Source organism: Streptomyces sp. NPDC059037 (assembly GCF_042740015.1).
GTDB lineage: Bacteria > Actinomycetota > Actinomycetes > Streptomycetales > Streptomycetaceae > Streptomyces.
The window spans coordinates 1-40,668 of record NZ_JBHYIG010000046.1; the positions used below are offsets into that span (position 1 = coordinate 1).

The 40,668-nt window shown below is 67.8% G+C and carries 40 protein-coding genes; 23 read left to right on the forward strand and 17 right to left on the reverse strand.

The window, feature by feature from the left end; translation table 11 throughout:
- Positions 1–727: 727 nt before the first annotated feature.
- From ACFWY6_RS12780 to ACFWY6_RS12790, 3 genes are all read left to right on the forward strand, one after another.
- Positions 728–1,519, forward strand: a complete 792-nt coding sequence (locus ACFWY6_RS12780) for a helix-turn-helix domain-containing protein (RefSeq protein ID WP_384688478.1) — start codon at positions 728–730, stop codon at positions 1,517–1,519.
- Between the two features lie 74 nt (positions 1,520–1,593).
- Complete coding sequence (locus ACFWY6_RS12785) at positions 1,594–1,842, forward strand: hypothetical protein (RefSeq protein WP_384688481.1); 249 nt, start codon at positions 1,594–1,596, stop codon at positions 1,840–1,842.
- Complete coding sequence (locus ACFWY6_RS12790) at positions 1,839–2,081, forward strand: hypothetical protein (RefSeq protein ID WP_384688483.1); 243 nt, start codon at positions 1,839–1,841, stop codon at positions 2,079–2,081. Before ACFWY6_RS12785 ends, ACFWY6_RS12790 begins: the two co-directional genes overlap by 4 nt.
- Before the next feature lie 161 nt (positions 2,082–2,242).
- On the opposite strand, the gene ACFWY6_RS12795 is transcribed toward ACFWY6_RS12790, so the two are convergent.
- From ACFWY6_RS12795 to ACFWY6_RS12840, 10 genes are all read right to left on the reverse strand, one after another.
- A complete protein-coding gene (locus tag ACFWY6_RS12795) occupies positions 2,243–2,707 on the reverse strand; it encodes a TadE/TadG family type IV pilus assembly protein (protein ID WP_384688486.1) in 465 nt (154 codons plus the stop codon).
- On the reverse strand, positions 2,704–3,150 hold the full coding sequence (locus tag ACFWY6_RS12800) for a TadE/TadG family type IV pilus assembly protein (protein ID WP_384688488.1): 447 nt from the start codon (positions 3,148–3,150) through the stop codon (positions 2,704–2,706). Before ACFWY6_RS12800 ends, ACFWY6_RS12795 begins: the two co-directional genes overlap by 4 nt.
- Positions 3,150–3,527, reverse strand: a complete 378-nt coding sequence (locus ACFWY6_RS12805) for a TadE family protein (RefSeq protein WP_384688491.1) — start codon at positions 3,525–3,527, stop codon at positions 3,150–3,152. The genes ACFWY6_RS12800 and ACFWY6_RS12805 overlap by 1 nt, the downstream gene beginning before the upstream one ends.
- Positions 3,528–3,634: 107 nt before the next feature.
- Positions 3,635–3,886 carry a hypothetical protein gene (locus tag ACFWY6_RS12810; RefSeq protein ID WP_365487672.1) on the reverse strand — a complete coding sequence of 84 codons (252 nt, stop codon included), beginning with the start codon at positions 3,884–3,886 and terminating at the stop codon, positions 3,635–3,637.
- Positions 3,887–3,967: 81 nt separating this feature from the next.
- Positions 3,968–4,897 (reverse strand): type II secretion system F family protein, encoded by a 930-nt coding sequence (locus ACFWY6_RS12815; protein WP_384688493.1) that lies wholly within the window; start codon positions 4,895–4,897, stop codon positions 3,968–3,970.
- Positions 4,894–5,982, reverse strand: a complete 1,089-nt coding sequence (locus tag ACFWY6_RS12820) for a type II secretion system F family protein (protein WP_384688495.1) — start codon at positions 5,980–5,982, stop codon at positions 4,894–4,896. The genes ACFWY6_RS12815 and ACFWY6_RS12820 overlap by 4 nt, the downstream gene beginning before the upstream one ends.
- Positions 5,983–5,989: 7 nt before the next feature.
- Entirely contained in the window at positions 5,990–7,300 is a 1,311-nt protein-coding gene (locus tag ACFWY6_RS12825) for a CpaF family protein (RefSeq protein WP_384688498.1), read from the reverse strand.
- The gene (locus tag ACFWY6_RS12830) at positions 7,297–8,148 is read right to left on the reverse strand and encodes a hypothetical protein (protein ID WP_384688500.1); all 852 of its coding nucleotides are present in this window, start codon (positions 8,146–8,148) and stop codon (positions 7,297–7,299) included. The genes ACFWY6_RS12825 and ACFWY6_RS12830 overlap by 4 nt, the downstream gene beginning before the upstream one ends.
- A gap of 17 nt (positions 8,149–8,165) precedes the next feature.
- The gene (locus ACFWY6_RS12835) at positions 8,166–8,906 is read right to left on the reverse strand and encodes an RcpC/CpaB family pilus assembly protein (protein WP_384688502.1); all 741 of its coding nucleotides are present in this window, start codon (positions 8,904–8,906) and stop codon (positions 8,166–8,168) included.
- A gap of 409 nt (positions 8,907–9,315) precedes the next feature.
- The gene (locus tag ACFWY6_RS12840; protein ID WP_384688505.1) at positions 9,316–9,765 is read right to left on the reverse strand and encodes a hypothetical protein; all 450 of its coding nucleotides are present in this window, start codon (positions 9,763–9,765) and stop codon (positions 9,316–9,318) included.
- A 189-nt stretch (positions 9,766–9,954) separates the two neighbouring features.
- Between ACFWY6_RS12840 and ACFWY6_RS12845 the strand changes: the two genes are divergently transcribed.
- The gene (locus tag ACFWY6_RS12845) at positions 9,955–10,839 is read left to right on the forward strand and encodes a S1 family peptidase (protein WP_384688508.1); all 885 of its coding nucleotides are present in this window, start codon (positions 9,955–9,957) and stop codon (positions 10,837–10,839) included.
- Positions 10,840–10,922: 83 nt separating this feature from the next.
- On the opposite strand, the gene ACFWY6_RS12850 is transcribed toward ACFWY6_RS12845, so the two are convergent.
- Positions 10,923–11,390, reverse strand: a complete 468-nt coding sequence (locus ACFWY6_RS12850; RefSeq protein WP_384688510.1) for a hypothetical protein — start codon at positions 11,388–11,390, stop codon at positions 10,923–10,925.
- Positions 11,391–11,414: 24 nt separating this feature from the next.
- Complete coding sequence (locus ACFWY6_RS12855; protein WP_384688512.1) at positions 11,415–15,896, reverse strand: DUF6531 domain-containing protein; 4,482 nt, start codon at positions 15,894–15,896, stop codon at positions 11,415–11,417.
- A 410-nt stretch (positions 15,897–16,306) separates the two neighbouring features.
- On the opposite strand from ACFWY6_RS12855, the gene ACFWY6_RS12860 reads away from it, so the two are divergent.
- From ACFWY6_RS12860 to ACFWY6_RS12935, 16 genes are all read left to right on the forward strand, one after another.
- Positions 16,307–16,984 (forward strand): hypothetical protein, encoded by a 678-nt coding sequence (locus ACFWY6_RS12860; RefSeq protein ID WP_384688515.1) that lies wholly within the window; start codon positions 16,307–16,309, stop codon positions 16,982–16,984.
- A 129-nt stretch (positions 16,985–17,113) separates the two neighbouring features.
- Positions 17,114–17,797 carry a hypothetical protein gene (locus ACFWY6_RS12865; protein ID WP_384688518.1) on the forward strand — a complete coding sequence of 228 codons (684 nt, stop codon included), beginning with the start codon at positions 17,114–17,116 and terminating at the stop codon, positions 17,795–17,797.
- An 87-nt stretch (positions 17,798–17,884) separates the two neighbouring features.
- Complete coding sequence (locus ACFWY6_RS12870; RefSeq protein WP_384688520.1) at positions 17,885–18,826, forward strand: hypothetical protein; 942 nt, start codon at positions 17,885–17,887, stop codon at positions 18,824–18,826.
- Between the two features lie 164 nt (positions 18,827–18,990).
- The gene (locus ACFWY6_RS12875; protein ID WP_384688523.1) at positions 18,991–21,165 is read left to right on the forward strand and encodes a hypothetical protein; all 2,175 of its coding nucleotides are present in this window, start codon (positions 18,991–18,993) and stop codon (positions 21,163–21,165) included.
- Positions 21,166–21,187: 22 nt separating this feature from the next.
- Positions 21,188–22,435, forward strand: a complete 1,248-nt coding sequence (locus tag ACFWY6_RS12880) for a hypothetical protein (RefSeq protein ID WP_384688526.1) — start codon at positions 21,188–21,190, stop codon at positions 22,433–22,435.
- Between the two features lie 252 nt (positions 22,436–22,687).
- Positions 22,688–22,981, forward strand: a complete 294-nt coding sequence (locus ACFWY6_RS12885; RefSeq protein ID WP_384688529.1) for a hypothetical protein — start codon at positions 22,688–22,690, stop codon at positions 22,979–22,981.
- A 68-nt stretch (positions 22,982–23,049) separates the two neighbouring features.
- Positions 23,050–24,093 (forward strand): hypothetical protein, encoded by a 1,044-nt coding sequence (locus tag ACFWY6_RS12890; protein ID WP_384688532.1) that lies wholly within the window; start codon positions 23,050–23,052, stop codon positions 24,091–24,093.
- 37 nt (positions 24,094–24,130) lie between these two features.
- The gene (locus ACFWY6_RS12895) at positions 24,131–24,409 is read left to right on the forward strand and encodes a hypothetical protein (protein WP_384688534.1); all 279 of its coding nucleotides are present in this window, start codon (positions 24,131–24,133) and stop codon (positions 24,407–24,409) included.
- A gap of 83 nt (positions 24,410–24,492) precedes the next feature.
- Positions 24,493–24,834, forward strand: a complete 342-nt coding sequence (locus tag ACFWY6_RS12900; protein WP_384688537.1) for a hypothetical protein — start codon at positions 24,493–24,495, stop codon at positions 24,832–24,834.
- On the forward strand, positions 24,824–25,513 hold the full coding sequence (locus ACFWY6_RS12905) for a hypothetical protein (RefSeq protein ID WP_384688539.1): 690 nt from the start codon (positions 24,824–24,826) through the stop codon (positions 25,511–25,513). The genes ACFWY6_RS12900 and ACFWY6_RS12905 overlap by 11 nt, the downstream gene beginning before the upstream one ends.
- On the forward strand, positions 25,510–26,145 hold the full coding sequence (locus ACFWY6_RS12910; protein ID WP_384688542.1) for a hypothetical protein: 636 nt from the start codon (positions 25,510–25,512) through the stop codon (positions 26,143–26,145). Before ACFWY6_RS12905 ends, ACFWY6_RS12910 begins: the two co-directional genes overlap by 4 nt.
- Before the next feature lie 336 nt (positions 26,146–26,481).
- Positions 26,482–26,781 carry a hypothetical protein gene (locus ACFWY6_RS12915; protein WP_360768205.1) on the forward strand — a complete coding sequence of 100 codons (300 nt, stop codon included), beginning with the start codon at positions 26,482–26,484 and terminating at the stop codon, positions 26,779–26,781.
- Positions 26,778–28,148 carry a hypothetical protein gene (locus ACFWY6_RS12920; RefSeq protein ID WP_384688545.1) on the forward strand — a complete coding sequence of 457 codons (1,371 nt, stop codon included), beginning with the start codon at positions 26,778–26,780 and terminating at the stop codon, positions 28,146–28,148. Before ACFWY6_RS12915 ends, ACFWY6_RS12920 begins: the two co-directional genes overlap by 4 nt.
- A gap of 65 nt (positions 28,149–28,213) precedes the next feature.
- Entirely contained in the window at positions 28,214–28,597 is a 384-nt protein-coding gene (locus ACFWY6_RS12925; protein WP_384688548.1) for a hypothetical protein, read from the forward strand.
- Positions 28,584–29,288 (forward strand): hypothetical protein, encoded by a 705-nt coding sequence (locus tag ACFWY6_RS12930; RefSeq protein ID WP_384688550.1) that lies wholly within the window; start codon positions 28,584–28,586, stop codon positions 29,286–29,288. The genes ACFWY6_RS12925 and ACFWY6_RS12930 overlap by 14 nt, the downstream gene beginning before the upstream one ends.
- On the forward strand, positions 29,285–29,884 hold the full coding sequence (locus ACFWY6_RS12935) for a hypothetical protein (RefSeq protein WP_384688552.1): 600 nt from the start codon (positions 29,285–29,287) through the stop codon (positions 29,882–29,884). The genes ACFWY6_RS12930 and ACFWY6_RS12935 overlap by 4 nt, the downstream gene beginning before the upstream one ends.
- Positions 29,885–29,897: 13 nt before the next feature.
- Here ACFWY6_RS12935 and ACFWY6_RS12940 read toward each other — a convergent pair whose 3' ends face one another.
- The 4 genes from ACFWY6_RS12940 to ACFWY6_RS12955 are packed head-to-tail and all read right to left on the reverse strand — an operon-like array spanning position 29,898 to position 33,184.
- Positions 29,898–30,803, reverse strand: a complete 906-nt coding sequence (locus tag ACFWY6_RS12940) for a hypothetical protein (RefSeq protein WP_384688555.1) — start codon at positions 30,801–30,803, stop codon at positions 29,898–29,900.
- The gene (locus ACFWY6_RS12945) at positions 30,793–31,539 is read right to left on the reverse strand and encodes a hypothetical protein (RefSeq protein WP_384688558.1); all 747 of its coding nucleotides are present in this window, start codon (positions 31,537–31,539) and stop codon (positions 30,793–30,795) included. The genes ACFWY6_RS12940 and ACFWY6_RS12945 overlap by 11 nt, the downstream gene beginning before the upstream one ends.
- A complete protein-coding gene (locus ACFWY6_RS12950) occupies positions 31,539–32,873 on the reverse strand; it encodes a putative T7SS-secreted protein (protein ID WP_384688561.1) in 1,335 nt (444 codons plus the stop codon). Before ACFWY6_RS12950 ends, ACFWY6_RS12945 begins: the two co-directional genes overlap by 1 nt.
- Positions 32,874–32,875: 2 nt before the next feature.
- Entirely contained in the window at positions 32,876–33,184 is a 309-nt protein-coding gene (locus ACFWY6_RS12955; protein WP_384688564.1) for a hypothetical protein, read from the reverse strand.
- Positions 33,185–33,446: 262 nt separating this feature from the next.
- Here ACFWY6_RS12955 and ACFWY6_RS12960 point away from each other — a divergent pair, with 262 nt between their 5' ends.
- Positions 33,447–34,118 (forward strand): hypothetical protein, encoded by a 672-nt coding sequence (locus tag ACFWY6_RS12960; protein WP_384688566.1) that lies wholly within the window; start codon positions 33,447–33,449, stop codon positions 34,116–34,118.
- A complete protein-coding gene (locus ACFWY6_RS12965; RefSeq protein ID WP_384688568.1) occupies positions 34,115–35,200 on the forward strand; it encodes a hypothetical protein in 1,086 nt (361 codons plus the stop codon). The genes ACFWY6_RS12960 and ACFWY6_RS12965 overlap by 4 nt, the downstream gene beginning before the upstream one ends.
- 87 nt (positions 35,201–35,287) lie before the next feature.
- Here ACFWY6_RS12965 and ACFWY6_RS12970 read toward each other — a convergent pair whose 3' ends face one another.
- Positions 35,288–35,587 carry a WXG100 family type VII secretion target gene (locus tag ACFWY6_RS12970; protein ID WP_360768166.1) on the reverse strand — a complete coding sequence of 100 codons (300 nt, stop codon included), beginning with the start codon at positions 35,585–35,587 and terminating at the stop codon, positions 35,288–35,290.
- A gap of 226 nt (positions 35,588–35,813) precedes the next feature.
- On the opposite strand from ACFWY6_RS12970, the gene ACFWY6_RS12975 reads away from it, so the two are divergent.
- On the forward strand, positions 35,814–40,502 hold the full coding sequence (locus ACFWY6_RS12975; protein ID WP_384688571.1) for an FtsK/SpoIIIE domain-containing protein: 4,689 nt from the start codon (positions 35,814–35,816) through the stop codon (positions 40,500–40,502).
- Positions 40,503–40,668: the final 166 nt, after the last annotated feature.

Below are 40,668 nucleotides of genomic sequence, written 5' to 3' on the forward strand. Positions count from 1 at the left end.
GAACCTACTTCGGCAAAGTTGCGTTTCGCAGCGCCGCGCGCCCCCCTTGTGCCAGAACACTACTTTTCCAAAGTAGGTCCCCCACCCTCACCTCTCGACCGGGAAGCGACGGCCACTCCGGAAGATCCGGCCGCCAGACGCTTGACGAGACCGGGACCCGTCCCCGGACCGGCCGCGTACCCCTCCCACCCCTTCAGCGGGCCGCGCTGCTACGAACAAGTCCGCACCCGGCAGGAAAACCGGATGACCCATCCCCGCAGTCCCCGTGAGCCCCGCTTCCAGGGCCGCCCGGTCATCACGCTTCTCGCGGTGGAGGGACGGGTGTCAAGGGTGGCCCGAAGGGTCATCGGCGCAGCCGACGCGCAGCGCAGCGGAGCGCCCTTTACACCCGGCCCGGAACCGCCAACCTCAGGACAACCGGGCGGCCCCGGCGCCAATCAAAGCCACAGGCCCAGCAACGCCCCCGCATCGAGGGTTCCACGACCCGGCGGCCCCGCACCCGGTAGGGCGCGACATCAAGAACCTAAGAAACGAGGGAGAGGACCCTTCCAACCCGCCCCAAACCCCGCCGCCATCACTCACACGGGTGATCAACCCCAACTCAACTGGCACATATGCCAGTTCACGGTGCAGGCTCAGCCTCGACAACCGCAGACATGAGACGGCCCCCGCCGGGACTGGCATCCCAATGCGAGGGCCTGACACCGAGGAAGAAGAGACCTTCCCGATGACTGATCAGCAGCTTAACGCGCCCCCGTGCGCACCGCCCGCCGTTCCCACCTCCGGCATCCGGCACATCAACCGCCGCCACCCGGAGCGCTTCACCGTGGTCGGCAACCACCTCACCCAGCACCGCGAGCTCTCCCTCACAGCGATCGGCCTGGCCGCCCACATCCAGTCGTTGCCCGCAGGTGCAAAGGTCACCATCAAATGCCTGGCCGACCGCTTCCCCGAAGGGGAGGTCCGCATCGCCGCAGCCCTGCGCGAGCTGGAGGCCCACGGTTACCTCACCCGTACGCGCGAGCGCCTGTCGTCAGGCCGGGTCGTCACACGCACGGTGTCGTACAACAACCCGCCTGCGATGCGGGTTAGTTCGCCACCCCTGACATGCAACACGCCGCAACCTCCGAGGCCCGCTGCCGCACCCCTTGACGATCCCCCCAAAGAACACCGCGCCGCCGCAGCCCTCCTCACCGACCTGCGGCGCCACGACCCCCGCCTCCTCCTCGCCGAACGCGACGTACGCCGCCTCGCACCGGCCGCCACCGCCTGGCTGGAGCGCGGCATCGATCCGGAGGCGGTACGCCGCACACTCACCGCCGGGCTACCGAACGCCCCGATCCACCACCCGGCAGCCCTACTGACCCACCGCCTCCGGGAGTTCCTGCCACCACCCCTCCCGGCCCTCTCGCGCCCGGACCCACTCCAGAACTGCGACCACTGCGACCGCGCCTTCCGCGCCCCGAAGCCGGGCCACTGCCGCGACTGCACCGCATCCCCCGCCACGGTTACGGCGTAGGCCGAAGAGAGAAGAGGCGAGAGAGCACCATGATGAATCGCTACCGTGACAGCAGAGCCAGAAGGGAGCGCATCATGGCCGAGCCGCTGAAGACCGTGGTCGACGGAGTAGAGGTCGAGGTGCCCAACAGTATTCCCGCCATTCGCGAAGCCCTCCCTGAGCGCAGGCGCGAGGAATTCGACCGGGAGATCAACTCAGCCGGCGTGCACGAGATCCACTCAGTGATGCGGCACTGGATGTTCGAGGCCGTGCCGGACCCGGCGGCGGACGCGATCATGGAACGCCTCGCCCGCGAGGAAGCGGAGAGGAACAGCGCCGCGTGACCTACCGCGTCTCCTATGCGCCGCCCGCCGACGACACGTTGGCGAAGATGGCGAGGACCGAGACGTTCAAGACCGCCATGGAGCAAACGCTGGGCGTTGATCCATACGGTCACGGTTCCACTGCCATCGGCAAGGACGCGGACCGCAGAGAGGCAACTATTCGCGGTGTCTTCGTCCGGTACTACGTCTCGGGTTCGGTCCTGACCGTCACGGTCGTCCGGCTCATCCCGGCGCCATAGTCCCCATGCCCGCCGCAGGGGATCAACACCCCCGCAAACCCCCTCCGTACCATGGCCCCAACGATTCGGGGAGGACCCACCGTGGACGAGCTGCCAGACCGCCGCGCGCGGAGCGGACCTGCCCGCCACCCAGTGGAAGACTGAGTGACCGTCAGGCGCCGCTAGCCGACCGCGTTCTCCGCGACCGCGCGTCCCCGCACCGTCACGTCGCCGCCGTAGAACATCCCAGTGAACACCGGGCTGTAGGTCATCTGGACCTCTACCTCGACCTGGTTCGCGTTCGCCGTCACGCAGTGCGTCGCCGCGACGTCCGCGCCGCGCATCCCCATCGTTCCGGCGAACTCTTTGGCGCGCGCGTCGCAGTTCTCGTAGTTGATGGGCGCGCCCTTGGCACCTTCGTAGATGCCCTCGGTATCGAGGTCCTGCGCGGCATAGCGCGCGGCCTGTTCCGCGATGTCGGCGGCCCGCTCCCGCTTGGAGATGGACAGGCCGCCGTCGATGACGAAGGCCGAGAGCGAGAGGAAGACGAGCGCGAAGATGATGACGGCGCCCGCGCCCGAGCCACGGTCGTCGAGGCGTTCGCGACGGGCGGCGACCCATGAACGTATACGAGGAGCGATGCTCACGCCGACCTCCGGTAGGGGTCCAGCGAAGAGCTGAAGCTGGCCTTCAGTGTCGTCTCCATGTCGAGGCCGAGAATGGCCAAGCCCCTTACCTGACAGCTCACTTCGACCGTGAAGAACGTGCCGGATTTGAAGCCCGCGCTCGTCTGGTTGACGTTGATCGGCCCGACACACACGCCCTCGAGGTCGGCCTGCGCCGCAGCCCGCGCCTCAGACATCGCCGTGCCCTGGTCCTTCTGGATCGAACCGGCGCGCGCGGCGTCACGCGCCGCCCCGTCGACGGCCCCTCGGGCGTCGACGAGCTGGCCGAAGGCCACCAGGATCAGAATGAAGAGGATCATCACGGGCGCGAGGATGACCACCTCGACGGTCGAGAGCCCCCGATCCGACCGACGGCCCGACGCACGCATCCCGTTGAGGACGGCACGGGCCCATGCGTTCCTCATCAGCCGTTGTCCTCCACGAACCGCTCCACCGGGCCCGCCGACTGCGCGCGCACCGTCATGTCGAGGCCGGGGAAGACGGACGGCACCTTCGCAGTGATCTCCACGCCGACCGTGTTCGCCTTCGGCTCCACCATCTTCACGTCCGGGCCGATCACCAGCTGCGGGCCGAGCTGCTGGATGTAGTCGTCGACCACGTCGCGCGCCTCGCCGCGCCAGCCGCCCGGGTTCTCGTCGGCCGTCGCGCGGGCCTTGCGCGCACCCGCCTGGGCGGCCGCCTGGGCGACATGGTCCGCGAAGAAGTACAGCGCGAACTGCACCGTCGCGAAGATCATGAAGAACAGCACCGGAGTGAGCAGCACGAACTCGATCGCGGTCATGCCGGATTCACCGCGGGTGGAGGCTGCCTCCACCCTGCGGCGTGCCCATCGCTTCACGCTCCCGCGCACTCGTCCCCCGCCCTCGTTCCCCGATAACCGATTGATGATCAGCAGGTCTTGCCGGCGTCGGCGCCCTCGATGCAGTCCTTGACGTCTTCCGCGCCGCCCTTCAGGGCACCGTTGATGACGGCGGCGACCACGCCGACGATCGCCACGACGACCGCCGAGATGATGACCCACTCGACCGCGGACGCACCGCGGTCGAGCTCTCCCGAGCGGGCACGCTCGACGCGGCCCTTCAGGAAGGTGACAAGGAAGTCCACAGCCGGGATCCCGGTGTTGAAGTTCCGTCCGTTCATGGTGAGTTGTCCTCTCAGGAGTGGGGGGGAGGCCGCCGGACACCTGCCGTCCGGCGGATCCGTCCGTCGCCGTGAAGTTCGTTAGACCTGGAACACGCGCATCGCCGCCGGGAAGATGAGGAAGACCAGGAAGCCGGCACACAGCAGCAACTGCGCGACGAGCATCGACTGGGATTTCTCGCCCGCACTGCCCTCGATCTCGGCCATTTCGCGGTGCCGCATCGTCTCCGCGCGGGAGGCGAGCGACTCGCGCACCTTGGCTCCGTCGTCCGCCACCAGGCCGAGGGAAGCCGACAAGTCCTTGAGCTCTTCGACGCCCAGCTGCTCGCCGAGTGTGCCGAGCGCCTGCCACTGGCTGATGCCGGTGATCCGGGCATCCGCCAGTGCGTTTCGGATACGTTTTGTCGCCCATCCGTCGGAGACTTCCGCCGCCGCCATCAGAGCCTCGGGGAGGCCCCGGCCGCCCGCCAGGCTCATCGACACCAGGTCCAGATAGGCACCGATGACGCGGCGCAGGTCACGCCGCTTGTCCTGGGCGTCGCGCCGCACTTCGAGGTCGGGGAGGAAGAAGAACAGAACACCGAACACCAGCGCCAGCCATACCGGGATGATCGGGCTGCTGCCGAATCCCAGCGTCCAGACGATGGCGAAGAGGAACGGACCGAAGAAGATGCCGACGGCCGCCAGCAACGTCTTCGTCGCCAGGAACTTCTCCCAGCTCCGGTCAAGCACCGCCAAGTCCGCCCGCAGCGAGCGCTGTTCCCAGCCCTGCTGCAGATAGAACTCGGCGACCCTCTCGCCCACGCGGGCCCGCGCCGAACCGAGCCGGCCGGAGTCCGGCTTGGGGTCCGGGGAACGGTGCGACTCGTAGGCCGCGCCCCTCGCCCGCATCGCGTCGATCCGCGCGACCGTCGCGACCGCACTCCGCTTGGACGGCATCAACGCGCGTACGAGGGCGTAGATCCCCAGGCCCATGATCGCGCCGATCACGATCGGCATCGTCAGGCTCATCGACGTACCCCTTCAGGATTCGAGAAGCCCGGCTGGCCGGGACCAGCCGCACCCGGACCCGGCTGAGGCTGGCCGTAAGGCCCCGCCTGCCCGGTCAACGGCGCCTGCTGCTCGGCCCCACCACCCGTACCCCGAGGCCGCACAAACTGCACCCCCGGCTCATCCCGGATCAGGAAGCGGTCCGGCGTCTCCACCGTCGACAGCTTCCGCAGCCACCAGAAGCCGAGCGCGAACAGGCCGCAGACACACGCCAGTACGAGCTGGCCGACCGGCGTGCCGTACGGCTCGACGAAGTCGCGGTTGAAGATCGAAAGGCCGAGGACGAACGCGATCGACACCGCGACCACGATCTGCACCGACCGCCGCGTCGACGCCCGCTGCGCCATCACGCGCTGCCGCATGTCGACCTCTTCACGCGCCGACTTGGCCAGCGCGCCGAGCACCTGCCGCAGACCGGGACCGCGCAGCTTCGCGTTCAGGATCAGGGCGGCGACGATGATGTCCGCCGACGCGTCGTCGATCTCGTCGGCCAGGATCTGCAGCGCCTCGGGAAGAGGGGTACGAGCCCTCAACCGGTCCACCAGCGCGTCCAGATGCGGGCGAAGGACCGGCGCGGCCGCCCGCGCCGAAGCGGGGATCGCCTGCTCGAGGCCGACCGCGCCCGCGATGGTGTCGCGCAGGGACTCCGTCCAGGCGGCGAGGGCCTCGACGCGCTTCATCTGGGCGCGCTCCTCGGCCGCGCCGCCGAACAGCTTGTCCCAGAAGAAGACGAGGATGCCGGACGCGATGCCCGCCACCGCCCAGCGGGTGAGCAGCAGAACCACGAGACCGACACCGACGGCCAACGAGCCCCGCTGGCCCGCGAACCTGATGAGTTCGCTCATCCGCTCGCTGGCCTTCTGCTTCTCGTGCTCGGGCTTCACGGGCAGTCCGCGCAGCGCGATCGCGAGGACCGCGAGGCCTCCGCCGACCGCGATGCCGCAGCCCAGCGCGTACAGGACGGGCAGCGAGAAGAGGCCGCCCATCGAGCCGAGTGAGTTCAGGGCGGCAAGCTCCAGTGAGTCTGAGTTCGTGGCGTGGTTCATGTCGTGCTCACCCCCATTGCCCGGCGGGGCGGTAGCCGAACGCGGCCAGGTCGTCCATGCAAGCTATCGGCGCGTGCGCGAGGACCTGCCCGTTGGCGGCCTCCGCGAAGACCTCGCTGGACAGGACGCGGCCGTCGACGCCGTTGACCTCGCGGACCGAGGTCACCATGCGCTGGAGCTTGCCGCCGGTCTGGTAGTTGTTGCGCCGCTGGATGAAGACGACGAAGTTGACGGCTCCGGCCACGAGCATCTGGCTCGCCTCGATGGGCAGCCGCTCGGAGGCCTGGAGGGCGTACGTCGAGATGCGGTTGAAGACCTCACTCGAGCTGTTGGCGTGGATCGTGGAGAGCGAGCCGTCGTTGCCCTGCGACATCGCGTTCAGCATGGTCACGATCTCGTCGCCGAGCACCTCACCGACGATGACCCGCGACGGGTTCATACGGAGGGAACGGCGCACCAGCTCGGCCATCGAGATCATGCCCTGGCCCTCGGAGTTGGGCAGGCGCTCCTCGAAGGCGACCACGTTGGGGTGCAGGTCGGCGAACTGGTCGAGGCCGAGCTCAAGGGCTCGCTCGACGGTCACGAGACGCTCGTGCGGCGGGATTTCGTTCGCCAGCGCCCGCAGCAGAGTCGTCTTGCCGGCGTTCGTCGCGCCCGCGATCATGATGTTCTTGCGGGCGCGGACCGCGCAGGCGAGGAAGTGGCCGATCTCGGGCGTCAGGGTCCCGTTCCCCACCAGGTCCGACATGAAGACCTTGCCCATGCGGGCACGTCGGATGGAGAGCGCGGGGCGGCGCGTGACGTCCATGACGGCGGAGAGACGCGAGCCGTCGGGGAGGCGCAGGTCGAGCTGCGGGTTGGCGGAGTCGAAGGGGCGGGAGGAGAGGCCCGAGTAGGCGCCGAGCACCTGGATGAGCTCGACCAGCTCCTCGTCGGTCTCGGCGACCGGATCGCCGGTCACCTCGCGCCCATCCGCGTACCCGACGAAGACCTGGTCGCAGCCGTTGATGTCGATGTTCTCGACCTCGGGGTCGTCCAGGAGCGGCTGGAGCCGGCCGACGCCGAAGAGCGCCGCGTGCACGGCGGCCGCGTACTTCTCCTCGGTCTCGGCGTCCAGCGGGGTGCGCCCGGCGTTGATCTCTATCCGGGCGTACTCCTCCAGGATCTGGGCGATGACGGCACGGGCGTACTGCCGCTCGTCCTCGCCCGACATGGGGGTGACACCGGAGACCTGGTCGAGACGGCGCTGCTCGGCGATGCGGTCACCGGCGTCCTGCCGGAACCGCTTGACGAGCTGGTGATCGACGGGAACGCTCATCGGCCGGCTCCGTGCGTGCCGGCCCCGTGCGTGCCCGCGGTCGGGTTGGCCCAGGCGGCGCCGTACTGCTGGTACAGGTCGACGGTCACCTTGCGGGCGGAGCGGATCAGCATCGACTTGTCGAGCCGGCCGCGCTTGCGTCCGGCCAACTGGTCGGCGCCCGCCGGGTCGTCGGCGAGCGTGCCCACGACGCGCGCGCCGGTCTGCGCGGCCATCAGCATGTCGTTGACCTGGTGGACGAGCTTGGCGGACGTCGAGGGGTCCGCGATGAGGAGTACGCCGATGAGCGGGGTCGCGAGCGACGCGGCCCCACGGGATCCGCCGTGCAGCTTGGCGGACAGCGCCGCGGCACGGTCGCGCACGCGGGCGATGGCCTCGGGCTCGGTCCGCGAGACGAGCAGCACGAGGGCCGCCTGCGGAAAGAGCTCGACGGCAGGGGTGTCCCCACTGACGCGACCGCAGTCGGCGATCACATCGGCGGGGGCGTTCGGCGAATCGGCGAGCTGCGAGAAGGCACGCCCGAGGGTGGGCCAGAGCCCGGCGAGCCCGGCGGCCTGTTCGGCGACACCAAGCCCCACGAGCACTTCAAGCCCACCCGCCAACGGCTGGGTGTGGTCCCACAGTTGATCGGGAACGAGCCCCCGGCGCGCGGTGGCGGCGATGCTGAGCATGCCGGTGTTCGGGTTGAGCGGTCCGCCGTGCGCGGCGGCACTGCGGTAGACCAGGTCGCCGCCGGCGGGGTCGGTCTCCGCGACGAGGACGCGCCGGGGCCAGACGGCCGCCAGTGCGACGGCCGCGGTGGTGACCCCGGGAGACCCCTTGTCCGCGGCGAGAGCAATGAGCGCCATGTCTCTTCTACTCGCCTCTAGTTGCCGTTGGGAGACACTTGGACGAGAGAGACCTGCCCCGCGGACGCGGCCCTGGTGACGGCGGCGGCGTCGGCGCTGTCGACCAGGAGCGTGACGCCGAGGGCGCCGGTGCTCACGGTCGCGTCGCTCTTGTCGGCGATGGAGCTGACGCGGGCGGCGGCGACGATGGGGCTGTCGCTCGTGCCGCCACCGGATCCGGCGGAGCCGCCGGTGCCCTTGTCGTTGGACCCGGATGACGCCGAGTCGCCGACCTGGTAGACGTCCACGGTGTCGCCGGTCTTCAGGCCGTCCGCCGGGTACTGCCCCTCCTTGAGGGAGACGCCGACGGCCGACTTGCCCGCGGGCAGCCCGCTCTTGCTGGAGAACATCTCTCCGACGGCAACGGCACCCTTGGGGATGGTGTTGGTGGCCTTGAGCTTCTTCAGCCCGTCGACCTGGCTCCACTTGACGTAGTTGATGCCCGAGTCCTCGGCGACCATCACCGAGGTGACGTTGCTGTCGTTCACGGACTCGCCCGCCGGGATCTCGTTCGTGATCTTCACGACCTCGATACGCTCCCCTGCGCGCAGCACGAGAACGGTGGCGCCGAGGGCGCCGATGAGGATGAGCAGAACGGCCAGGGCGGCGAGTGCCGGTTTGCGCTCGCGAGGCGGCGCGGGAAGGCGCTCACCGACCGCTGGCTGAACCGGCGCGGCAGAACGGCCGTTGCCCGCCCCCGTACGCTCTTGGATCTTCACGCAACTGCTCCCCGCACGCCCAAGAAGTTTCGGTCATTTTCGGACACTCGCGACTCTCTCGCCCGCCTTAGGCGGTCTATCGCTCGCCTCGGGCGGGCTATTCGGCCCCAGGCACAGTGTCAAGTCATCGCACCGTATCAGCAGCACATAAGCCCCTCAAGGCGCGCCAAGACTGCCGGAGCCCGCACCCCTCATCGTTATCCACGCGCAATCCACGCTCCATGGTTCCCACGCATTCCTGGAACCTCTGGAGAGGCAAAGATGTGCGTACGCGAATAGACGCCCTTTGCGCAACGGGCGGCGCAGGGCGCGGTGATGAGGAACACCGACCGATCCGCCTTCTGCCGGACCGCTGATCCTTCAGCCGCACGGATGACGCCGGAAGGGGCGGGGCCGGTTCCCCCGTGGCTCATTCCTTCTGCCAAACCGCCACAAGGTCCGCGCACCGCACCACGATCGTGGCGTCGGTCAGCTCGATCTCGTGCACGATGCCGCCGCCGGGGGCCGGCCGGACCTCGTCGAGCAGCACCGTGATGGACTCCATCCAGTCGATGGAGTCGTGATATTCGACGGAAAACCCGGTGACGCCGACGTACTCGATCCGCAGCCCGGCGGGGTGCTTCCACGGGTTGGGCAGGAAGCCGATGCCGGCGCCGCCCACTCTCGTGACGGGCAGCGAGACCTCCGCAAGCTCAAGATCCTTCACACACCGGTCACTTGAGAACGAGTAGTGCCCGGCATCGGAGACGAACTCCCAAGCGCCGTCCGGGAGGGCCTGCTTGAGCCCGGGAAGGGCTGCGAGGTAGGCCGCGGCATCAATGCTGAACCCGCGGAACTCCGTATCCCATTCAACTTTCACGTACTCCAACGAACCTCACCGCCCAATGAACCTCACCGCCCAATGATCCTCACCACCCAATGAACCCGGGCCCCTTGTCCCCCGTCTCACAGTCCGGCGCGGGCCCCCGGCGAATGCACATCACACGAGCAGAGCACGGCGGTGTCCCGCGCCTGAAACTCCTGCTCACGAAAGAGAAATTCAACCCCCATGAGACTTTCCTTTCCCTCACGCGCACGACGCGGCTCGCGCAAGACGGTGGCGGCGACCGGTGTAGCCACAGCCGCCCTGGCCCTGGTGGCCACGGGCACCCCCGCGCACGCCATCATCGGCGGCACCGAAGTCTCCAACGACGCCTACCCCTTCATGGTGGCCGTCATGGACAAGGGCCAGGGCAGCGCGCTCGACCGCCAGTTCTGCGGCGGCAGCCTCGTCACCGCGGACACGGTGATGACGGCGGCGCACTGCCTCGTCGACGACGCGGGCAAGCCCGTGAGCCCGAAGAAGCTGCAGGTGGCGGTGGGCCGCACGGTCCTCTCCGCCTCCGGCCAGGGCCAGATCCGCAACGCCGCGAAGGGCGGCGTGGTCGTCCACCCCCGCTACCTCAAGGGCCAGGAGGCGTACGACGTAGCGTTCATCCAACTCAGCAAGCCGGTAAGGGGAATCAGCCCGATAGCCCTCCCCACCCAGGGCACGGACGCACTGATCCGCCCGGGCCAGAAGGCGACGGTCTCCGGCTGGGGAAACACGGACACGGAACTCCCCAACACCCCTGACCGCCTCCGCGAGGTGAAGGTCCCGATCCTCTCGCACGCGGAATGCAAGACGAGTTACGGGGAGTACGACTCGAAGGTCAACTTCTGCGCGGGAGTGGAGACGAAGGACTCCTGCCAGGGCGACAGCGGCGGCCCCATCTTCCGCCACGTCCCCGGCCGCAGGGCCCCCATCCAGGTGGGCGTCGTCTCGTACGGCGAGGGCTGCGGGGCGCAGGGTGCTCCCGGCGTCTATACGTCGGTCAGCTCGTCGAAGCTGTGGAAGACGCTGGATGAGTCGGCGGGCGGCAAGAAGGTGAAGCGGGCGATGAACCGCCGCTGAGCGGCGGGCAATGTAGGTGGGAGTGCCCCCGCCATGGTCCCTCCGGGCGAGGGCCTCCCACCGGTGCGCTTCGCTACGGCCGCCTACGCGACATCGGAATCCACGACGACGGCGGCGGGTGCGCGGTCACCCAGCGCACGAATCACCGTTTCCAGCGGCAAGGACTGCCACCAGGACGAGAAGTCGCTTTCCTGACCTCCGCGGAACCACCAGTCCTCGAAATCACCGAGCACTTCAAGGTCCCCGGTCACCTGATACTTCACTTCGCAGGAGACCTGCGTGTAACTCTCATGCTCACCGGATGAGTCCACATTCTCGAACTGCCGCGTCAGGTTGATGACGAAAAGTGGCTCCCCGGAGAGGGAATTGACCCCGTACTCGACAAGGCATCCATCGGTGTCGGAGCCTACGGGCACGGAGAATTCGACTCGAGCGAACTCTGTGAAGGCGCGCAGGGCGGCAGACAGTGGATCCCCCGCTGTCGCAGCTTGCGCCGCCAATAGGCTGCGCAGTCGAGGGACGGCCTCATCGAGAGGAAGCGGGTTTGACATTCCATTCCTTTCCTTGATGGAAGTTCAGGCGGGCCAGGGGCCGGCCAACATCCCTGCCCGCATGTACTTCAACACATCACGCGCCTCATCGGCGTTGCGCGTACCCGACATCAAGTAGTTCACGGTGTCGTAGTACTTGTTAGTGTGCACCTTGGAGTGCACAGCAGTACCGTTCGGGTTGGGCGACGCCGACCCCTTGGGAAGGAAGACGCCGTTGTCGGCGTCATTGATGTCGATTCCGTGCCGCTGAAGTTGAGCCCTGGCAGCTGCGGCCTTCTTGGACGTACTCGCGACCATGTGATGCGCCGCCGTTTCAACTGGGCGTGGAATTCCTGCCGCGACCATGTTGTCACCAAGGATCTTGGCGTTGCTGGAGCAGGTAGCCGCCAGGCCCAGAGGGTCGCACCAAGCTTGTGGATTATCCACGTATGCGACGGGATTGGGAGCCGGAGAGAGCCCCAGCGGATCGGGGGATACGTAACGGGCGGTTTCCGGGTCATAGTGACGATGGAAGTTGTAGTGGAGCTCAGTCTCGGGGTCGAAATACTGTCCGGGAAAACGCAGGGGGGTATATGTGGTGGAATTGCGGCTCCACGCAGTGGTTCCCCACAGACTGGCACGACACCGCCAGGCGATGTCGCCTGTTTCATCGATGAGTTCAGTCGGGGTGCCTACGAGGTCGGTGACGATGGCGAAGAAGCGGTTATCGATCTCTTGCTGGTAGTCGCCGGAAATTCTTACCCGTTCGGTCTGGGAGATGGGTGTCTGCCCATGATGGTCCCAGGTGAGCGTGACCGGGTTGGGTATCTCCTCGGCCACAGTGGTCTGCTCACACAGAGTGGTTCCGTCCCAGGTGAATACGGTCTCCTCGACCACCGTTTCACCATCGAGAGCCATGCGCTGCTTGGAGGTGCGTCGACCGAGTGGATCGTATGTGTAGCGCCATCGCGTACCGTCCGGGGTCGTGACGGAGGCGAGGCGATCCTCCGCGTCCCAGGAATAGCGCCAGGTGTCAGGCTTACGGGACAGCCGCGCCTTCTGGCGGAGGGTGATGCGACCGAGTCCGTCATGTTCGTATCGGACCTGCCCGGCATGAGTGATGCGGGTTCCGCTGTAGGAGCGGATACCTGTGGCTTCATGGCCGGGATGACTCCGGGGCCACTCGGACTCCGTCTGACTCCCGATCGCGTCGTAGGCGTAGGCCTCCGACCAGCCTTGAGCATGCACGGCGGTGACCCGGGCGCCAAGATCGAGATCAAAGCGGCGGGCGCCGGAGAGCTGGTCGTCGATGGCGCTTAGGTTGCCGTCGTCTCGATACGTGTAGGCGCGCTGCTGGACTGATCGCCCGTCCCTGGCAGTGACCGACTGCTTGATAAGGCGGCCCACCTCGTCGAAGGCCTGTGCCAGCGTGACATTGGCTGCGACCTGGCGGCCAGTCTCCCTGCCGGCCAGGTCGCGGCTGAAGCCGATGGCACGCCCGCCGGCCGTGAGCCGAGTGAGCTGACCTACCGCGTCATAGACCCAGGCACTCCTCACTCCGGTGGGCGTCGTCCGGCTGGTCCGGCGCCCCGCATCGTCGTATGTAGAGGTCAGGGTGCGGCCATCGACTGTCTCTGAGAGCAGTTGGCCCGCGCGGCCCCACTCCAGGACGAGCGACGAACCCTTGCGGTCGGCGCGAGTGAGATTGCCGACGGGATCGTAGGCAAAGGTGGTCAGCACTCCCGCCGCGTCCTTACGGGTGAGCCTGCCGAGTACGTCGTGTTCGTAGGTGAACACCTGCCCCATCGCATCTGCACGGGATGTGAGGCGACCGGCGGCATCGTGCGTGTAGCTAAGCGTGCGGTTGTCGAAATCCGTCTCGGAAATCAGACGCCCGCTTGCGTCATAGCCATAACTCCACGTCAGCCCCAGCGGGTTGGTCACCCGCGTGAGACGCAGCGAAGAGTCGTGATTGAACTCGTAGCGCGTGCCGTCCGGGCCGATGCGAGCCGCCAGCAGATCAAAGTGGCTGAATTCGAATCTGGTGGCATGCCCCATCTGATCCGTGTGGAGGATGCAGTTCCCTTCCCCGTCGTACTGCCATTCCTCGATCGCCCCGTCGGGCGTGACGCGGCGAAGGAGCTTGCCCTCCACGGACCAGGTCAAGCGGGCATTTCGCCCCAGTTCGTCGACTAGGAGAAGGGGACGGCCCCATGCATCGCGCACCCAGGCAGTGTTCGTTCCGCGTGCGTCAGTGGCCTGAAGTAGCAGCCCTGCCGCATCGCAATGCAGAGTGGTGACGCGACCTGACTCGTCAGTGACCCCCGCAAGCGCACCGGATTGCGTGTAGGCGGTCCGAGAGACCGCCCCTGACGGGTCAGTAATGGCAGTGCAGTTGCCTCGCTCGTCGTAGGCGTACTGCCAGTTTGTGCCGTTCGGCAGGTCGATGGCGGTGGCAAGGTTCAGTTCGTTGTAGGTGACGCGAATAGCCATGCCGTCAGGTCGGGTCACCTCGACCGGTTGCCCTGCCTCATTGGTGATCAACCGTGTGGTGTGCCCAAGCTGATCCGTGGTGGCGGCGACGTTCTCGTAGACGTCGTATTCGGTGGTCACCGTGCCGCCCAGCGGGTCGATCTCCGCGGTGACCAAGCAGCGGTCGTCGATGACGAAGCGAGAGGTCGCTCCCTCTGCCGAGATCACCTCCGTGACACGGCAGTCGGGCCACGCGGAGTCCCGTACGTCGTAGGCGAAAGTGTTGGCCAGGTGTCCGGCCACGCCCCGCTGGGCGATGCAGCGGTCCTGGTCGTCGTAGGTGTAGTCGTAGCGGCTGTTGTTGGTGTCCTCCCACGACGTGATGTGCAGCTGCTCGTCATAGGTGAACTGCATCGGCAAGTCGGAGGAGTTGGTGATGGCGGTGAGGTTGCCGTATGTGTAGCCGTATCGCTTGATCAGGACGTCCGTGCCGTCCTCGCCCGCGCCCGCCAGGCCGAGCGCGGTGACGCGCTCGTCCTCGACGGTCAGTTTGAGGTGGTAGCCGCCGCTGTGGCGGATGGCCTGCGGGGTGCCCTCGGTGTCGTAGTCGAAGTCGATGGTGTTGTGATTGCGGTCCGCTATTCGGGCCAGGAGCGCCACGTCGTCGATGGGCGGGGCGAAGTGGCGGCAGTGTCCGGCCACGGGATCGGTGATGCGGTAGCCGCCGTTGTCCAGGCGTTCCAGCGGCCAGCGCGGGCCGGACTCGGGCAGCACCGGTGTGTCCGGTCCCCGGGGGTGCGGGTAGGCGAGGAGCATGCCGTCCTCGGTGACGAACACGACGCCGTCTTCGTCGATTTCGAGGCGCTGGTCGACGGTGGAGGACCAACTGGGCCCGAACCAGCCGCCGGTGCGGTAGCCCGAGGCGACCCGGCGGGTGAAGGCCAGCGGCAGGACGCCGGGCAGGGTGACGTCGGTCTCGGCCAGGAACATCTGTCCGGTGGCCACGTCCACCGGGTCGCCGCAGCCCTTGATCTTGCTCTTGACGCGGTTGTACGCGCCCTTCGCGCCGTTCTTCAGCGCGGTGCGGGCCGACTTGAAACCCTTCAGCCCGCCCTTGAGCCCCTTCAGGCCCTTGCCGAGTTTCGCGGCGGTGGTCAGCCCCTTCATGCCAGGTACGCAGTCCAGCGCCGCGAACGCGACGTCCATGAGGGTGGCTTGGCCTTTTGCGTATTTGGTCAGCGTGTCGGCGAGGACGATCGCTCCGGCGACGATCACGATCGCGGCGAGGATGGGCCCGCCGACAATCATCGCGATCACGCCGACCACGGCGACGACGACCTTGCAGACCGCAACGATGGTGTCCCAGTTGTCGGAGACCCAGTCGCCGATCTCCTCCCACCACTTGCGGTTCTGGATACCCGCGTCGGAGGCCTCGTCGATCTTCCGCTTCGCGGTACCGGCGGCCTCCTGGCGCATCTTGCGCGCGTCCTCGGCCATCTTCTTCGCCGCATCCAGCGCACTCTGCGCGGAGGTGACGTCGCCCTGGGCGGTGGTCTGGGCCTTCTCGGCGGAGGCGGCGTTGCGGGTGGCGGCCTTGACCTTGTCGGGATCCGGCTTGGGTACGTCCTTGCCGGACTTGTTGCCGCCGTCGTTGTCGTCCTTGTACTTGTCGGCTTCCTTGCCCGCCCGCTCCACCCAGGAGTTCGCCGACGTCAGCTTCGACTTGGCACTGCTCAAGTCGGCCTGTGCCTCACGGCCCTTGACCAGCGCCTTGTCCGCGAGGGTCTGGGCGCGCTCCAGATCCGGCCAGTACGCCGACAGCGCGTCGCCCGCCATCTCGTAGCTCTTCTTGAGCTTCTTCAGCTTGGCGGGAGCATCCTCGAACTGCTCGGTGAAGGCGTCCGCGGTCTTGCCCGCCCACTTCAGGATCGCGTCCTCGCCCGCCATCCCCTTGATGTCCCGCAGGACCCTGCCGACATCGTCGGAGAAGTCGTGCAAGTTCTTGGCGAGGCTGCGAACCCGGTCCGGATCACCCGGAGTTGGATCCTTGTCCAAGTCCAGGACATGCCAATCCCGCGGCCTATGGCCCGCCATCCTGCAACCCCCGCCTCGTCCGCCTCACCAGTACCCGTACGCACATGCGAAGTTACTAGTCTCGTACGAGGGACGAAAGGTGGCAGGTTGGCAGCCCGGAGGAGGGCCTCAGCCACAACAGACGGCGTCGCGCGGAGGAATCCTTCTTCTCCTGTGACCAATTCGGGGGAATGCGCGAGGTAGATGGCTTTCTGGAGCATCACTCCGAATCAATCGGAAGTCGTCCCTTTTATGGCGACTATTCGCCCTGGCCGAGTCTCGAGACCTTCACTACTCAGCCACTACTCACTGCAGTGAATCCTGGTGAAACCATCGTCCACTTCAGTAGCGTCAGACCGCGTGAAGAACCCTCGCCCCACCGGGAGTCCCACGTGAACCGCAGTCGCACCCTGCCCGTCGCCGCAGTCTCGTTGGCGGCTGCCGCTGCCCTCCTGCTCGCGGGATGCGGGGGTGACGACGGTGACTCCGGGGAGGACAAGGCCGCCGGGGGCGGAAGTGCGGAGAAGAGTGCTTCGCCCAGTGCGAAGAAGAGCGCGGCGGCTGCGATCGAGCGGCCCGCGATGAAGTTTCCCTCCGATGTGCGGCTCGTCTTCGAGAAGAGCGAGCTGACCGATCCGGAGCAGGCCGCCGCGCTGAACGACGCGCAGAATTACGCTCGTTCAACCGTGTACGGAATCGTCGAGCAGGACCCGGAGAACGCCGCCTACAAGTTCTACTCGGAGGCTGGCAGCGATGCCCGGGAGTACGCGAAGTCCCAGATCAGGAACCATTCCTCGGCCGACTTCAGCGTCACGGGCGAGCGGTCCCACAGCGACGCGAAGGTGCAGCCGGGCGGGGGCGCGGACAAGAAGGGCATGGTCGTCACCTTCTGCTCCGACGAGAGCAAGATGAGCGGCAAGGACCTCCGGACCAAGGAGAAGATCCCCTTCGAACCGGGCCCCAAGAATTACTGGTTCTGGCGAATTGAGATGGTTCCATCGAAGAGCACCGACGGCCTCTGGCTCGCCCAGAAAGCCAAGGTCAAGGACGAGGCCGCGCAGTGCCGCTGAGCAGTGTTCGGTTCGCCAGCCGGAGCCGGAGTCGGAATCGGCAAGGCAAAAGTCGACTCTGGCGAAACCATTGACCACTTCAGTACCGTCTGATGCCTTGCAGAACCGTCGCCCCACCGGGAGTCCCACGTGAACCGCAGTCGCACCCTGCCCGTCGCCGCCGTTTCGATGGCGGCTGCCGCTGCTCTCCTCCTGACCGCGTGCGGGGGTGGGGACAGCAAGGATTCGGGAAGCGACAAGATCCCGGGGGCCGGTTCCGGTGACACCAAGAAGAGCACCTCGCCAAGCCCTGATGCCGGCGGTGCCGCGGAGATCGACCGGCCGGAGATGAAGTTCCCGTCCGATGTCGATCTTGTCTTCGACAAGGTCAACCTGTCGGATCCGGACCAGTTGGCGGCGCTGAACGACGCCCAGAATTACGCGCGGGCCATCGAGTTCGGAATCGTCGAGCAGGATGCGGACGAAGCCGCGTACAAGTTCTACTCGGAGATCGGCAGCCCGGCACAGACGTACGCGAAGAAGCAGATCAAGGACCACATTGACGCCGGCTACACCATCACCGGCGAGCGCCGGTACACCGACGTGAAGGTGCAGACCGTCACGAAGAAGAAGACCATCGCCGTCACGTTCTGCACCAACGACAACAAGCTCTTCGGCAAGGAAGTCAAGACCAAGAAGGTGCTCCGCACCAAGCCGAGCATCAAGGACTACTCCTCCTGGCAGATCTCGATGACTGCCGCCAAGAGCACCAAGGGACTGTGGCGGGCCGACCTCATCAAGGTGGAGGGCGAATCTCAGCAATGCATGGGATAACGGGGACAACGGGGGACAGGTATGCGTAAGCCACTTATCGTTGCGACTGTTTGCGGCTCACTGGCTCTTTTGGCGGGCGCTCCCGCGATGGCCGCGGACCCCGTCAAGATCGACAGCCAGGGATCCAAGGGGCCCGACCGCACGGTCGCCGCCCAGGCCAAGATCACCTACAAGTCCACCGGGACCTCCCCCGGCGGCGGCACGGTCACGTCGGTCGACCCCAACTGGACGCCGCCGCCCTGCTGGTACGCCCCGGAGTGGAAGGCCGGCGAGTTCGCGAAGTTCCGCGACCGCCTGTACTTCACCGCGCGGCACGACCCCGGCGCTCCGCAGGATGCCTTGAAGGACATGTCCGACGAGAACCGGGCCTACGCCAAGGACAACTACAACATCGACAAGGAGAAGGAAGGGATGTGGTGGGGCGCCCAGTTCAGCCCCGATGCCACCGTCGCCGAGCAGGCGAAGTGCCTTGATCCCCCCTTCTGGGTCGAAAACGGCGAGATCCCGGACGTCCCGAACGCCATCAGCCCGGAGATCCTCGCCGAACTCGCCTACAACCAGATCAAGGTCCCCGGCACCAAAGTCTCCCTCGCCCCCGACGGCCCCTCCAAGGTCAACCTCCCCACCTGGGCCTGGCTCGACAAGGGGGACTTCAAGCCCGTGTCCGTGACCGCCTCGCTCGACGCCCCGGGGCTGCACATCGAGGCGACGACCGTCGCGAAGCCCGTCGCGCTCAGCATCAAGCCCGGCACCGAAGACGCCACGTTGCACCCCGCATCCGGCAAGTGCGAGATGAACGACGACGATTCGATCGGCGAGCCGTACGCAAAGGGCAAGTCGAAGCAGAAGCCGCCCTGCGGCGTTACCTACCAGCGCTCGTCGGGCGACGGCACCTTCGACCTCCAGGCCACCGCCACCTGGGAGATCACCTGGACCGGCACGGGCGGCGCGGGCGGGAAGCTGCCCGACGGCGAGTACGGCAACGACCAGCCGGTCACCGTCGAGGAGATCCAGTCCATCAACCGCTGATGGTGAGTGTTCCGTCGGCAGTAGCGACAGTAAAGTGCGCCCAATGAGCAAAGGGGCGGGACGGGTGACAGGGGTCGGGGCGGCCAAGGCCGTCCGCGGGGTTGAAGGCGCGCCCCCCGGGGCGGGGGGTCCCGGGGGGGGGGCGGCCACGCGCGGGCGGGGGGGTGCCCGCCGCGCCCGCCGGGGCGGGCCCTGGGGGCGGCGGCGCCGTCGGGCGCCGCGGTCGTGGCAGACGCGATCTTCCGCTGCTCGCCGGCCTCTTTCTCATCCTGACGCTGCTCGTCGGCCTCACCGCATCCCCGGCGACAGCCGCGCCGCCCGCCGGCGACACCCCCACCCAGGCCGCCGCCCTCGCCGACCGGCTGCGCGACGACCCCGTCTACGTAACCGATCAGCTGCCCCGCGAGATCCCCCGCTCCACCGCGCCCGACTTCGCGAAGCTCGCCAAGCGGACCGGTGTTCCTACCTACGTCCTCGTCCTCCCCGATCAGGGGATCGGCAGCGACCGGCTGCTCGGGGCCGTGCACGACCGGCTCGGGCGGGACGGGCTGTATGTGCTCGTCGACGACATGGGGGTCACGGACGCCGAGGCCTTCGAAGTGGCGGCTCCCGCCGATGACGCCTCCACCGTCCAGCTGTACGAACTGCCCTATGACGCCGGGCCGTTGCTGAAGTTCGAGCGGTTCGTCGACGTCGTCTCGCAGGGGCGCGAGAAGGCCGCCCAGCGTGCGGAGGCCGCCCGTAAGAAGTACGGCGGTGACAGCGGCGAAGAAGTCGCGGAGATGCACATCGATCCCGTCGACCGCGACAACCAGTCCTTCGCCACCGGCATCGCGCTGACCGGCGTACCCCTCCTCATTGTCGTCATCAGTCCCTACGTACGTCGTTGGCGGCGGCAGGTCCGAGGGAGCGACGCGGCCACGGAACGGCGACGGCTTTTCACTCCCCTGCGCATCGAAGCCGGGGTCGCCGCACTCGCCGCCGTCGCCATCGCCCTCAGCGCCACCCTCGTCTTCGACCAGGAGACCTCCAGCGCCACTCCGCAACCCACCGCCGCCGACCTCTCGACCCGCGTCGAACGCGTCGCCGACGGCCTGAAGCGGAGTCCCGTCTACAGCGATCCCGAGAGCCCGCGCTCCCTCGACGCGCGGCAAGAGCGTGAACTCCTGGACCAGATCGACGACTTCGACCGCGGGCCCGTCTTCGTCGCCCTCGTCCCGCAGCTCACCGAGGACGAGTCCGCGAGTGAGCCCGAGATCTTCGTCGAGGCGGTGCGCAAGCGGATCGGGGCGGCGGGGGACCGTGGCGTCTACGTCGTGGCCGATCCCCTCGGCGGGTACATCGACGTCGTCACGTACGACGTACGCATCGATGCCAATCTCATCGCCTTCGACCTTCCCGATTCGGTTCGGTACGGCGATGACGACGACCGTTCCAGCGACCACCAACTCGGCGAGCGGCTCGGCAAGTTGATGACGCTTCTCGATGACGCGCCGCGCGTGAAGGAGCCGGAGACCTCCTCGCTCGGCATGGACGACGCTCCCGAACCCGTCGAGGACGACCAGCTCTCGCCGCTGTTCTCCGGGGACTTCTGGCCGGGGCTGCTGGTCGGCGCCCTCGCCGCCGGGGTCGTCTTCGGCGTCGTCGCCTCGCTGCTCGGCATCACCCGCCTCGCCGTGCCGAGCCTGAGGCGACCCCGTACGACCGGTACGAGCGGTACGAGCGGTACGAGCGGTACGAGCGGTACGAGCGGTACGACCACCAACAGTGCGTCTCCGACCCCCCTTCCCGAATTCGACGCACCGCCGGCGCCCTCCCTCGACTTCCTGCGCCGCACCGCCCGCGACGAAATCGACGCCCTGGGACGGGAGTTCGACCCTGACGCCGCGCTCCGTTCCAGTCTCCGTACCCGCGTCTGGGACTGTCTCGACGCCGCCACGCTGCTCGTCGACCGTGACCCCGACGGGCACGTCGACGACGACGTCACGCCATCCGATCTCGCCGCCGCCATCGTCCTCGCCCGGACGGGCCGCGCCGCGCTCGCCGGCGCCGACAAGCCGTGCTGTGCGCTCAATCCGCTGCACGGGCCCGCGACGGGCTGGCGTGACGCCCAGTACGCGCCCGAGGAGCAGCGGCTGCGCACCATCCCGGTGTGCGCGCAGTGCCGTGTCCTGGTCGGCGCGCAGCCCCGGCACGCGCACACGCTGCGGCTGACCCTGCCGGGGGCAGCACGGTTCGTGCGCGTGCCGTACGAGGAGGCGCCGGGGCCGCTGCCCTCGATACAGCAGGGGATTCCCCAACTCATCCGCCAGGTACGGGAGTACGTCGGTGTTCAGTGACCTGAAGCGTGCCGTAGCGGCCATGGCTCTCACGTTCCTTGCTGTGGCAGCGGCTCCCCCGGCCGCCGCGCAGGCGCCCGCCGCCGCCAGCCCCGGCGAGAAGATCGCCGACGCGTTGCGGCGTTCGCCGGTGTACGTCGATGCCGCGTACGCCGACTCCGTACCGCCCGCCCGGCAGCAGCAGCTCGTACGGCAGATCGATAAGACCGGTCTTCCGATCAAGGTGGCCCTCGTACCGATCGTCCAGGGTGATGCGTACGACGGTGAATCCGACGTCTTCGCGGAAGTCGTGCACGACCGGCTCGACGAGCGCCAGCTGATCCTCGTCACCGCCGGCGACCGGTGGACCGGCGACCTCAACGGCTTCGAGTGGCCGGGCGAGGAGCAGCAGGCCGCCGACGCGGTCCGTACGGTCGGCTCCCTCGACGAGATGAAGGACGCCGGGCTCGCCGACCAGACCGAGAAGGCGGTCGAGCTGATCGAGCGGGGCGACGGCGAGAAGGCGTACGAGGAGGCGACGGCCGACTTGGGCGAGGGGTCGGGCGGCGGGGGCGACACGGAGGCCGAGAAGGGTGACTCCGGTGCGGGCGGCTCCGCCTGGCCCCTGACGGCAGCGGCGCTCGCCCTCGCCCTGGCCGCCGGTTGCCTCTTCTTCTTCGTACGTCGTCGGAGGCGCGGGACGGGCACGAGCGGCTCCCCGTTCGCCTTCCCCCAGGCCGTGTTCGCCGCGGCGCGGGAGGCGGACGAGGCGGCTCTGCGCCGCCAGACGGAGGCGGAGGTCGTGGCCCTCGGCGAGGCGGTCCAGCGGGCGGACACCTCAACTCCCGGTCTGCAGCACGCACTTGACGCCTACGCGGCCGCGGGCACGGTCCTCGACGGGGCCCGCGGGCTGCCGGACCTGGCAGGGGTGCTCGCCCTGGTGGCAGAGGGCCGGGACGCCCTGGAGGGCACGGCGGCCCCGCTCCCCCTCTGCTTCTTCAACCCCCTGCACGGCCGCGCCGAACGCCGCATCCGGTGGCGCCCGCTGGGGCGCCGCGATCAGCTGCACATCGCGGCGTGCGAGCAGTGCGGGACGGCGGTGCGCACGCGCCGCGCCCCGGAGGTACTGACGGACACCGACACCGCCGATGGGCGCCAGGTCCCGTACTTCGAGGTACCGGCCGACCAGAGCGTGTGGGCGGCGACGGGGTACGGCTCGCTGCTGCGGGACGGGGAGGACGGGCTCGCGGGGCGTGTGGGGCGGGGGGAGTTTTCGCGGGGGCGGGGGTAGCGAGTGGGGCTGGTGACGACGTCTGGGCGGAGCGCTTGGGGCCCTCAGCCGATCGGCCCCCAGTCCCGCCGCGGCTGCTCCGGTTCGCCGCCCGCGGGGGCGCCCTGCCTGCCGGACGCCCTAGCCCCTAATTCGCCAACTCCCCACCCTGCCCTGCCTCCTGGGTATTCTTCCGCGCACCCGCACAATTCCCGGAGTCGGGAAGCGTGAAGCGGGAACCTGAAGCGGGAAACAGCACGAGAGCGGGGATTTATGTCCGGTTCAGACCTGATCGTCGATTTTCAGTTGCTCAACAAGTCGGCGAGCCAACTGAACGCCATCGAGAACGAGTTCAAGAACCTCGATGAATGGAAGGACGACGTCAAGTCGGACGTCGGCGCGTCCGACATCAAGGACGCGATGGGCGACTTCGTCGACAACTGGGACAAGAACCGCAAGCGCCTCCTCGAATCCCTGGGAGAGGTCGGGAAGCAGGTGGAGGGCACCCGGGACGCGTTCAAGAAGCTCGAAGACGACCTGGCGAAGGCCGGAAAGAAGAAGAAGTAGGCGCTGCTCGAACGGCAACGGCCGAGCGACGAGCGACGAGCGACGGACTCATTTCGGGGGAATAGAACATGGCACGTCCAAAGGACTGGCAGCCGCTGCGCGAAAGCGATCCCGTACCGGGCGATCCCGAGGGGGTCCGCGGCCAGGTCAAACACATGAAGAAAATCGCCGAGTATCTGCGCACCCAGGCCGCGGCACTCACGGCGATGGCCGACGCCGACAACCTCAAGGGCCAGTACGCGGAGAAGCTCGCCGAGGACGCCCGCGGGCTCGGCCGCAAGCTGGACGAGGCGGAGGACCGCTACCGCGAGGTCAAGAACCACCTGTCCGGCTGGGCCGAGGACCTGGAAGGGTTCCAGAAGCGCGCGGACAAGGCCCTCGATGACGCCAAGGAAGCCCAGCGCATCATCGACGCCCACGAGAACAAGCCGGACTCCGAGAAGAAGGGCAAGGACGGCGAGAAGGACGGCAAGGGGGGTGAGAAGGGCGACAAGGGTTCTGACGCCGAGGATCCCGCGCTCAAGAATGCCAAGGACGATCTGGAGGACGCCCGCGGGCGGCTCAACTCCGCGGCCGGGGACTACGACGAGCGCGCGGGCCACTACGCCGGCAAGATCCGCAAGTCCATCGACGATGACATGAAGGACAGTTGGTGGAACGACCTCAAGGCGACGATCGGGGATGCCGATTGGCTCAATACCGTGGCTGATTGGGCAAGCTGGGGCGCGACAATCATCGGCATCGCCGCCATGTTCTTCCCTGCCATCGGCATCGTCGCCCTCATCCTGACCGGCATCGTCGCCGCGATCCACATCGTGCAAGCCGGGACAGGGAACGGCTCCTGGTTCGACGTCGTCATGGACCTGGGTGCGCTGAAGATGGCACGCAACGGCGTCAAGGCGGCCAAGGCCATCAAGGCGCTGCAGAACAGCTCGCGCAAGACCGCGTCAGGAGTGGCCGACGACGCTGCCAAAGCAGGGGGGGCAGCGGGCCCGCCAGAACACGATCGACAACGCCAAGAAGAACAGCCGGAAGGGCGGCGGCAGGTCCGGCGGCGACCGGGCAAAGGCCCGGGCCCGCGGGCTCAGGGCGCAGCAGAAGGCCTCGAATGAAGGGAAGAAGGCGGGCAAGGAGGTACGCGATGCCGAGATGCCCCAGATCAATGTGCGGGAGAAGGCCGACATGCTGGGCGATGCCCAGCTCGGCCGGCAGATGAAGGACATCAGGAAGTGGCGGGACCAGTACCCGGACAACACGAAACTCGCCGACAATGCCCGCGAGGCCGAACGTCACAAGGACGCGCTCCGTGGGTCGTGGCTGGTCGGCACTGGGCTGGACGCGGCTGATAAGAGTGGAGACTCGGTTTCAGACGATGAGTACAGCCGTATGAAGGACCGCATGACCAGGCCGGTGGCATCGCGATGGTGAAGGGAAGATCAATGTCAGAGGGCGCGGAGGCTGAGGCCGACCCCCGGCGGTTGCGCGTGAACCCCTTCAGGGTGCTTCTCCTGATGAAGGTCGTTCTGGCGTTGGCTCTTCTGCGACTCTTCGCCGGGCCTGCGACCAAGGATTTCCTGGGGCGTGAACTCGTATCGATGCCGACCTGGGAGTGGACCCTGTGCAGTCTCACCCCAGTGATCCTGATCTACCTGGCGCGCCATCCGAAGGACTGGATGGAACTGTCCGGTGAGCGAGTGATGGTCAGGGGAGCACTCGGCATCTACCTCCTCTACTCCGCGATGGGTGCCATCGGCAAGGGCCACCCGGCTCTCTGGATCGCCGTCGCCGTATGCCTCGCCGGACTCGCCGGGATGTGGCACCTGAATCGCAAGGAGCGCCTCCATGCAGGCTGAGCGCAACGGGCCGACGCCGGAAGCCGCCGGTCTCGTCGACGCCGTCGACCCGCCGGTCACCGGCTACCGCCTCCTCCTCCCCGCCGAATGGGTCCAGGTCCCCCTCCGCCGCGGCACGGAGGAGGCCGTTCGCCAGATCCTGGACGAGGCGTTCACGCGCATACCCGCCGACGCCCCCATGGACAGGATCGGCCCGTACAAGCGCGAATTGGAACGCCGTTTCCGTGCCTCGGTCGAGGGCGCCCAGAAGGGCAAGGCCCTGGACCTCTATCTGCCGGTGAAGCCCCTGGGCGACTTCAACATCGGCGCGTCGATCCTCGTGACCGAATCCCTCGTGCCCAGGCCCTCCGGCCGGCCGCGGGGCGCATCCGAGCCCACCGAGACCGCGGTCCAGCTGCTCTCCAGCGACGGCGTGGAGGACGCCGACCTGAGCTCGGGCGAGATCGACGGCGCACTCGCCGTACGCCGTGAGCACGTGGCCGGGGCCGCCCCGGAGAGGGGCGCCGAGCTCCCCTCGCGGCGCGTCGAGTACATCCTCTCCGTGCCGGGCGACCCGGACCGCTGGTTCGTCGCCGCGTTCTCGACGGTCGGGGGCGGGGATCCCAGGGACGAGCTGGCCGAGGTCCTCGTCGAATGGTTCGACGCCGTGATGGCGAACTTCCGCTGGAGGCGGGCATGACGGTGCCGTCGGAGACGAGAGAGTACTTCTGGCCCATCATCGACATCGACGACGTCGACGACGACGCCTGGGTCCTTGTCCCGCCGCGGACCGGCCGCACCGCCCCCGCGGAGGCCTGGGACGACATCCACACCTGGGCGCGGGAAGTCGCCGAGGACCTGTGGGCGGACAGCGACCTCGACCCCGGCCCCAACGGCGTCGACTTCGTCGCCGGGACCCTGGAGCGCTGCGCCGAGGCCTTCGCCCCGCCCGGCTCGGACAATTGGGTCTTCCTCCACCTCGACCACCCCGCCGAGGTGCCGCTGGCGGTCATCGCGGCGATCGGCCCGGCGTCGGGCCCTCGCGAGGAAACCCTCCGCGCGCTGACCGAGGCGGACGACACGGCCGCCGTCGAGCCCCCGGTCGTCAAGCCCTTCAGGTCCGAGAAGCTCGGCAAGGGCATGAGCACCTTCCGCTACGTCCCACAGGAGGACTCCCCTCACCTGCTGGCCTGCGTCCGCTACGCGTGGCAGGTCGAGGAGCACGGGGCAGACGTGGTCATCTGGACCGCCTCCGAGGACATCGCGCACGTCCTGCGCGCGGCGGAAGACCTTGAGGAACTCGCGCGAACGCTGGGGGTCTGGGCTCCCTGACAGAGGTCTGGGCCCCTGACGGAGGCCTGAGCTCCCTGAGGAGACCGCCGACAGGACGGGCCGAGCGGACTCGCCCGCCCCCCCCCCTGTCGGCGATGTCGGCGATCTTCACGCCAGAACCTTCGGCACCACCCAGAACATTCACCATCGCCGGTTTCGCGTCACGACACGATGACAGTCGGACCGAATTGGGGCAGCTTGCCCCGTATCGAACCTGGCGGAACCAGCAACCCCCTGGATAACGTCAGCCCGTTGGAGACACCCCTCGCCCCACCGGAAGCCGACGGTCGACCGGTGATCGCAGGAACGTAACGCCGCCCACCTGGGGAGAGCGCAGTGGCAGACCCAGACCTGACGGTCGACTTCGAGTTCCTCGCGGAGTCCGAGCGAACGCTCAGCCAGCTCAAGACGACGTTCGAGGGCCTTGAGAAGCGTCGTGACGACATGCACAAGCACTGGGGGTCCGGCGAGATCGCCGAGGCCATGGGCGACTTCGTGGACAACTGGGACGACTACCGCACCAAGCTCATCGAGGGCATCGAGTCCACCGGCAAGCTCGTCTCGGGCACCAAGAAGGCGTTCGAGGATCTCGAGAAGCAGCTGAGCAAGCGCGACGAGAAGAAGCGGAAGAAGTGACTACAGCGACGTCGAAGCGCCGGCCGATCGACTGGCAGCCGCTCCGTGACTCCGACCCGGTACCCGGCGACCCGGAAGAGGTGCGCACCGAGGTCCGCCACATGGTGGGGATCGCCAAGAAGCTGCGGACCCAGGCCAAGAACCTCCGGGCCATCAGCAACGAGGACAAGCTCAAGGGCAAGTACGTCAAGCGCCTGCGCGAGGACTCCGGCACGCTGGAGAAGCACATGCGGGAGGTGGCCAGCCGCTATGAGCGCGTCCATGGCCATCTCACCACCTGGGCCAACGAGTTGGAGGACTTCCAGTCCGACGCCGACGGTGTGCTGCGCCAGGCGAAGGAGAAGCAGGACGAGATAGACGCCGAGAAGTCCAAGAAGGGCGATTCCGGCGACGGTTCCGGCGACAAGAACACCCCGAAGCCGTCCGAGAGCGGCACGGACCACGATCCCCTGCAGACGTACCGGAATCAGCTGGACAAGATCACCGGCAACCGCGACGAGCGGGCGGGACACCACGCGGGCAAGATCCGGGACGAGATCGACGACGTCATCGAGGACTCGTGGTGGGACAACCTCAAGGGGTGGTTCCACGACAACGCGGACTGGATCAAAACCGTCCTCGACGGCCTCGGCTGGATCGCCACCATCGCCGGCATCGTCGCCATCTGGATTCCCGGACTGAACGTACTGGTCCTCGCCATCGCCATCGTGACCATCCTGACCAGATCCATGCTGGTCGCCTCCGGTGACGCGTCCTGGACCGACCTCGCCTTCGACGTCGGCGGCCTGCTCCTGATGGGCGTCGGCCGAGGCGGCATCAACATGCTCAAGGGCGCGAACAAGGCCACCTCCGCCGCCGCGCAGACCAGCAGGACCGCGGGTCTCAAGGCGGGCCTCAGGTCGCACAAGGGCATGCTGAACGACCTGAGCAGGGCCATGAACGGTGCTCAGGACGACGTATCCCGGAAGTTCTTCTCGGACCTGCGGCACTTCACGCTGAAGAAGATCTCCAAGGACGCCGGCCTTGTCGCCAAGGGCCCGACCTCGGTGTCATCGGCCTCCAAGTGGGCGCACCTGGGCGACGACGAGGCGGCAGGACTGTTCGGCCAACTGCGCGCGAACAAGGGAGCCTTCCCGGACGCCGTGGCCGGCAGGTCCTCCACGCTCGGACATGTGGGATACGGGGCCGCGATGACCGCCGGGTACGGTGGCATGGCTGTCGACGTCATGGACAAGTCCCTGAGCAAGAGCGATTCCATCGGCTGGCTGGACCAGCAGGGCCTGGTTCCCGGGGACAAGCCGTACAACGAGGGCTACAACACCTGGAAGGAAAGCGGCTGGATGCCGGCGGAGGACACCCACTGGTAGATCCGGGGTGGTCCGGGTAAATCCCGGGTGGCCCGGGTCGGCTGAGGAAAGCGGGAGAAGAGCAGATGGCTGGGTCCCTCAGAGAGCAGTTGGGCACGGGCGCGCATTTCCGGGTGCGGGTGACCGTCATCGGTGCGCTGGTGTCCGTCCTGCCGCTGATCGCCATCGCCGTCGTACTCCCCGACGGCGGCCGCAAGACCCTGTTCTGGATCTACTGGGCCGGCCTGACGGCCTGCCTGCTCCATCTCCTCTGGATCCTGATCCAGCACCCCACGCCCAGCAGGCGTCCGCCGCTGCTGACCCGCGACCTCGCCATGGGCTGGGCGCTGCTCGTCCCCAGCCTGCTCACGTCCTTCTGGCCCGGGATCATCGGGGCCCCTTTGTTCACCGTGCTGGTCGGCTCGACCTGGGTCGCAGAGAAGATTCGGAACCGCAGTGTCACACCCTGAGCGCCCAGAGACTCTTGAGACCGCCGAGACGGCCGAGACCGCCGAGACCGCCGAGCACAGCGATGACGGCTCCGCGGATTCCGTCCGCGTACCGACCGGATTCAATCTCGTCCCGCCGCCCGGATGGGACACGATTCCCCTCCAGATGGGAACGAAAGAGGCGATCCAGCGGATCGTACGGAAATCGGTGTCCCAACTCCCCGCCGGATTCCCGAAGGACGACATTCCCAAGGCCCGGCTGCAGCTCACCAAGGAGCTGAAGGAGACGGCGCGGCAGGCCCGCAAGTCCGACGGCCTGACGCTCTACCTGCCGGTCGAGCGGATGCACGGAATGATCATCCCGGCTTCGTTCGTCGCCTCCGCGCCGCTGGGGGCGCCGAAGGCGAACATCGAGCCCGAGGCCGTGCTCGTGGACCTGGCCCGTGACGCCGAGGAGGCCTCGGTGCGGGAACTCGACGGGACGGCGGCGGTCCGCACCCTGGAGACGTGCCCCGCCGATCCCGAGAAGGGGGTCGAGGTTCCGTCCCTGCGGGTGCAGTACACCGTGCCGATCCCGGACAGCACCCCCGCCCTGTGGATGACCTTCTCCTTCAGCACACTGATCGCCCCGGACATGGACACGGAGTTCACCGAGACCCTGGTGGAACTCTTCGACGCCGTGATGACCACCTTCCGCTGGAGCTACGCATGATGATCGTCGAGACCGACTCCGACCCGGCCCTGTGGTTCCACATGCCGCTGGGCGGCACCAAGTCGGAGTTCGCCCAGTGGCTGGACCTGCAGCTCGACGCGAGCGCCATGCTCCACCAGCGCAAGCTGACCTGGCGTGAGAAGCGGCAGATGAAGAAGTTCCTCGAGGGCTCGGCCGCGATGCTGCGCGACCGCATCGGGGCCGACCAGGGCTTCATCTTCGGCCCGATGCCGCCGCAGGCCGCACCGCTGGTCTTCTTCACCAAGCAGTTCGCCTGCGACGAGGAGCACAGCGCCGCGCACCTGAAGATGCTGGCGGAGCCCGACCCCACGGTCACGGTCCCCGGCCAGCGCGTGGAGACGACCCCGTTCGTCTCCCCCCACTTCGGAGAGGGCATCCGCTGCCTGCGCAGCTGGACCGGCCCCGACGGCGTCCTGATGCTCTCCGTCACGTACGCCTGGAACGCCGCGGAGCACGGCATCGACCTGGTCCTCAAGGGCCACTACGACGACCCGGCGCTGCTTGAGGCGTCGTTCGACGCGATCGACGACTTCGCGCGTACGATCCGGCTGTCGCCGGCGCCGAACCCCTCGTAGCACCGCGCAACACTCAGTCGTACGGGACTTCCTCGACCACGGTCTCCCGGAAGCGCCATGAGCCCCGGTTGCCATAAGCCTCCGCGCGCAGCCCGGTCTCCCAGGCGATGCGGGCGGCCCGGTGATGCGATACGTCGGGGTAGTCCTCGGGATAGACCGTGATGTAGCCACGGCGGTCGACGGGGTAGGTGCGCAAGGCCTCGCGGAGTTTCCGTTCCTGCTCGTCCTGCGTGGCATGGTTGCGAGTGATGGCCTTGTACGCCTTCCGCATCCTGTTCGCCGGCTCGCGAGCAGCCCTGCGCTTGGCTGCCGCGGAGCCTTTCCACGTCATGCAGCCGACAGCACCGAGTGCGGCGAGGGCGAATGATGCGGCGCCGAGCACTTCGCCCGTGGAGCTCGCCTCGCCGAGCGTCCGGGGGGCGAGTTCTCCCTCCGGATCCTCCAGAACCTTCAGGGCCTGCCCGACGTCGTACACATCGGAGGTCGTTTCCAGCTCCGGCCCCAACACCCTCGTGCCGTCCCGCCGTTCCAGCGTGTAGTGGGAGTGCCGGGCCTTGCGCCCCTGCGCCGGATCGAGACGTTCCTTCGTGACCGTGGCCGTGATCTGCTCGCCGCGCCGCTCAAGCGTGAGGTCATCGCGTGCCATGCCGGCGACCCCCACGGAGAGCACGGAGGTGAACACGATGAACAGCGCCGCGTACAGGCTGGATTCACCGGAGACGCCGAGCCGGTGGATCAGCGCGACGAGAAGCACCCCGTGCAGAATCCACAGGGGTACCTGGACGCCGAGACCGAATTCACCCGCGACCAGGTACATCCCCACGATCACCGCGGATACGTAGCAGCCGACGACGACCGCCGCCACGGCGCGATACCGCGTACGCCGTTGCCGCGCCGGGCCGCCTGTGTCAACGCTCATGGCCGGCGCTTCGCTCCTTCTCCCCCGGGACCTCGTCCGCCGAGACCGACTTCATGATGCCGCTCAGGATCTGGAGGTAGTCGTCCCAGTGCTCCCTGTCCTCCGTCATGAAGAGAAAGAGCACCGACCCGGGACCGGTCTTCAGCGGCACGCAGACTTCCACGAACCGGACCGTGGTGGGGACGGATTCGTCCAGGCCGCAGAGCGCTCCGGGCAGCATCAGGTCCTGGTCGCGAATACAGAGGGCGGAGGGGCCGTACGGCAGCATGACCACAGCGGCCTCGGCATCCGGATACAGCATGTGCCACTGCTCGGCCGTGCGTCTGGCCGAGCCCGTCCTGTCCTGGACCTCGGGGCCCATCGTCGGCCGCTCGATGAACACGGCCAATGTTCCCTGGGAAAGCTGTCCGTCGGCCATCCGGTACAGACAGGTCGAGATGTGCTCGGCACCCGCCTTGAGCATGGTGTGGAGGGCGTACTCACCGGACAGTACGAGGCTGAATTTCTGTACGGGTGTGGCGTCCGCGAAGAGCGGGTCGATCGCCTCGGCGGTCCGCAGCATGCGGTCCTCTGGGTCCTCGTCGAGGTCGAACTCCGAGAAGCCGATGGGGAGATCGAACCAGAAGTCGGGGGTCCCGTCCGGGAAGGGCCCGGTGGAGGCGGCCACGGTCTCCCCGACGGCGGGCCGCAGGCCGACCGCCCCTGCCGGCATCGGCGCTCCAGGAGCCGTCGTCATCAGTCCGACACCTCCCACGCACCAAGACCGATCACGCTGCCGATGGCCATGGCCCCGCCGAACTTGCCGCCACCGGAGCCATTGACAATGGTTTGCGCGCCGGTTCCCCAGGTGGCGGTGTCGAGCCTCTGAGGGCTCGGCGCATAGGCGTTGATCGCGGTCGGAGCGGTCAGTGCGAGGTTGCCGGCGGCCTGAACACCTTCCCCGGCGGTCAGGGCGGCTCCCCGCGAGACACCCAGCTTGGCCGCGGCGGCGTTCAGCGGCTTCTGGATCACCTTGGAGACCGGGTCGATCTCGTCGACCTTGCGCGCCACGGTCTTGCCGGCCGTCTTCAGACCGACCCGGGCGCCGTTGGCGAAGCCCTGCGCGGCCCGGCCCGCTTTGACCCCGGCCTTCGCCCCGTTGAACACGGCGCCGACACCGGGCGCCATACCGAGCGCGTCGCCGCCCAGCGTCAGCCAGTTGCTGGCGTTGGGACCCCAGGGCGGAAAAAGACCCTTCGTCCCGTACGCCGCTGCATGCGCCATGAACGCGACGGCACTCAGCCCGATGGCCAACGGTGCGAGCACAGGACAGAAGATGGCGATGACACCGACGACGGAGGCCACGACAGTGATCCAGTCCGCGTGCGCCTTGATCCATTCCCCGATGTCGGCGAGGACGTCCCCCAGCTTGCCCGGTAGGTCTGCCAGTGCCTTTCCGAGGTTTTCGAGCGCGTCCCCGAGTTTGTCCCACATGCCGGGCTCATTCGGGGCGATGTCCATGGCGGTCTTCAGTCGTTCGGCTATCTCCTTGCCGAACTCCTGGTATTCCTTCCTGATCCGGCGGCCCTTGCGGCGGAGTTCCTCCAGTTCTATGTCCGTGGAGTTCACCGTCCGATTGGCCTCCTGGAGCTTTTCCTCGCGCTCCTTGCCACCCTTTCCCTCCTTTCCGTCCTTCTTGCCGTCGTCGGCACGGTTGAGCTTGTCGGCCTTTTCGTGCGCGTCGCTGAGCCGCTTGCTGACCGCGGCCGCATCGCCCTCCAGGTCGACGGCGGCCTTCTGCTTACGTTCCATGTACTCGGCCCAGTCCGTCAGGGCAGAGGCGGCGGCGCGGAACGAGTCGCGGGCCTCGTCCATCTTGGGACGGAACTCGTCGTCGAACTTCTCCCGGAAGCCCTCCGCGGCCTTTCCCTTCCAGTCGCCGACACCGGACCCGTGCAGCACATGGCAGATCTCGGTGAGCGCCTTGGCAGTCGTGCCGACCTTCTTGGCGACGTCGTCGGCCACCGTGTGGTCACCTGGGCAGGGCACGAATCCCAGGGCCGGGAAATCCTCAAGCAGTGCTTCAGCCATGCCTACTTACCGCTCCCCTTGCCTTTGCCCTTCTCGCCCACCTTGGCGAGCTCGTCGTCCAGCTTCTCGAAAGATTCCTTGATTTTGAGGAGCGCCTCGGACGCCTTCCCGGAGAACTTCGTCAGCCGCTTGATCCCGTACGACCACTCGTCGCCGAAATCGTCCATGCGCTTGGCGAGTTCGAGAACACCCATGGCATCGCCGCTGACCTTTTCCATGTCGCGGCCGGGCTGTTTCATCAGGTGGGCAATATGGTCAAGGTTGCCTTTAACCCGGAGCAACACCGCATAGTCGACCGATAAATCACTCATACCGCTCCCCGTTCACCGACACCCGTCACCCCGCTTTCCGTGGGCGACCGGGCCAGAGCGCAACCGTACGACTGCCGGTGCCACAACAGCGGTTCAGGACGACACCACTCACGCAGCCTTAACGCCGCACCCTTCGCGTCACGACACGATGACGGTCCATCGAAATGGGATGGATGCCCCGCAATCGACCCTGGCGGAACCAACAACCCCACAGATAACGTCGGCCTGTTGGAGACACCCCTCGCCCCACCGGGAGCCGACTGTGAACCGCCGCACCATGCCCGTCACCGCCGCGCTCGCCGCGACCGCAGCCCTGCTCTTGACCGCGTGCGGCAGCGGGGACGGCGAATCCAAGGACGACGACAAGATCGCCGGCGCCGGGCAGGGCGCGGACAAGTCGAAGAAGTCCCCCGACCCGTCGGGAGCACCGGCCGAGGACAAGCCGGACGGCGTGGACCTGACGCTGCCCAAGGACATGAAGCTGGTCTTCGAGTGGGAGAAGCCGAAGGACAAGAACGAGGCGGCCGCGATGGACGACGCCGCCAACTTCGTCCGGGCCATCTACCACGGCGTCGACAAGCGCACATCCAAGAACGCGGCCGTGACCACCTACGCCACCGGTGAGGGCCTGCACTACGCGAAGGTGCAGATCGACGGCCGGGTCGAAGACGGCTGGACCGCCACTGGCACACGACGGCACTACGAAGCGGCCACGCGCTCCACGGCGAACGGCAATTCGGTGGAGGTCGCGTTCTGCGCGGACTCAACCAAGTTCTACGGCAAAGAGGTCAAGACCGGGAAGGTCCAGAAGACCAAGCCCAGCATCTCGGACTTCGACCACTTCAAGATCATTATGGTCAAGCACCCTACAGGCGAGGGTCTTTGGCAGGCATCCAAGGTGTTCGTCGAAGAGAAGGCGGAGAAGTGCCAGTGAACAGACCACGACGTGCGGCCCTCGGTACCGGTACCGCCGCTCTGACACTCGCCCTCGGCGCCCTCACCCTCACGGGCCCCGCCTACGCGGGAGAGCCGGAGAAGAACGGCAACGGAGCCAGCACCGAAGAGAAGGGCGGCGGCGACGGAACCGGCATCTACGCCGCCGCGAAGGTCCAGTACTCAGGAGCCGTCACCAAGGACGGCGGCAGCGGAAACGTCTCCTCGGCAGACGTCAACTGGACGCCGCCGCCCTGCTGGTACGCCCCGTACCTCGGTGCCAAGGACTTCAAGAAGAAGATGTCCAAGAACATCAAGGACGCCAAGAACACACCCGGCATGACGGGCCACGCCGGCGCGGCGATCAACGAGATGGAACGCCACTACGAGGACGACTACGGCTGGACGGACACCCCCGGCTACAAGGACTACAACGTCGACAAGGACGGCGAGGGGATGTTCTGGGCAGGGGTCGAGAACCCCAACGAGCCGGACTACCTGAAGCGGACCGGGTGCACGGACCTGCCCTTCTGGGTCGACAACGGCGAGCCCCCGCCGCCCCAGCACGAGGAGGCCATCACCCCCGAGATACTGGCCGCCCTCGCCTACCAGCACATGGAGCTCCCGGGCACCAAGGTCACCCTCGCGCCCGAGGCCACGACCAAGGTGAACCTGCCCACGTGGGCCTGGCTCGACAAGGCCGTCTTCGACGAGGTCAAGGCGACGGCGGAGATCAACGTCCCCGGCTTCAACCTCCAGGCGACGACGACCGCCACCCCCAAGTCCCTGACGCTCAACCCCGGCACCAAGGACGCCACGACGATCCCCGCCAACGGTGAATGCCCCATCGTCGACGGCAAGATCGGTGAGCCCTACGCCAAGGGCAAGTCCAAGGAGACCCCGCCCTGCGGCATCATCTACCGCCGCTCGTCGGGCGGCGAGACGTTCCCGCTCAAGGCATCCCTGACCTGGGAGATCAGCTGGACGGGCACGGGCCAGGCGGCACCGGTCAACATGCCCAACGGCACGATCGAGGCAGTGCAGGACATCACGGTCGAGGAAATCCAGTCCATCAACCGCTGATCACGAACCACCGCGCGGCACACAACCGAGGGCGGGGCGCCAGGAGGAACTCCTCCGTCGCCCCGCCCTTCACGCAGCGGTGAGCCACTACTTCTTGGCAGCTCGCCCCAGCTCGTCATCAATCTGCTCAAACTTGTCCGCGGCGTTGGTCAGGTAGTCACCCATGCCGTCCAGACCGTCGAGCGTGTCCTTGGCGCCCTTGACGAACTCGTCGAAGTTCTCGTCGAAGGCCTTCGAGGAGCTCTTCGTCACGTAGCCGGTCTCGACCAGGTTCGCGATGTACTTCCGCAGGCCGTCCAGCTTCTCCTTGAGCTTGTCCTTCTCCTTGACGACGTGCTTGGCCGCGTCTCGCATGTCCTGATATGTGACATCAAGGTCCTTGGCCATGTGGCTCTCTCCTCATCAACTCGCCGCAGGGCCAGCCCCCGTGGCTCCCGTTTCGCGCGGATGGTGTGATCGTCCGCTCTTGCGCCAGCAGCTTACGGGTGGGGCGGAAGGGATCACACCCCGGTTCAGTCACAGCTCTGCTATGAGCCGATGCACAGGCCGTTGCCAGTGGGAAGGGTGGAGCGGCTATCGTCAACGCCATTGTTCAGTTACGGGGAGGACGATCGTGCGCCTGACTCTGACCGTCGTCGATCCGTTCGGCGGTGCCACCGCCGACGTGGTCCTCGACGCCGATCCCGAGTCCACCGTGCAGGACATAGCGGTCGAACTCGCGCGGCAGGTCGGCCTCGGCGGTGCGGACGGCGGGCACGGTGCGCAGGTCATTCCGATCGGGTTCGGGAGCAACCAAGTCCCCGCCGCCGGAGCTCCCCTCGTCTATGTAGACGGGTACGCCGTCGACCCCACCGCCACCGTCGGCACCTCGCCGCTGCGCGAGGGCGCCGTCGTCAGCCTGAACGACCCCGCGGGCTGCCTGCCCGGCGAACCCACCGGCCTCGTCGAGCTGCGCGTCGCGAGCGGGCCGACGGCGGGTGCCGTGCACCGGCTCGGCATCGGGCGCTACGACATCGGCAGCGGGCCCGCCGCGTACATCCGTATCGATGATCCGGAGATGAACGACCGCGCCCTCACGTTGTCAGTTGCAACCGATGGCACCTGCCAAGTCACCCTGCACGGGGACGAGAAGGACAAGGAGGGCGTAACCCTCGACGGTGAGCCCTTCGGCACGGAGAAGAGCGCCGACAGCGACGGGGACAAGAAGAAGGACAAGAAAGAGCGGCGTGACGGAGAGAAGCGGCGGGACAGTGGTGAGTGGCCGCTCGGTGCGCAGATCGCGCTCGGGAACACTCTGCTTGAGCTGATTCGGTACGCGCCTCCCAACGCCGCCCTGAAGTGGTCCGAGGACGGTTCCGGGCTCGACTACAACCGGCCGCCCCGGCTGCGGCCGCCCGAGCGGCAGACCACCTTCCGCCTTCCCACCCCGCCCCGCGACTACGAGGCGCGGCCGCTGCCCTGGCTCATGGCGCTCTTCCCGCTGGTGGGTGCGGTTGTCGCCGCGATGATCTTTGATCGCTGGTACTACCTGATCATGGCGGGCCTCAGCCCGATCATGCTCTTCGGCAACTACTTCATGGACAAGAAGCACGGGCGCAAGTCCCATGCGAAGCAGGTCAAGGAGTACAAGGAGACCAAGGAGCGGATCGAGAAGGACGCCCAGGACGCGCTCGTCGCCGAGCGGCTCGACCGGCGGCAGGCCGTCCCCGACCCCGCCACCGTCCTCGCGCTCAGCACCGGCCCCCGCACCCGCCTCTGGGAGCGGCGGCGCACCGACGCCGACCATCTGCTGCTGCGGTTCGGCACCGGGCAGATGCCCTCCGAAGTCGTCCTCGACGACCCGGAGAAGGACGACCACCGGCGGCAGGTGACGTGGAAGATCGAGGATGCGCCGGTTGCGCTTCCCCTGAAGGGACTTGGCGTCATCGGCATCGCCGGCCCCGGCGACTCGGCGACCGCGCTCGGCCGCTGGGCGGTGGCGCAGACCGCGACGCTGCACAGCCCGATGGACGTCCAGTTCTACGTCCTGACCGAGAACACCGCGCGGGACAGCTGGGACTGGGTGCGCTGGCTCCCGCATTCCCGGCCCTCCTCCGGCCAGGACATCAACGTACTCATCGGCACGGACGCGGAGACCGTCGGCGCCCGCATCGGTGAGCTGACCCAGACGCTCGAAGCCCGGCTGAAGGCCCTGGAGGAGAACAAGAGCCAGGGGGCCAACTTCTCCGACCCGGACATCGTCGTCGTTTGGGACGGATCGCGGCGGCTGCGGTCCCTGCCGGGTGTTGTGCGGCTGCTGCGCGAGGGCCCTTCCGTGGGTATGTACGCACTCTGCCTCGACTCCGAGGAGCGGTTCCTGCCCGGTGAGTGCCAGGCCTTCGTCGTCGCCGAGCCGAAGCCCAAGGAGCATGAGAGCCATGGCCATGGCGGCAACGGTGGCGCGCTTCAGCCGCCGGCCGCCGCGCCGCAGCAGGCCCCCGGCGGATTCCCCTCCTTCCAGGCCTGGCACACCACGACCACGCCCGACACTCCCCAGTCCAGCGCGGCGCCGGAACTGCGGCTGCGCGTCGAGATGACCGGCGCCGAGCGGGTGCGGGGCGTACGCCCCGACTTCGTGTCGCCCAGCTGGTGCCTGCGGCTCGCCCGCTCGGTGTCCGCGCTGCGCGACATCAGCGGCGAGACCGAGGACTCCGCGCTGCCGGGGTCGAGCCGGCTGCTCGACGTGCTGCAGCTGGAGCCGCCGACGGCGGGTGCCATCACCGCCCGCTGGCAGGCGGGCGGACAGTCGACGATGGCGGTCATCGGTGAGTCGTACGACGGTCCTTTCGGCATCGACATGCGCAAGGACGGGCCGCACGGTCTGATCGCGGGAACGACCGGTTCGGGTAAGTCGGAACTGCTGCAGACCATCGTGGCCGCGCTCGCCGTCGCCAACACCCCCGAGAACATGACCTTCGTACTCGTGGACTACAAGGGTGGGTCCGCGTTCAAGGACTGTGTGAAGCTGCCGCACACCGTCGGCATGGTCACCGACCTCGACGCGCACCTCGTCGAGCGCGCCCTCGAATCCCTCGGCGCCGAGCTGAAGCGGCGCGAGCACATCCTCGCCGACGCCGACGCCAAGGACATCGAGGACTACCAGGACCTGGTGCGGCGCGATCCGTCGCACGCTCCCGTGCCCCGACTCCTCATCGTCATCGACGAGTTCGCCTCCATGGTGCGTGACCTGCCCGACTTCGTGACGGGTCTCGTGAACATCGCTCAGCGTGGTCGTTCGCTCGGCATTCACCTGCTGCTGGCCACGCAGCGCCCGAGCGGTGTCGTGTCCCCGGAGATCCGCGCCAACACCAACCTCCGTATCGCCCTGCGCGTGACGGACGGCGGCGAGTCCTCCGACGTCATCGACTCCCCCGAGGCCGGGCACATCTCCAAGAACACGCCGGGTCGCGCGTACGTGCGGCTCGGGCATGCCTCGCTCGTGCCCTTCCAGTCGGGCCGCGTCGGTGGCCGGCGCCCCGGCGCCGCCGATCCGACGCTGCTCGCGCCGTGGGTCGACTCCCTGGACTGGGCGAACCTGGGGCGCGGCACGCTGGTCAAGCCGAAGGCCGAGGCGCGCGAGGAAGAGGAGATCACCGACCTGAAGGTCCTGGTCGACACGGTCATCGAGGCCAATGCCACGCTCGGCATCCCCGCCCAGCACAGCCCGTGGCTGCCGGCGCTCTCCGAGACGCTGCTGCTCGACGAGGTGCCGGTGTCGGCGGCCGCGACGGGCCCCGGCAAGCTGGCCCCCGCGCCGTACGGCATCGAGGACCTGCCCGGCGACCAGGCGCGCCGCGCGGTCGTCGTGGACTTCGCGTCCTTCGGGCATCTGATGATCGGCGGTGCGCCGCGCAGCGGCCGCTCGCAGGTCCTGCGCACCATCGCGGGCTCCATCGCCCGTACGCACTCCAGTGCCGATGTGCACCTCTACGGCATCGACTGCGGCAACGGCGCGCTCAACGCCCTGACCCGGCTTCCGCACTGCGGGGCGGTCGTCAGCCGTAACCAGACCGAGCGTGTGGTCCGTCTCGTCAACCGCCTCAAGGGCGAACTCACGCGCCGCCAGGACCTGTTGGCGGACAAGGGGTACGCAGACATCGGCGAGCAGCGGGCCGCCGAGCCCGCGGACGACCGCCTTCCGCACCTCGTCGTGCTGCTCGACCGCTGGGAGGGCTGGCTGCCCACGCTCGGCGAGATCGACCACGGCAGCCTGACGGACGAGCTCACGACGATCATGCGTGAGGGCGCGAGCGTCGGCATCCACATGATCCTTACCGGTGACCGCCAGCTGCTCGTCGGCCGTATCTCCTCCCTCACCGAGGACAAGTACGGCCTGCGGCTCGCGGACCGCTCCGACTTCTCGATGCTCGGCATCCCCAGCAAGAAGGTGCCGGAGGAGATCCCTCCGGGCCGCGCGTACAAGAACGAGAGCGGTACGGAGACGCAGTTCGCGCTGCTCTCGGACGATGTCACCGGACAGGGGCAGGCCGCCGCGGTCACCGCGATCGGCGAGGCGGCCACGGCCCGCGACGCGGACGTGCCGCGCCATCGTCGTCCGTTCCGCGTCGACACGCTGCCGAGCCGCATCTCCTTCGACGAGGCCTGGGAGCTGCGCGACCCGGAGGCCTCCCGCTCCAAGCTGTGGGCCCTGGTGGGCATCGGCGGCGACGAGGTCATGGGCCACGGCCCCGACCTCGCCGATGGCGTACCGGCGTTCGTCATCGCGGGCCCGGCCAAGTCCGGCCGCTCCACGGTCCTGATGAACATGGCCCGGTCCTATCTCGCACAGGGCGTACGTCTGGTCATCGCGGCCCCGCGCCAGTCGCCGCTGCGCCAACTCGAAGGCACCGAGGGCGTGTTGAAGGTCTTCACCGGTGACGACATCGACGAGGACGACTTCGAGGAGGCCATCGACCCGGCCTCTCCGGACGAGCCGATCGTGGTGCTCATCGACGACGCCGAGATGCTGGAGGACTGCGACGCCGAGGGTCACTTCAAGCGCATCGTCCAGCGCGGCGCCGACCAGGGCCTCGCGATCGTCCTCGCCGGTGACGAGGAGGACGTCTGCAGCGGCTTCTCCGGCTGGCAGGTCGACGTGAAGAAGGCCCGCCGCGGCATCCTGCTCTCCCCGCAGGACAGTTCGAGCGGAGACCTCATCGGTCTGCGCATCTCCCGCAGCGTGGTGGGCGGCCCGGTCGCCCCCGGCAAGGGCATGCTGCACCTCGGGGGCGGCGAGCTTGCGACGGTGACCACTCCCATGTGAGCCGGGGGGGGAGTCGCCGTCCGGCCGCTCCCCCCTTTGATCCGCAGGCCGGTGAGGGCTGGTCGCGCAGTTCCCCGCCCCCCCGTAAGGGGGCGGCCCCCCCGACCGCTCCGCTCCCCCCCTGACGGATAAAAAAAAGACCCAGCCCCCCACCCAGGCAGTGTAA

What these genes read in the sequence shown, in the direction of transcription:
- ACFWY6_RS12780 (WP_384688478.1), top strand. Translation starts at nt 728, where the DNA reads ATGACTGATCAGCAGCTTAACGCGCCCCCGTGCGCACCGCCCGCCGTT.
- ACFWY6_RS12785 (WP_384688481.1), top strand. Translation starts at nt 1,594, where the DNA reads ATGGCCGAGCCGCTGAAGACCGTGGTCGACGGAGTAGAGGTCGAGGTG.
- ACFWY6_RS12800 (WP_384688488.1), bottom strand. Translation starts at nt 3,150, where the DNA reads ATGAGGAACGCATGGGCCCGTGCCGTCCTCAACGGGATGCGTGCGTCG.
- ACFWY6_RS12805 (WP_384688491.1), bottom strand. Translation starts at nt 3,527, where the DNA reads ATGACCGCGATCGAGTTCGTGCTGCTCACTCCGGTGCTGTTCTTCATG.
- ACFWY6_RS12810 (WP_365487672.1), bottom strand. Translation starts at nt 3,886, where the DNA reads ATGAACGGACGGAACTTCAACACCGGGATCCCGGCTGTGGACTTCCTT.
- ACFWY6_RS12815 (WP_384688493.1), bottom strand. Translation starts at nt 4,897, where the DNA reads ATGAGCCTGACGATGCCGATCGTGATCGGCGCGATCATGGGCCTGGGG.
- ACFWY6_RS12820 (WP_384688495.1), bottom strand. Translation starts at nt 5,982, where the DNA reads ATGAACCACGCCACGAACTCAGACTCACTGGAGCTTGCCGCCCTGAAC.
- ACFWY6_RS12825 (WP_384688498.1), bottom strand. Translation starts at nt 7,300, where the DNA reads ATGAGCGTTCCCGTCGATCACCAGCTCGTCAAGCGGTTCCGGCAGGAC.
- ACFWY6_RS12830 (WP_384688500.1), bottom strand. Translation starts at nt 8,148, where the DNA reads ATGGCGCTCATTGCTCTCGCCGCGGACAAGGGGTCTCCCGGGGTCACC.
- ACFWY6_RS12845 (WP_384688508.1), top strand. Translation starts at nt 9,955, where the DNA reads ATGAGACTTTCCTTTCCCTCACGCGCACGACGCGGCTCGCGCAAGACG.
- ACFWY6_RS12850 (WP_384688510.1), bottom strand. Translation starts at nt 11,390, where the DNA reads ATGTCAAACCCGCTTCCTCTCGATGAGGCCGTCCCTCGACTGCGCAGC.
- ACFWY6_RS12870 (WP_384688520.1), top strand. Translation starts at nt 17,885, where the DNA reads ATGGCCGCGGACCCCGTCAAGATCGACAGCCAGGGATCCAAGGGGCCC.
- ACFWY6_RS12880 (WP_384688526.1), top strand. Translation starts at nt 21,188, where the DNA reads ATGGCTCTCACGTTCCTTGCTGTGGCAGCGGCTCCCCCGGCCGCCGCG.
- ACFWY6_RS12885 (WP_384688529.1), top strand. Translation starts at nt 22,688, where the DNA reads ATGTCCGGTTCAGACCTGATCGTCGATTTTCAGTTGCTCAACAAGTCG.
- ACFWY6_RS12890 (WP_384688532.1), top strand. Translation starts at nt 23,050, where the DNA reads ATGGCACGTCCAAAGGACTGGCAGCCGCTGCGCGAAAGCGATCCCGTA.
- ACFWY6_RS12895 (WP_384688534.1), top strand. Translation starts at nt 24,131, where the DNA reads ATGCCCCAGATCAATGTGCGGGAGAAGGCCGACATGCTGGGCGATGCC.
- ACFWY6_RS12900 (WP_384688537.1), top strand. Translation starts at nt 24,493, where the DNA reads ATGAAGGTCGTTCTGGCGTTGGCTCTTCTGCGACTCTTCGCCGGGCCT.
- ACFWY6_RS12905 (WP_384688539.1), top strand. Translation starts at nt 24,824, where the DNA reads ATGCAGGCTGAGCGCAACGGGCCGACGCCGGAAGCCGCCGGTCTCGTC.
- ACFWY6_RS12910 (WP_384688542.1), top strand. Translation starts at nt 25,510, where the DNA reads ATGACGGTGCCGTCGGAGACGAGAGAGTACTTCTGGCCCATCATCGAC.
- ACFWY6_RS12925 (WP_384688548.1), top strand. Translation starts at nt 28,214, where the DNA reads ATGGCTGGGTCCCTCAGAGAGCAGTTGGGCACGGGCGCGCATTTCCGG.
- ACFWY6_RS12935 (WP_384688552.1), top strand. Translation starts at nt 29,285, where the DNA reads ATGATGATCGTCGAGACCGACTCCGACCCGGCCCTGTGGTTCCACATG.
- ACFWY6_RS12940 (WP_384688555.1), bottom strand. Translation starts at nt 30,803, where the DNA reads ATGAGCGTTGACACAGGCGGCCCGGCGCGGCAACGGCGTACGCGGTAT.
- ACFWY6_RS12945 (WP_384688558.1), bottom strand. Translation starts at nt 31,539, where the DNA reads ATGACGACGGCTCCTGGAGCGCCGATGCCGGCAGGGGCGGTCGGCCTG.
- ACFWY6_RS12950 (WP_384688561.1), bottom strand. Translation starts at nt 32,873, where the DNA reads ATGGCTGAAGCACTGCTTGAGGATTTCCCGGCCCTGGGATTCGTGCCC.
- ACFWY6_RS12955 (WP_384688564.1), bottom strand. Translation starts at nt 33,184, where the DNA reads ATGAGTGATTTATCGGTCGACTATGCGGTGTTGCTCCGGGTTAAAGGC.
- ACFWY6_RS12970 (WP_360768166.1), bottom strand. Translation starts at nt 35,587, where the DNA reads ATGGCCAAGGACCTTGATGTCACATATCAGGACATGCGAGACGCGGCC.